General features: G+C 54.1%; 51 protein-coding genes (1 of these 51 only partly in view). 13 read left to right on the top strand and 38 right to left on the bottom strand.

The window, feature by feature from the left end; all coding sequences use genetic code 11:
* The 9 genes from C7433_RS19475 to fkpA all read right to left on the bottom strand — a co-directional run.
* Positions 1–101: GTP-binding protein (locus C7433_RS19475; protein ID WP_233255802.1), on the bottom strand; the 101-nt coding region annotated here is incomplete at its 3' end.
* A 68-nt stretch (positions 102–169) separates the two neighbouring features.
* Positions 170–2,284, bottom strand: a complete 2,115-nt coding sequence (fusA, locus tag C7433_RS19470; protein WP_006120577.1) for an elongation factor G — start codon at positions 2,282–2,284, stop codon at positions 170–172.
* Between the two features lie 93 nt (positions 2,285–2,377).
* Positions 2,378–2,848, bottom strand: coding sequence for a 30S ribosomal protein S7 (rpsG, locus tag C7433_RS19465; protein WP_006120576.1), 471 nt, complete (start codon positions 2,846–2,848; stop codon positions 2,378–2,380).
* 96 nt (positions 2,849–2,944) lie between these two features.
* Positions 2,945–3,319, bottom strand: a complete 375-nt coding sequence (gene rpsL, locus C7433_RS19460) for a 30S ribosomal protein S12 (RefSeq protein ID WP_006120575.1) — start codon at positions 3,317–3,319, stop codon at positions 2,945–2,947.
* Between the two features lie 128 nt (positions 3,320–3,447).
* Positions 3,448–3,735, bottom strand: a complete 288-nt coding sequence (gene tusB, locus C7433_RS19455) for a sulfurtransferase complex subunit TusB (RefSeq protein ID WP_033741532.1) — start codon at positions 3,733–3,735, stop codon at positions 3,448–3,450.
* Positions 3,736–3,744: 9 nt separating this feature from the next.
* Positions 3,745–4,104, bottom strand: a complete 360-nt coding sequence (gene tusC, locus C7433_RS19450; RefSeq protein ID WP_110268744.1) for a sulfurtransferase complex subunit TusC — start codon at positions 4,102–4,104, stop codon at positions 3,745–3,747.
* The gene (gene tusD, locus C7433_RS19445; RefSeq protein WP_006120572.1) at positions 4,104–4,490 is read right to left on the bottom strand and encodes a sulfurtransferase complex subunit TusD; all 387 of its coding nucleotides are present in this window, start codon (positions 4,488–4,490) and stop codon (positions 4,104–4,106) included. The genes tusC and tusD overlap by 1 nt, the downstream gene beginning before the upstream one ends.
* On the bottom strand, positions 4,490–5,212 hold the full coding sequence (locus tag C7433_RS19440) for a transcriptional regulator (protein ID WP_054632986.1): 723 nt from the start codon (positions 5,210–5,212) through the stop codon (positions 4,490–4,492). The genes tusD and C7433_RS19440 overlap by 1 nt, the downstream gene beginning before the upstream one ends.
* A 158-nt stretch (positions 5,213–5,370) precedes the next feature.
* On the bottom strand, positions 5,371–6,207 hold the full coding sequence (gene fkpA, locus C7433_RS19435) for an FKBP-type peptidyl-prolyl cis-trans isomerase (RefSeq protein WP_006120570.1): 837 nt from the start codon (positions 6,205–6,207) through the stop codon (positions 5,371–5,373).
* Positions 6,208–6,476: 269 nt separating this feature from the next.
* On the opposite strand from fkpA, the gene C7433_RS19430 reads away from it, so the two are divergent.
* Positions 6,477–6,695, top strand: coding sequence for a protein SlyX (locus C7433_RS19430; protein ID WP_006120569.1), 219 nt, complete (start codon positions 6,477–6,479; stop codon positions 6,693–6,695).
* Positions 6,696–6,813: 118 nt separating this feature from the next.
* On the opposite strand, the gene slyD is transcribed toward C7433_RS19430, so the two are convergent.
* The 4 genes from slyD to kefG form a co-directional block, all read right to left on the bottom strand.
* The gene (slyD, locus tag C7433_RS19425) at positions 6,814–7,362 is read right to left on the bottom strand and encodes a peptidylprolyl isomerase (protein WP_006120568.1); all 549 of its coding nucleotides are present in this window, start codon (positions 7,360–7,362) and stop codon (positions 6,814–6,816) included.
* 196 nt (positions 7,363–7,558) lie between these two features.
* Positions 7,559–7,753, bottom strand: a complete 195-nt coding sequence (locus C7433_RS19420; RefSeq protein WP_006120567.1) for a YheV family putative zinc ribbon protein — start codon at positions 7,751–7,753, stop codon at positions 7,559–7,561.
* Positions 7,754–7,776: 23 nt separating this feature from the next.
* Positions 7,777–9,582: a glutathione-regulated potassium-efflux system protein KefB gene (kefB, locus tag C7433_RS19415; RefSeq protein WP_006120566.1), complete on the bottom strand. Its 1,806-nt coding sequence runs from the start codon at positions 9,580–9,582 to the stop codon at positions 7,777–7,779.
* Entirely contained in the window at positions 9,583–10,134 is a 552-nt protein-coding gene (gene kefG / locus C7433_RS19410) for a glutathione-regulated potassium-efflux system ancillary protein KefG (protein ID WP_006120565.1), read from the bottom strand.
* Positions 10,135–10,245: 111 nt separating this feature from the next.
* On the opposite strand from kefG, the gene C7433_RS19405 reads away from it, so the two are divergent.
* Positions 10,246–12,150 carry an ABC transporter ATP-binding protein gene (locus tag C7433_RS19405; RefSeq protein WP_058701411.1) on the top strand — a complete coding sequence of 635 codons (1,905 nt, stop codon included), beginning with the start codon at positions 10,246–10,248 and terminating at the stop codon, positions 12,148–12,150.
* A 53-nt stretch (positions 12,151–12,203) separates the two neighbouring features.
* On the opposite strand, the gene tauD is transcribed toward C7433_RS19405, so the two are convergent.
* From tauD to tauA, 4 genes are read right to left on the bottom strand one after another with little or no spacing between them, the layout of a single operon-like run.
* Complete coding sequence (tauD, locus tag C7433_RS19400; protein ID WP_033741543.1) at positions 12,204–13,043, bottom strand: taurine dioxygenase; 840 nt, start codon at positions 13,041–13,043, stop codon at positions 12,204–12,206.
* Positions 13,040–13,870: a taurine ABC transporter permease TauC gene (tauC, locus tag C7433_RS19395; protein ID WP_006120562.1), complete on the bottom strand. Its 831-nt coding sequence runs from the start codon at positions 13,868–13,870 to the stop codon at positions 13,040–13,042. The genes tauD and tauC overlap by 4 nt, the downstream gene beginning before the upstream one ends.
* Positions 13,867–14,634 carry a taurine ABC transporter ATP-binding subunit gene (gene tauB, locus C7433_RS19390; RefSeq protein ID WP_033741545.1) on the bottom strand — a complete coding sequence of 256 codons (768 nt, stop codon included), beginning with the start codon at positions 14,632–14,634 and terminating at the stop codon, positions 13,867–13,869. The genes tauC and tauB overlap by 4 nt, the downstream gene beginning before the upstream one ends.
* Positions 14,635–14,644: 10 nt before the next feature.
* The gene (gene tauA, locus C7433_RS19385; protein WP_110268743.1) at positions 14,645–15,622 is read right to left on the bottom strand and encodes a taurine ABC transporter substrate-binding protein; all 978 of its coding nucleotides are present in this window, start codon (positions 15,620–15,622) and stop codon (positions 14,645–14,647) included.
* Positions 15,623–15,857: 235 nt separating this feature from the next.
* Here tauA and C7433_RS19380 point away from each other — a divergent pair, with 235 nt between their 5' ends.
* Entirely contained in the window at positions 15,858–16,838 is a 981-nt protein-coding gene (locus C7433_RS19380; protein ID WP_006120559.1) for a LacI family DNA-binding transcriptional regulator, read from the top strand.
* A 2-nt stretch (positions 16,839–16,840) separates the two neighbouring features.
* Here the strand turns inward: C7433_RS19380 and C7433_RS19375 are convergent, their stop codons facing one another.
* Positions 16,841–17,443: a LysE family translocator gene (locus C7433_RS19375; protein WP_033741549.1), complete on the bottom strand. Its 603-nt coding sequence runs from the start codon at positions 17,441–17,443 to the stop codon at positions 16,841–16,843.
* A 52-nt stretch (positions 17,444–17,495) separates the two neighbouring features.
* On the opposite strand from C7433_RS19375, the gene C7433_RS19370 reads away from it, so the two are divergent.
* The 3 genes from C7433_RS19370 (at position 17,496) to C7433_RS19360 (ending at position 19,666) form a co-directional block, all read left to right on the top strand.
* Positions 17,496–18,512, top strand: coding sequence for a hydrolase (locus C7433_RS19370; protein ID WP_006120557.1), 1,017 nt, complete (start codon positions 17,496–17,498; stop codon positions 18,510–18,512).
* Between the two features lie 4 nt (positions 18,513–18,516).
* Positions 18,517–18,735: a YheU family protein gene (locus tag C7433_RS19365; RefSeq protein ID WP_033741550.1), complete on the top strand. Its 219-nt coding sequence runs from the start codon at positions 18,517–18,519 to the stop codon at positions 18,733–18,735.
* A gap of 61 nt (positions 18,736–18,796) precedes the next feature.
* Positions 18,797–19,666: a phosphoribulokinase gene (locus tag C7433_RS19360; protein ID WP_033741552.1), complete on the top strand. Its 870-nt coding sequence runs from the start codon at positions 18,797–18,799 to the stop codon at positions 19,664–19,666.
* Between the two features lie 29 nt (positions 19,667–19,695).
* Here the strand turns inward: C7433_RS19360 and C7433_RS19355 are convergent, their stop codons facing one another.
* Positions 19,696–20,100 (bottom strand): OsmC family protein, encoded by a 405-nt coding sequence (locus C7433_RS19355; RefSeq protein ID WP_033741554.1) that lies wholly within the window; start codon positions 20,098–20,100, stop codon positions 19,696–19,698.
* Positions 20,101–20,402: 302 nt separating this feature from the next.
* Here C7433_RS19355 and crp point away from each other — a divergent pair, with 302 nt between their 5' ends.
* Complete coding sequence (crp, locus tag C7433_RS19350) at positions 20,403–21,035, top strand: cAMP-activated global transcriptional regulator CRP (RefSeq protein WP_000242758.1); 633 nt, start codon at positions 20,403–20,405, stop codon at positions 21,033–21,035.
* 58 nt (positions 21,036–21,093) lie between these two features.
* Positions 21,094–23,169, top strand: a complete 2,076-nt coding sequence (locus C7433_RS19345; RefSeq protein ID WP_033741557.1) for a YccS/YhfK family putative transporter — start codon at positions 21,094–21,096, stop codon at positions 23,167–23,169.
* Position 23,170: 1 nt separating this feature from the next.
* Here the strand turns inward: C7433_RS19345 and C7433_RS19340 are convergent, their stop codons facing one another.
* From C7433_RS19340 to ppiA, 5 genes are all read right to left on the bottom strand, one after another.
* On the bottom strand, positions 23,171–24,391 hold the full coding sequence (locus C7433_RS19340) for an aspartate aminotransferase family protein (protein WP_033741559.1): 1,221 nt from the start codon (positions 24,389–24,391) through the stop codon (positions 23,171–23,173).
* Positions 24,392–24,479: 88 nt separating this feature from the next.
* Positions 24,480–25,055, bottom strand: a complete 576-nt coding sequence (locus C7433_RS19335; protein ID WP_006122311.1) for an aminodeoxychorismate synthase component II — start codon at positions 25,053–25,055, stop codon at positions 24,480–24,482.
* A 161-nt stretch (positions 25,056–25,216) separates the two neighbouring features.
* On the bottom strand, positions 25,217–25,816 hold the full coding sequence (locus C7433_RS19330; protein ID WP_006120990.1) for a putative adenosine monophosphate-protein transferase Fic: 600 nt from the start codon (positions 25,814–25,816) through the stop codon (positions 25,217–25,219).
* Positions 25,806–25,976, bottom strand: a complete 171-nt coding sequence (locus tag C7433_RS19325) for a YhfG family protein (protein ID WP_006120991.1) — start codon at positions 25,974–25,976, stop codon at positions 25,806–25,808. The genes C7433_RS19330 and C7433_RS19325 overlap by 11 nt, the downstream gene beginning before the upstream one ends.
* A gap of 78 nt (positions 25,977–26,054) precedes the next feature.
* Complete coding sequence (gene ppiA / locus C7433_RS19320; protein ID WP_033741562.1) at positions 26,055–26,627, bottom strand: peptidylprolyl isomerase A; 573 nt, start codon at positions 26,625–26,627, stop codon at positions 26,055–26,057.
* Positions 26,628–26,886: 259 nt separating this feature from the next.
* On the opposite strand from ppiA, the gene tsgA reads away from it, so the two are divergent.
* Positions 26,887–28,065: an MFS transporter TsgA gene (gene tsgA, locus C7433_RS19315; protein ID WP_110268742.1), complete on the top strand. Its 1,179-nt coding sequence runs from the start codon at positions 26,887–26,889 to the stop codon at positions 28,063–28,065.
* A 36-nt stretch (positions 28,066–28,101) separates the two neighbouring features.
* On the opposite strand, the gene C7433_RS19310 is transcribed toward tsgA, so the two are convergent.
* The 13 genes from C7433_RS19310 to pilM form a co-directional block, all read right to left on the bottom strand.
* A complete protein-coding gene (locus C7433_RS19310) occupies positions 28,102–29,385 on the bottom strand; it encodes a cytosine deaminase (RefSeq protein WP_033741564.1) in 1,284 nt (427 codons plus the stop codon).
* A 353-nt stretch (positions 29,386–29,738) separates the two neighbouring features.
* Entirely contained in the window at positions 29,739–30,743 is a 1,005-nt protein-coding gene (gene trpS, locus C7433_RS19305) for a tryptophan--tRNA ligase (protein WP_006120995.1), read from the bottom strand.
* Positions 30,744–30,760: 17 nt separating this feature from the next.
* Complete coding sequence (locus C7433_RS19300; RefSeq protein WP_006120996.1) at positions 30,761–31,438, bottom strand: phosphoglycolate phosphatase; 678 nt, start codon at positions 31,436–31,438, stop codon at positions 30,761–30,763.
* Complete coding sequence (rpe, locus tag C7433_RS19295; RefSeq protein ID WP_006120997.1) at positions 31,422–32,105, bottom strand: ribulose-phosphate 3-epimerase; 684 nt, start codon at positions 32,103–32,105, stop codon at positions 31,422–31,424. The genes C7433_RS19300 and rpe overlap by 17 nt, the downstream gene beginning before the upstream one ends.
* A gap of 66 nt (positions 32,106–32,171) precedes the next feature.
* Positions 32,172–32,984, bottom strand: coding sequence for an adenine-specific DNA-methyltransferase (dam, locus tag C7433_RS19290; protein WP_006120998.1), 813 nt, complete (start codon positions 32,982–32,984; stop codon positions 32,172–32,174).
* 96 nt (positions 32,985–33,080) lie between these two features.
* A complete protein-coding gene (locus tag C7433_RS19285; RefSeq protein ID WP_110268741.1) occupies positions 33,081–34,136 on the bottom strand; it encodes an SPOR domain-containing protein in 1,056 nt (351 codons plus the stop codon).
* A 71-nt stretch (positions 34,137–34,207) separates the two neighbouring features.
* Positions 34,208–35,296: a 3-dehydroquinate synthase gene (aroB, locus tag C7433_RS19280; protein ID WP_110268740.1), complete on the bottom strand. Its 1,089-nt coding sequence runs from the start codon at positions 35,294–35,296 to the stop codon at positions 34,208–34,210.
* Between the two features lie 38 nt (positions 35,297–35,334).
* Entirely contained in the window at positions 35,335–35,856 is a 522-nt protein-coding gene (gene aroK, locus C7433_RS19275) for a shikimate kinase AroK (RefSeq protein WP_033741572.1), read from the bottom strand.
* 363 nt (positions 35,857–36,219) lie between these two features.
* Positions 36,220–37,491 (bottom strand): DNA uptake porin HofQ, encoded by a 1,272-nt coding sequence (gene hofQ, locus C7433_RS19270; protein WP_080752836.1) that lies wholly within the window; start codon positions 37,489–37,491, stop codon positions 36,220–36,222.
* Positions 37,427–37,822, bottom strand: a complete 396-nt coding sequence (locus C7433_RS19265) for a HofP DNA utilization family protein (RefSeq protein WP_110268739.1) — start codon at positions 37,820–37,822, stop codon at positions 37,427–37,429. Before C7433_RS19265 ends, hofQ begins: the two co-directional genes overlap by 65 nt.
* Positions 37,809–38,297 (bottom strand): type II secretion system protein GspM, encoded by a 489-nt coding sequence (gene gspM / locus C7433_RS19260; protein WP_110268738.1) that lies wholly within the window; start codon positions 38,295–38,297, stop codon positions 37,809–37,811. Before gspM ends, C7433_RS19265 begins: the two co-directional genes overlap by 14 nt.
* Complete coding sequence (locus tag C7433_RS19255; protein WP_110268737.1) at positions 38,290–38,832, bottom strand: PilN domain-containing protein; 543 nt, start codon at positions 38,830–38,832, stop codon at positions 38,290–38,292. Before C7433_RS19255 ends, gspM begins: the two co-directional genes overlap by 8 nt.
* A complete protein-coding gene (pilM, locus tag C7433_RS19250) occupies positions 38,832–39,638 on the bottom strand; it encodes a pilus assembly protein PilM (protein WP_146212571.1) in 807 nt (268 codons plus the stop codon). Before pilM ends, C7433_RS19255 begins: the two co-directional genes overlap by 1 nt.
* Positions 39,639–39,754: 116 nt before the next feature.
* Here pilM and mrcA point away from each other — a divergent pair, with 116 nt between their 5' ends.
* Positions 39,755–42,307, top strand: a complete 2,553-nt coding sequence (gene mrcA / locus C7433_RS19245; protein ID WP_110268735.1) for a peptidoglycan glycosyltransferase/peptidoglycan DD-transpeptidase MrcA — start codon at positions 39,755–39,757, stop codon at positions 42,305–42,307.
* Positions 42,308–42,369: 62 nt separating this feature from the next.
* Here mrcA and nudE read toward each other — a convergent pair whose 3' ends face one another.
* Positions 42,370–42,936: an ADP compounds hydrolase NudE gene (nudE, locus tag C7433_RS19240; RefSeq protein WP_006121006.1), complete on the bottom strand. Its 567-nt coding sequence runs from the start codon at positions 42,934–42,936 to the stop codon at positions 42,370–42,372.
* A gap of 387 nt (positions 42,937–43,323) precedes the next feature.
* Here nudE and C7433_RS19235 point away from each other — a divergent pair, with 387 nt between their 5' ends.
* The 3 genes in view from C7433_RS19235 to hslR are tightly spaced (at most 57 nt apart) and all read left to right on the top strand, a layout consistent with a single transcriptional unit that may run on beyond the window.
* The gene (locus C7433_RS19235; RefSeq protein WP_033741582.1) at positions 43,324–45,459 is read left to right on the top strand and encodes an intracellular growth attenuator family protein; all 2,136 of its coding nucleotides are present in this window, start codon (positions 43,324–43,326) and stop codon (positions 45,457–45,459) included.
* A 57-nt stretch (positions 45,460–45,516) separates the two neighbouring features.
* A complete protein-coding gene (gene yrfG, locus C7433_RS19230) occupies positions 45,517–46,182 on the top strand; it encodes a GMP/IMP nucleotidase (protein WP_173476985.1) in 666 nt (221 codons plus the stop codon).
* Positions 46,179–46,514: the 5' portion of a ribosome-associated heat shock protein Hsp15 gene (gene hslR, locus C7433_RS19225; RefSeq protein WP_006121008.1), read on the top strand. 66 nt of this gene lie beyond the right edge of the window; 336 of the gene's 402 nt are visible here — the first part of the coding sequence; the start codon lies at positions 46,179–46,181; its stop codon lies off the right edge, out of view. The genes yrfG and hslR overlap by 4 nt, the downstream gene beginning before the upstream one ends.

The raw sequence follows: 46,514 nt of genomic DNA, 5'->3' as shown, positions 1-46,514 counted from the left end.
GTGGTGATTGCTGCAGTCAGGGTGGTTTTACCGTGGTCAACGTGACCGATGGTGCCCACGTTTACGTGCAGTTTGTTACGTTGAAATTGCTCTTTCGCCATGGCGATATTCCTTACGTTATGCCTTCATCACCCGGGATGAAGGCATCAGTTCAAATTTAAACCGTAGCTTATTTGCTACGAGCTTCAATAACGGCCTGCGCAACGTTGTTCGGTGCGTCGTCATACTTCAGGAACTCCATGGAGTACGAAGCACGACCTTTGGTCAGAGAGCGCAGCTGAGTTGCATATCCGAACATTTCAGACAGTGGAACTTCAGCGTGGATCTGAACGCCAGTAGCGTTAGATTCCTGCCCTTTGAGCATACCACGACGACGGCTAAGGTCACCGATTACGTCACCGGTGTTCTCTTCTGGGGTTTCAACTTCAACCTTCATGATAGGCTCAAGCAGAACAGGCTGCGCTTTCTTAAAGCCATCTTTAAAGGCAATAGACGCGGCCAGTTTAAACGCCAGTTCAGAGGAGTCAACGTCATGGTAAGAACCGAAGTGCAGACGAACACCCAGATCCACAACCGGATAACCTGCCAGTGGGCCTGATTTCAACTGCTCCTGGATACCTTTATCAACGGCTGGGATGAATTCGCCAGGAATTACACCACCTTTGATATCGTTGACAAATTCGTAACCTTTCGGGTTCGAACCTGGCTCCAGCGGGTACATGTCGATAACAACATGACCGTACTGACCACGACCACCAGACTGCTTGGCGTGTTTACCTTCGATACCGGTAACTTTAGAGCGGATAGCTTCACGGTAAGCAACCTGTGGTTTACCCACGTTCGCTTCAACGTTGAATTCACGCTTCATACGGTCAACGATGATATCGAGGTGAAGTTCACCCATACCAGCGATGATAGTCTGGTTAGACTCTTCGTCAGTCCATACGCGGAATGACGGGTCTTCTTTCGCCAGACGACCCAGAGCCAGACCCATTTTTTCCTGGTCAGCTTTGGTTTTCGGCTCAACGGCGATAGAAATTACCGGCTCAGGGAATTCCATACGCTCCAGAATGATTGGCGCGTTTGGATCACACAGGGTATCACCAGTGATAACGTCTTTCAGGCCGATTGCAGCGGCGATGTCACCTGCGCGAACTTCGCTGATTTCTTCACGTTTGTTAGCGTGCATCTGAACGATACGACCGAAACGCTCACGTGCAGATTTCACGGAGTTCAGAACGGTATCGCCTGAGTTAACCACACCAGAGTAAACGCGGAAGAACGTCAGGTTACCCACGAATGGGTCAGTTGCGATCTTAAACGCCAGAGCAGAGAACGGCTCTTCATCACTTGCGTGACGCTCAGCTGGGGTATCTTTACCATCGTCCAGCATACCGTTGATTGCCGGTACGTCGGTCGGGGCTGGCAGATACTCAACAACCGCATCCAGCATTGCCTGAACACCTTTGTTCTTAAATGCAGAACCACAGGTCACCAGGATGATTTCGTTTTTCAGCACGCGCTGACGCAGCGCTTTTTTGATCTCTTCTTCAGTCAGCTCTTCACCGCTGAAGAATTTCTCCATCAGCTCTTCAGAGGCTTCTGCTGCAGCTTCGATCAGCTTGCCGCGCCATTCTTCAGCCAGTTCTTGCAGGTTAGCTGGGATCTCTTCGTAATCGAAGGTCACGCCCGCATCCTGGTCGTTCCAGTTGATGGCTTTCATTTTGATCAGGTCAACAACGCCGGTGAAGTTTTCTTCAGCGCCGATAGCGATCTGCAGCGGAACCGGAGTCGCGCCCAGACGAGATTCGATCTGACCAACTACTTTCAGGAAGTTTGCACCCATGCGGTCCATTTTGTTAACGAACGCAATGCGTGGAACTTTATATTTGTTAGCCTGACGCCATACGGTCTCAGACTGTGGCTGAACACCACCTACAGCACAGTAAACCATTACTGCGCCATCGAGCACACGCATGGAACGTTCTACTTCGATGGTGAAGTCAACGTGTCCCGGGGTGTCGATGATGTTGATGCGGTGTGGCTCAAACTGCTTAGCCATACCTGACCAGAACGCGGTCGTTGCAGCAGACGTGATGGTAATACCACGTTCCTGCTCCTGTGCCATCCAGTCCATGGTCGCTGCGCCATCATGCACTTCACCGATTTTGTGGTTAACACCGGTGTAGAACAGGATACGCTCGGTAGTAGTGGTTTTACCGGCGTCGATGTGTGCGCTGATACCGATATTACGGTAGCGCGCAATGGGTGTTGTACGAGCCATTTTATTCCTCGGTTTTTAGGACGTTCAAAGTTAGTCGACCCCAGCGGGTTGGCTGTTTGAGCGCCCGCTGGTTTAACAACAACTACGCAGCTGTTACCAGCGGTAGTGAGCGAACGCCTTGTTGGCTTCAGCCATACGGTGAACGTCTTCACGTTTCTTAACTGCAGTACCTTTGTTTTCTGCAGCGTCAGAAAGTTCGTTCGCCAGGCGTAAAGCCATAGATTTATCACCGCGTTTACGAGCAGCTTCTACGATCCAACGCATTGCCAGGGCATTACGACGAACCGGACGGACTTCAACTGGAACCTGATAGGTTGAACCACCAACGCGACGTGACTTAACTTCGACAGTCGGACGCACGTTTTCGAGAGCAACCTCAAAAGCTTCCAGGCCATCTTTACCAGCACGTTGAGCCAGGGTCTCAAGTGCGGTATAGACGATAGATTCAGCAGTAGATTTTTTACCATCTACCATCAGGATATTGACAAATTTAGCCAGCAGCTCTGATCCGAACTTAGGATCCGGCAGAATTTTACGCTGACCAATGACGCGACGACGTGGCATGGAAATACTCCGTTGTTAATTCAGGATTGTCCAAAACTCTACGAGTTTAGTTTGACATTTAAGTTAAAACGTTTGGCCTTACTTAACGGAGAACCATTAAGCCTTTGGCTTCTTCACGCCGTACTTGGAGCGTGACTGCTTACGGTCTTTAACACCTGAGCAGTCCAGCGCGCCACGGACGGTGTGGTAACGCACACCTGGCAGGTCTTTAACACGACCGCCACGGATCAGGATCACGGAGTGTTCCTGCAGGTTGTGACCTTCACCACCGATGTAGGAGGTGACTTCAAAACCGTTAGTCAAACGCACACGGCAAACTTTACGCAGTGCTGAGTTTGGTTTTTTAGGAGTGGTGGTGTACACACGGGTACAAACGCCACGTTTCTGCGGGCAAGCTTCCAGCGCCGGCACGTTGCTCTTTGCAACTTTGCGGACGCGTGGTTTGCGAACCAGCTGGTTAACTGTTGCCATTAAATAGCTCCTGGGATTTAGCTTTTTGCTTCGTAAACACGTAATAAATCACCTCGTAGAATTACGAGGAGGCAGAATTTTAGGGCTGTGTCAAAAAGGTGTCAAGAAATAACCAGGGGGCCAACGCATTACCAGGCCATTTGTTGTTGATGTTTTACCGTTAGCGCAACGAAAAAAGTATAGTCCACAGACTGCACAACAGGGGAAATTTGCGTGCTCAGCCCCCGGGCATTCAGGTCATCTTCCAGTGCCCAGAGCTTCGCCCCTGAGGCGCGAAGCTGTTCCAGCGCCCTGCTGCCCTCAATCGCCGCCAGTACGCCATCCTGCAGCAAGAGCAGGTCATCCTCCGGCATAAGCAGTCGGGTCAGGCTTTCGATGTCGCTGTAAGTCGGTGAGTGAAATAACGTATGCAGCATTAGGTGCTCTTAAAAAGTCAAAATACGGTCATAGCCTGCGAGTTTTTTCCGCAGGGCCGACGCATCTAAAATTTCGGCATCCAGAATGCGTGGCGCATTTTCCGCTAAACCGCGCGACTGCAGCGACGCCCTGCACAGATAACACTGGTCGATATCATACAGCGCCAGCACGCCGAAGGTAGCGGCATAATGCCGGCTGTGAATATTTTCCGGCTGTTGCTCACTGTTAAGCTGCAGAACGCCATCTCCAATAAAAAACAGGCCGATATCGTCACTCAACGCGCCGGTGGCCAGCACCGCATCTAACCCTTCACGTCCCGCACTGCTGCCATGTGGGGCTCGGGTGAATACAAACGCGACACGCTTCATCAGAACTGCACCATCCGCTCGCAACGCAGCGCCGCTTCCGCCAGCGCGCCTAAGCCGGCCAGGGTAAAACCGGGCTGAAGATTCGCGCCCGGCAGCGCAAGCCGTGAGGCTTCCTGCGCATCCGTTACGCCGCGCCGGAGTGCGGCCGCCACGCAAATGTTCAGCGCCACCCCATGCGCCTGATGAAGCGACTGCCAGGCACGAACAAGATCGAATTCGTCACTGGCGGGCGCGCTAAGCTGATTGGCGTTCAGCACGCCTTCCCGATAAAAAAAGACGCTTTCCAGCTGGTGTCCCGCTGCCAGCAGCGCGTTGGCAAACAGCAGGGCGCTGGTCGCCTGCTGCGTACCATAGGCCGGACCGGTGACAAGAAGCGCATAGCGCATTAACGATCCTGCCCCTGAAAGTCACCGTTTTTAAACTGGCGGATGTACAGGTACACGGTATGTTTGGAAATATTTAAGCGCTCGGCGACCTGATTGATGGCGTCTTTAATATCGAAAATCCCTTTTTCATACAGATTCAATACGATCTGACGGTTCTTGGCATTATTCGAGACGTTACGGTCGGCGCTCACTTCTTCAATCGTAAATTCCAGCGTCTGCATGACCAGGTCATCGACCGAACTGGCAAAGTTCACATTGGAATCGACCTGCTGCATCTCTGGCGGCAGAAACGTCGACATGATCTGTGAAAACGGAACGTCGAGGTTCATGTTGATACACAGCAAGCCAATCACCCGCTGCTGGCGATTACGAATCGCAATCGTGACGGACTTCATCAGCACACCACTTTTCGCGCGGGTAAAGTAAGCGCGGGAGACGTTGCTGTCTGCACCCTGCATATCATGCAGCATGCGCAAGGCTAAATCCGTGATGGGCGAGCCCACTTTACGCCCCGTATGCTCGCCGTTAGCAATACGCACGGCCGAACAGTTTAAATCTTCCAGTGAGTGGAGGACGATTTCACAATGCGAGCCGATCAACATGGCAAGACCATCTACAACGGCCTCATACGATTTTAAAATATCGTAATCAGTTTGCTCGAACGGATGCTGCTCCAGAAGATCGAAGTCGCTCAGTTCACCGGGATTGAATGGATTAGACATTGAAGACATCACCCTACATGGCTGGAGCCTGTCACAGCGGCTACGGGCAGACTCAATATTGGGATAGTTATGCAGGCGATAGTCTGGCAAATGTCGCGGGGTTATGCCAGAGGTTTGTCATAAAGAGAAACCGCCACCCGAAGGTGGCGGCAGACAGATTACTGGGATTTCTTCGCGTCAGCAGCAGGTGCCTGCGTTTTTTCATCCGCTTTTGGTGCCGGTTTGATATCAAGCAGCTCAACGTCAAACACCAGCGTGGAGTTAGCCGGGATGCCCGGAACACCGTTTTTACCGTACGCCAGGTTTGGTGGGATAACCAGCTTGATCTTACCGCCTTTCTTAACGTGCTTCAGGCCTTCAGTCCAGCCTGGAATCACGCCGTCAAGACGGAAAGACAGGGGCTCACCGCGCGTGTAAGAGTTATCAAACTCGGTGCCGTCGATCAGCGTACCTTTGTAGTTTACAACGACTGTATCGCTGTCTTTTGGTGCCTCACCGGTCCCTTCTTTCTCAACCTTATACAGCAGACCACTTTCGGTCTTCTTCACGCCGCTCTCTTTAGCAAACTTAGCGCTGTAAGCTTCACCCTTCTCGGCATTTTCTTTTGCGTCTTTTTCCATCTTGGCTGACGCCGCGCCTTTCACGCGGGCTTCGAACGCCTGCAGGGTTTGCTCGATTTCTTCGTCAGACAGCTTGCTCTTGCCGCCAAACGCGTCCTGAACACCGGCAATCAGTTGCTGCTTGTCCAGCTTGATGCCCAACTTCTCCTGTTCTTTCAGGGAGTTGTCCATATAACGGCCCAGTGACGCACCCAAAGCGTATGCAGATTGCTGATCTTCATTTTTGAAGGCGGCATTTTTTGGAGCCTGAGGAGCAGACTGTGGAGCATCGGCAGCGGCCGGAGCTGCTGCTGTTTCTGCAGCCATTGCCAGCGGAGCATTCAGCGCGACGGCCATGGTGGTAGCTAACAATGTGACTTTAAACAGTGATTTCATCCTTTCTCCAAAACCGAAGCCTCTCACCTCGGGAATCATTGCGGACTAAGGGCCCACACTATAACTTTACGTGGCAATGACGAACACTCCCACAACGTAATTATCTGGTCTACTTCCGACCTTTTTTGCATCAGGAAGTTTCACCAGAGATGATGTCATCTGACCCTTTTTCAAGCTAAACACCAAATAAAAGCGAATAAATAGGGCAATTCTGCAACGCCAGCCTTTAGAATCATGCGCTGAGTAACCCCTTAACAGGAGAAAAGATCATGCAACAGTCAGAGTGGGAACAACGTATTGAAGCGCTTGAAAGTAAGCTGGCCTTTCAGGAGATCACTATCGATCAACTGAACAATACCGTCGTTCAGCATGAACTTGAAATGAGTAAGATGCGCGAACATATGCGCCTGTTACTTGAGAAGTTTAAAGCCAGCGCGCCGTCGATGATTGCCGATGCTTCAGAAGAAACCCCGCCGCCGCATTACTGATCCATCCGTGACAGGCCAGGCTGACTGTCGGCAGGCCCGTTCTGCCGAGGCCTGCTGACAATAAAATGCCGCAAAAAGTAAGGCCACCCGAAGGTGGCCCTGCACTACCGCGTCGGACTTAGTGGCTGCAGCCACAACCGCCCGTTCCGCAACCACCTTTACCGTGGTCATGGTCATGGTCGTGATCGTGGTGATGACCATCTGCACCGTGAACATGGCCGTGTGCCAGCTCTTCCGGTGTGGCTTCACGAATCGCAACCACCTCAACGTTAAAGTTCAGGTTCTGACCCGCCAGCATGTGGTTACCGTCAACCACAACATGGTCGTCTTCCACTTCGGTGATTTCAACCGGCACCGGACCCTGATCGGTTTCCGCCAGGAAACGCATGCCAACCTGTAATTCGTCAACGCCCATAAAAACGTCTTTTGGTACGCGCTGTACCAGGTTGTCATCGTACTGACCGTACGCGTCATTTGCCGGGATATGCACGTCAAACTTATCGCCCGCGACGTGGTTTTCCAGCGCATTTTCCAGACCAGAAATCAGGGAACCATGACCGTGCAGATAGTCTAACGGTGCACTCACCGGTGACTCGTCAACCAACACACCGTCTTCTGTACGTACCTGATAGGCCAGGCTTACCACCAGGTCTTTTGCTACTTTCATGATATCTCCTAACCGTTGAGAACTAAGATCCCGTCTCATTGGTCTATTCTTGCGTGCAATAACACCAACCAGAAAGGTTCGGGGCTGAGTACAAGAGGCACTCTTTTGCTCTTGCGACTTCAGCGTTAATGGCGTCAATTGTAACGGAATTCAATCCCGCTGTGTGCTTAAGCTTAAAAAAAGCTGGGCCATTTCGCTACTCGGGATGGAAAATTCCGATCACTTGCTCGTTACTGCGAACCTGATCGCGTGCCTGTTTATCGGCTTCCCGCATTTGATGGCCGCACTTTACACACTCGACGACATCGACATTGTTTTCACGCCACATGGCCAGCGTGTCTTTTTCCTGACAATGCGGACATACCGCACCAGCAATAAAGCGTTTACGCATGCTGTTCTACCTGTGTCTTTTGATTACTGATCGTCATCCCAGTCATGGAACTGACGTCGTTCATGCTGCATTTCACGCTGAAAAATGTCTTCCAGTTCACGTCGCGCCTCGCGGACACGGGAAATCTGCGCCATATCAGAGTGGACAGGCATCAGCTCCCGCAACATGCGCATATCCAGCCGGCGGAAGTGTTGCTGTGCCCGATGAGCCTGATGAGGATGCATTCCCAGCGACATAAGCGTTTTACGCCCCAGTTCCAGCGCACTGGAAAAAGTTTCGCGTGAGAACTGCGTCACGCCCGCCTGCAGCAGTTCGTGGGCTTCCACACGACCACGGGCACGCGCCATAATCTGCAAATGCGGAAAATGTTGCTGGCAGAGATGCACAATCGTCATCGCATCTTCCGGATTGCTGCAGGTAATGACGATTGACTGCGCATCAGCCGCACCCGCCGCTCGCAGCAGTTCCAGCTCCGTTGCATCACCATAGTAAACCTTGTAGCCGTACTTGCGCATCAGGTTGACCGCACTAATATCACGCTCCAGTACGGTGATGCGCTTATTGTTTGCCATCAGCAAACGGCCCACTACCTGACCAAAACGTCCGAAGCCCACCACAATGACCTGCGGCTGATCGTCCTCAACGAAGGGTTTTTCAGTGTCTTCATCGCTTTCATTAAAGCGACGCGCCAACAGCCGATCAATTGCCTGCATAAGCAGCGGCGTGGTCATCATGGACAGCGTCACGGTAACCAGCAGCAGCGGCAGTTGGTCGCCCGAGAACAGTCTGGCTGACGAGGCCGCCGAGAACAGTACAAAAGCAAACTCGCCGCCCTGACTCAACACGCCGGCAAACTGCTGACGTTCAGAGCTGCGTAAGCCATAGATTCGAGCCAGCACATACAGCACCAGTAACTTGACCGACACCAGCGTCAGTACGCCCAGTAAAATGGCGATAATGTGGGTATAAAGCACCCCGAGGTTCAGCGCCATGCCCACCGAGATAAAAAACAGCCCCAGCAGTAAGCCTTTGAACGGCTCGATCGCCACTTCCAGCTCATGACGGTATTCACTTTCCGCCAGCAGAATCCCGGCGATAAAGGTGCCTAACGCCATGGATAACCCCAGCGCATCCATAAACAACGCGGAGCCCAATACCAGCAGCAGCGAGGCGGCGGTAAATACTTCACGCACGCCTGAGGCCGCGATGTAGCGAAAAATGGGGCGCAGTAAATAGCGGCCCCCGACGAGCATGCCGGCAAACGCCAGGACCTTCATGCCCACTTTCATCCAGTCGACGCTGCCGCTGTCATTCCCGGCCAGAAGCGGAATCAGTGCCAACGCCGGAATAACAGCCAGATCCTGAAACAGCAGCACCGAAAACCCTAGCTGGCCCGCTTCGCTGCGGTTCATGCCCTTGTCCCGCATCAGCTGCAAGGCCATCGCCGTTGATGACATGGCCAGACCGATCCCGCCGATTACCGCCGCACGCCAGTCAAAGTTTGTCAGCCACAGCAATGCGCCAAGAATGGCGGCGGAGAAAATCACCTGCGCGGCACCGATACCAAAGATAGAACGGCGCAGCGCCCACAACTTTGCCGGGTTCAGTTCCAACCCGATGATAAACATCAGAAAGACAACGCCCAGTTCAGAAAAGTGCAGAATCTCGTCGACGTCACTAATAAATCCCAGTCCCCACGGACCAATGGCAATACCGGCCAGTAAGTACCCCAATACTGCGCCAATCCCCAGGCGAGCCGCTACCGGTACAATCAGCACCGCCGCAAAGAGATAGATGACTCCTGCGGTCAGCAGCGTTTGTCCTTCCATTTATAACCCTCCATTCGGCAGCGGTGCTGCCAGCCAGTCGCTATAGGCACGGGCATATTTTTTGAGTAAATCAGGTTGCTGACGGCGCGCCCAGTAAATAATCATCGGCGACATCCAGTGCATACGGCACATCTGTGCGGTCAGCTCAAAAGGTCGCAAAATGTCATTCATGGAATAGCGGTTCAGTCCGTGCTGCTGAAAGGCCGTTTCAGGTTCGCCGGTTGTGACGATACTGCGCCAGTACTTTCCTTCTAATGCGTTTCCGTCTATGCCGTTGGCAAAACCTCGGGACAACACGCGATCTAACCACTCTTTAAGTAACGCCGGGCAGCTGTAGGTATAGAGAGGATGTTGAAAAATAATCACATCATGCTCACGCAGTAGCTGTTGCTCATGGTGGATATCGATAAAAAAATCCGGATAGGCGGCATAGAGGTCATGAACGGTAACATGCTCAAGGGGCCTGGCCGCGTCCAGCAAAATACGATTTGCGATGGAATCCTGCGCTTCCGGATGAGCAAAAAGCAGCAAAATCTTAGGTGGCTGCGACATCCTTTCCCTCCAAAGCGTCGTCATTGGTGCGGATTTCCGCTACCATGCACAACGCAACAAAAACCCAATTATGTTGCACGTAAATTAACATATTCTGACGATACGGCGCTTATGATTGTCTTTTCTGCCCTACAAATTCGCCGCGGTGTTCGCGTCCTGCTCGACAACGCTACCGCCACCATCAATCCCGGCCAAAAAGTCGGGCTGGTGGGTAAAAACGGCTGTGGAAAATCCACCCTGCTGTCGTTGCTGAAAGGTGAGATCACCAGCGATGCGGGATCGTTTACCTTTCCCGGTAACTGGTCGCTTGCCTGGGTGAATCAGGAAACGCCTGCCCTCAGCCAGGCCGCCCTTGACTATGTCATCGATGGCGACCGTGAATACCGCCATCTTGAAGCAGAACTGGCAGAGGCCAACATCAGAAATGACGGAAATGCCATCGCCCTGATTCACGGTAAGCTCGATACCATTCAAGCCTGGACGATTCAGTCGCGCGCCTCAAGCCTGCTGCACGGGCTCGGATTCAGTCAGGAACAGCTTCAGCGCCCGGTCAGTGATTTTTCGGGGGGCTGGCGCATGCGTCTTAACCTGGCCCAGGCACTGCTGTGTCGATCGGACCTGTTGTTACTTGATGAACCGACGAACCACCTCGATCTGGACGCCGTGATCTGGCTGGAACGCTGGCTAAAAAGCTATGAGGGCACGCTGATTCTGATCTCGCACGATCGCGATTTTCTCGATCCGGTGGTGGACAAAATTATCCACATCGAACAGCAGACGATGACCGAGTACACCGGTAACTACAGTTCCTTCGAACGCCAGCGCGGCGCGAAACTGGCCCAGCAGCAGGCGTTATACCAGAGTCAGCAGGAAAAAGTGGCGCACCTGCAAAAATATATCGATCGTTTCCGTGCACAGGCCACCAAAGCCAAACAGGCGCAAAGCCGTATTAAGATGCTGGAACGGATGGAGCTGATTGCGCCAGCCCATGTGGATAATCCGTTTAGCTTCAGCTTCCGCGCACCCGAAAGCCTGCCGAATCCGCTGCTGAAAATGGATAAAGTCACCGCGGGCTATGGCGATCGCATTATTCTGAACGCCATTAAACTTAACCTGGTGCCGGGATCGCGCATTGGCCTGCTGGGTCGCAACGGTGCCGGCAAGTCAACGCTGATTAAGCTGCTGGCGGGCGAACTCGCCGCCAAAGCGGGCGAAATTGGCCTGGCGAAAGGGATCAAGCTGGGTTACTTCGCTCAGCATCAGCTGGAGTTCCTGCGCGCCGATGAGTCGCCTTTACAACATCTTTCACGGCTTGCGCCGAAAGTGCTCGAGCAGCAGTTACGGGATTATCTGGGCGGCTTTGGCTTTCAGGGCGATAAAGTCACAGAGGTAACCGAACGCTTCTCTGGCGGCGAAAAAGCGCGGCTGGTGCTGGCGCTGATTGTCTGGCAGCGCCCCAACCTGCTGTTACTGGATGAACCCACCAACCACCTCGATTTGGACATGCGTCAGGCATTGACTGAGGCGTTGATTGATTTTGAAGGCGCACTGGTTGTCGTATCGCACGATCGCCATCTGTTACGTGCCACCACCGATGACCTCTATCTGGTGCATGATGGCAGCGTTGATGTGTTTCCGGGCGATCTGGAAGATTATCAGCAGTGGCTGAGCGACCTGCAAAAACAGCAAACGCAAAATGAGGCCGCGCCTAAACAGGACAATGGTAACAGTGCTCAGGCCCGTAAGGATCAAAAGCGTCGTGAAGCCGAGCTGCGAACGCAGACCCAGCCCTTGCGCAAAGAAATCGAGAAGTTAGAAAAACAGATGGCGAAGTGGCAAGCCCAACTGGCCGACGCCGAACACCTGCTGGCAGACAGCGCGCTGTACGAACACAGCCGCAAGGCTGATTTAACGGCTGCCCTGCAAAAACAGGCTGAGAGTAAATCGGCGCTGGAAGAGGTGGAAATGGCCTGGCTGGACGCGCAGGAAAAACTGGAAGCGATGCTCGCCTCCTGACAGAGGCGGCATCACCTTTCGTCACAACCGTACCGGTGTACTCGCGGTACGGTTCAGTAAGGCTTATCGCCTAATACCGTGGCGCGCTGCATCACTCTTCGGGCCGGATAGTAATCGGCATTGGCGTAGTGCTGAGTGACGCGATTGTCCCAAATCGCCAGGTCATTAGGCTGCCAGCGCCAGCGCACCTGAAACTCCGGTTTCGTGCTATGCGCAAACAAAAAGCCCAGTAATGCATCGCTCTCTTTCTGACTCAGCGTCAGAATTCGGGTTGTAAAACCCTCATTGACGAACAGCGCTTTTTTCCCACTAACCGGATGCGTCCGGATAACAGGATGCTGCACAGGTGGGTTTTTCGCCGCAGCCTGCCGCCAGCGCTGGTGTTCCTCTTCTGTCTTACGGTGTTTATATTCCGGAAACGACTTTGTAAAATCGTGCTCCGCATAGAGTTCAGACAGCAAGGTTTTGAAGGGAGCAGACAGCGCCTCATACGCCGCAATACCGCTGGTCCATAACGTATCCCCACCCGCCTCCGGCAAGACTTTGGACGCCAGCAGCGCCACAGCCGGAGGCGTCTGAATGAACGTCACATCGGTGTGCCAGTTATCATTATCCGGAGGATTATCCTGATGCGTATCCAGGACAATGATCTCTTCCACGCCCGGCGCATGCGGATAAACCGGATGGATATGAAGATCGCCAAAGCGAATGGCCAGCGCACGATGCTGCTCGGGCGTGATCACCTGATCACGTAAAAACAGTACCTGATGACGCAGCAAGGCGTGATAGAGCTGCTCAAACTGCGCGTCACTGAGTGGACGCGAGACATCAAGGTTGCCGACCTGCGCGCCGATAAAGGGGCCCAGAGGCGTAATCGCTAACTTTTCGTTCATTTTTGCTCTCCGTTCCAGGGCGTCAGACGGCGCTGTAGCGCACGCAGACCCAGTTCTAAACTACATGCCACAATGGCAATCACCGCGATCCCTGCCAGCACCACATCCGTTGCCAGAAATTCCCCTGCCGACTGCACCATAAAGCCCAGCCCACGCGTGGCAGCAATGAGCTCGGCGGCCACCAGCGTTGACCAGCCCACACCTAATCCAATGCGTAAGCCGGTCAGTATCTCTGGCAAGGCACCCGGCAGGATGACCCAGCGCAGCCGTTGCCAGCGATTCGCCCCCAACGATGCCGCGGCGCGCAGACGAACCTGCTGTGCGTTGCGAACACCGGCCACAGTCGACAGCACTATCGGGGCAAAAATCGCCAGCGTGATCAGCAGTATTTTCGATGTTTCACCAATACCGAACCAAATGACCATCAACGGTAAATACGCCAGCGGCGGCACGGGCCGATAGAGCTCAATCAGGGGATCGATCAGGGCACGTAAAACCGGGCTGACGCCCATCGCAATGCCCACCGGAATGCCTGTTAATGCCGCCGCGCTGAGCGCAATCAGCATGCGCGTCAGGCTGGCTGACAGGTGCTGCCACAACGTCGCGTCCATAAACCCCTGCGGACCGGCAACGCTCAGTAACTTACTCAGCACCTGCTGCGGCGACGGCAGAAACAGCGGCGCAATGAGCCCCAGTGTGGTCACGCTCCACCAGATGAACAACAGCACAAGCAGGCTCACTGTGCTCAGCGTGGCCGTCAGGGAGAAAGGCCAGCGCAGGCGACGACGCCGGGCGCGGGTCGGCACATCGTTAATGATCGCACTCATGCAAATGCCTCCCGTTGTGCAAATACCCGGTTCAGCACATATTCCCGTTGGGCGATGAAATCGGGATCAGACTTGATGCTGCGGCAGGGTTCGCCGTCCACGAAACGCTGGCCAAAATTCAGCGTCAGCGTTTCCTGTACCCGACCGGGCCCCGGAGAGAGCAGCACCAGCTCGCTCGCCAGAAAAATGGCTTCTTCAATGTCATGCGTAATCAGCAGGATCTGTTTACCGCTGTCCTGCCACAGCCTTAACAGCAAGGTCTGCATTTGTTCACGGGTAAACGCATCAAGTGCGCCAAACGGTTCATCGAGCAGTAACAGGCGGGGATCGGCAGCCAGCGCGCGGGCGATGCCAACGCGTTGACGCTGTCCGCCAGATAACTGCCAGATATGCCGCTTTTCAGCGCCTTCCAGCCCAACATTTTTTATCATCTGCCGTGCAAGGGCTTCACGCGGCTGGCGCGCCATACCGGCAATCTGTAATCCGAAAGCGACGTTATCCAGCACATTCCGCCAGGGCAGCAGGCCCTCATGCTGAAACACCACGCCGCGATCGGCGCCTGGCCCCTGAATTGCCTTGCCGTCCAGAGAAATACTGCCGGACTCGACCGGTAAAAAACCGGCGATCAGATTCAGCAACGTGGTTTTGCCACAGCCTGACGGTCCCAGCACAACGACCAGCGCGTTATCCTCCACGCGCAGTGAGATGTCCTGTAATACCGGCTGTCCGCCATAGCTCGCGTTCAGATGGGCTATTCGCAACATGACGATGTCCTCAGGGCTTGACCAGGGGCGCAACAAAACGACTCGTGACAAAGGCGCTGTAATCATTACCGGCCTGCGGCACCTTGCCCTGTTCTTTCAGGAATTGCGCCGTGTCCACGATGGCTTTGTTCACCGGCTGCTGCAGTTGCGCCACCTGCTGGGCGGCGGTCAGATAGGTGTTGCCCTTAACCAGTCCAGGAATTTGTTGCTCGGGCACGCCGCTTAAGCGCGAAAGTTTACTAAGGTTATCAGGCTGTTTAAGCCACTGTTCGGGATGGTCCAGGTAGGCTTTCTGCGCCTCAATAGCGCTACGGGCAAAGGCGGTCACGATATCCGGATGCTGCTGCGCGAAGTCTTTGCGTACCACCCAGACATCAAGTGTCGGTGCGCCCCAGCGCCCGACCTGCGACGAATCCGTTAAAACGGTGCCATCTTTCTCCAGTTCATTCACCGCAGGTGCCCAAACGTAAGCACCGTCAATGTCCCCGCGTTGCCAGGCCGCCACAATCGCAGGCGGTTGCAGATTGATCAGTTGAACCTGAGACGGCTTAATCCCCCAGTGTTTTAATGCCGCTAACAAGCTGTAATGGGTGGTCGAAATAAAGGGGACAGCGATCCGCTTGCCGATCAGGTCCTGGGGACGGGTGATCGTTTTCTTCACGACCAGCGCTTCAGAATTGCCTAACTGAGAAGCCAGTAAAAAGGCTTCGATGGGAAGCTGCTGCGTTGCCGCAACGGCCAGTGGGCTGGAACCAATATTGCCAATCTGGACATCGCCTGATGCCAGCGCACGAAGCACGCCTGATCCGCTATCGAATTTGCGCCATTCGACCGTCGCACCGCTCTCTTTGGCAAACGTATTATCCGCCTGCGCCACCTTAGCAGGTTCAGCGGAGGTCTGATAAGCCACCGTTACGTTGACCGCGTTGGCCTGAAACGCCAGCACTGACAGGACCGCCGCCAGAATCGTGAGTCGCCCTTTCTGCATGATTTTTCCCCATCATTTTTATGATGTGGGCAGTGTTGCTGGCAGAAGTAATTTCATAAAGGAATTAAAAGTTATCCCTAATAGAAAGAAATTCTTAGATCATCATCTGCAATAGATTGCCGTTATACGCAAATTAAATTTCAGACAAAAAGCCATAAATTTGTCAGGCGCTCACATCCTGGTTGTGCTATTGATATGCGCTATTATTTGCTCCCCGGTGAGGCTTGCGAGTTCGATGTCGATCGACAAAGTTGCCCTGTTAGCTGGCGTGTCTAAAGCCACGGTATCCCGCGTGCTTAACGCGCATCCTGGGGTAAAAGCAGATACGCGACAGAAAGTGCTGGATGCCATTGCCACAAGCGGCTATCAGCCAAACCTGCTGGCGCGTCAGTTGCGAACCTCGCAGAGTCATATGCTGCTGGTCCTGATCTCCGATATCACGAACCCTTTTTGCTCCCGAGTTGTTCAGGGCATCGAAGCTGAAGCAGAAATGCACGGCTACCATATTCTGCTGTGCAATTCGGCCTCACAGTTTAAACGTGAGTCGGCCTACCTGACCTTACTGACCGGCAAGGTGGTGGACGGCGTGATTACGATGGATGCCGCCGCCGGGCTGCAAAGCCTGATCGATATTATCGGTGATGCGCCCTGGATTCAGTGTTGTGAGTTTGATCCCGAGATTGCGGCCTCGTCCGTCTCCATCGATCATCTGGACGCCGCACGTGATACCGTCCATTATCTGGCCGGCCGGGGCCGTAAGCGCATTGCACTGGTGAATGGCGATATGCGTTATCTCTATTCTCAATATCGCGAACAAGGCTATCGAGAAGGCGTTGCGCAATCGGGGTCAGACTGGACGAATGTCGTCTATACCGAAGGCATTACCTGCGAAGAAGGCAGTCGGGCATTGCAGGAATTGTTGCGTTTAGCGGAGCCGCCGGATGCGGTATTTGCCGTGTCTGATGTGCTGGCGGTTGGCGTGGTGCATGCAGCGCTGGAGGCGGGCCTGCGTGTCCCGGAAGACCTTGCCGTCGTGGGGTTTGACGGCATTCCCTTTACCAGCAGCCTGAATCCACCGTTAACCACCATTGAACAGCCCATGTATCAACTGGGCGCGCGCAGCGTGCAGCTGTTGCTGAAAAAAATTCGCCAGCCGCACGCGCCGGTTGTTCGCGAAGTGTTGCCCTGGACGCGCCTGGAGCGCGCATCCAGCTAAGCTCAGTGCCAGATCAGCAATACGCAGGCCGCCGTTAACAGCCCCATGCTCAGGTTAAAGCGTTTCCAGGCGCGGGGACTACGTAAAATACGGCCGATCATCGCACCAAAGCCCATCCAGATAACGCCTGCAACCAGATTGACCATAACCATGCCAAGACTGATTAACAGGACAGAATGGCGATAGCCCGCACCGGCCAGACTAAAACTGGCGACGGCACCCAGCGCCATGAGCCAGGCTTTGGGGTTGATCAGTTGTAATAAGCCTCCCTGCCAGAACGGCATAGGTGCGACAGGTGCCGCATCGGTTTCCAGCTTCTCATAGGCTGCGGTGGCAATCTTCCAGGCCAGCCACAGCAGGTAAAGGCTACCGGCAATTTTCAGGATGAGATGCAGGGAGGGATAAAGCAGTATCAATCCACCCACGCCAAACGCTACCAGCAGCAGCATTAGCTGCATGCCGATCATAATGCCGATCATCAACGGGAGGGTGCGCAAAAAACCAAAATTGGCCCCCGAGGCGGTGAGTAACATATTATTAGGTCCGGGTGTAATCGCCGCGACCCAAAGAAAGCCTAATAATGATAAAAACAGACTGAGTTCCATTAACCCGGGTTCTCCTCCCTTAGTGAAAACTTATCGAAGCTAACAGTGTGATATGGAACAGACAAGCCTTTACAACATGAAATTTTCGGGCCCTGACGACGCGGCGTTCATTCCCCTGCCCGGTCTGGGCAACCCGCACCTGCAAACCATTCTGCCGCGGCTGATACGGCGAACGAAAAGGTTAACGCCACACTGGCAGCGGCTGGATTTACCTGACGGTGACTTTGTTGATTTGGCCTGGAGTGAAGATCCTCAGTTTGCCCGGCATAAACCGCGCGTGGTGCTGTTTCATGGCCTGGAAGGAAGTTTCCACAGTCCCTATATTCATGGCCTGATGCTGCAGTGCAAACAGCGTGGCTGGCTGGCGGTAGTAATGCACTTTCGCGGCTGCAGCGGTGAGCCGAACCGTCTGAACCGGATATACCACTCCGGTGAAACCGAGGATGCGCGTTTTTTCCTGCACTGGCTGACGACGCGCTGGGGCCGGGTACCCACAACTGCTGTCGGCTTCTCGCTGGGCGGGAATATGCTCGGTTGCCTGTTAGGCCAGCAAGGTGATGAAGCCCTGATCGACGCGGGCGTGATTGTGTCTGCGCCCCTGATGCTGGAACCCTGCAGCGCCCGACTGGAGCGCGGCTTTTCACAGGTTTATCAGCGTTACCTGTTAAGCCAGTTAAAAAAGAATGCCCAGCGTAAACTGCGGGCCTGGCCCGACACGTTGCCGGTGAACCTCATTCAGCTTAACGCCCTGCGCCGTCTGCGGGACTTTGACGACGCGATCACGGCCCGGGCGCATGGTTTTGCCGACGCCACGGATTATTACCGTCGCGCCAGCGCTATGCCGCGACTTAAGTTCGTGACAAAACCGCTGCTCATCATCCATGCAAAAGATGACCCGTTTATGAGCGATGAGGTGATCCCGCAGCCTGCGCAATTATCTGCCACTATTACCTATCAGCTGACACAGCAGGGTGGGCATGTTGGTTTCGTCAGTGGCACCCTGCGTCAGCCTCGGTTGTGGCTGGAGCAGCGCGTGCCACAGTGGATTTCCTCTTATCTGGATAACTGACTCTGTGATTATTCCCTGGGAACAGGTTTCTCCCGAAACCCTTGAAAATCTTATAGAAGCGTTTGTTTTGCGTGAAGGCACGGATTACGGCGAGCAGGAGCTGAGCCTGACGGAAAAAGTCGCCGATGTGCGTCGTCAGCTGGAGCAAGGCGAGGTCGTTCTGGTATGGTCGGAACTGCACGAGTCGGTCAACATCATGCGCAAAAGCGAGTTTCGTGGCTGATGCAACGAACGGAAAATCGTGCTAACAATGCTCATCGCCCGACGTCACAGGGACTTCAACTATGTCTGCACGCCATCCGATTATCGCGGTAACGGGCTCCAGCGGAGCGGGAACCACCACCACCAGCCTGGCGTTCCGTAAAATTTTTCAGCAACTCGGTTTGCACGCTGCCGAACTGGAAGGGGACAGTTTTCACCGCTTTACCCGACCCGAAATGGACATGGCTATCCGAAAAGCGCGCGATCTGGGGCGACATATCAGCTACTTTGGCCCGGAGGCGAATGATTTTGGCCTGCTGGAGCAAACGTTCATCGAATACGGCGAACACGGTAAGGGTCAGTCGCGTAAGTATCTGCACACCTATGATGAAGCCGTTCCCTGGAATCAGGTTCCCGGCACCTTCACGCCCTGGCAACCGTTACCACCGGATACGGATGTGCTGTTTTATGAAGGCTTGCACGGCGGCGTGGTGACTGCACAACACAATGTGGCGGAAAAAGTCGATTTGCTGGTCGGCGTCGTGCCCATCGTCAACCTGGAGTGGATTCAGAAACTGGTGCGCGATACCAGCGAGCGTGGCCATTCACGCGAAGCGGTGATGGATTCGGTAGTGCGTTCCATGGAAGATTACATCAATTTCATTACGCCGCAGTTTTCACGAACCCATATTAACTTTCAGCGCGTCCCCACGGTGGATACCTCTAATCCCTTTGCCGCGCGCACCATCCCTTCGCTGGATGAAAGCTTTGTGGTTATCCACTTTCAGGGGCTGGAAGACATTGATTTTCCCTATCTGCTGGCCATGCTGCAGGGATCGTTTATTTCCAATATCAACACGTTGGTGGTACCCGGCGGCAAAATGGGACTGGCGATGGAGTTAATTATGGCGCCGTTAGTAAAACGGCTCATGGAAGGGAAACGGATTGAATAAGCACAGAGGCCAGCCTGGCCTCTGTGAGATTACAGCGCGATCACTTCGTAGCTGTGGGTAATGTTGACGCCTTTGCCTAACATGATGGCGACAGAGCAATATTTTTCCGCTGACAGATCGACAGCGCGTGCCACGGCTTTATCCGAAAGTGCGTTGCCGCTGACGATAAAATGCAGATTGATATGGGTAAAGATGCGGGGGGCTTCTTCCCGACGTTCAGACGATAGTTTCACTTCGCAATCAACCACATCGTTGCGGCCTTTTTGCAAAATTGACACAACGTCAATGGCGCTGCATCCCCCTGCCGCCATCAGCACCATCTCCATAGGGCTCGGCGCTTTGTCGCCAGAATTGCCATCCATCAGTACCTGATGGCCGGACGATGATTCCCCCAGGAATGTTAACCCTTCAACCCATTTGACGCGTGCCTGCATAATTTTGACCTCAGAATACCCTGTTTTGGCTCAGCGTACGCTTTTGCCTGGGAAACAGCAATCCAGAGAAAACGCCATCTTGCTGAAGCGAGACAACACAAGACAGTCGACGTAAGCTGTGCTACAAACAGAGCTGAAAATATTTTTCGTCATCCGAAGACGAAGCCGGGAAGAATGATGCGCACTGCGCCGAATGCAGCCCGAATAATTTCCTGAATGGAAAGACGCTTAACGCTTACATCGCCTGGCAGGGAAACAGAGCCCTGTATTTTGGGCACGATTACAACAGAGGATAATAGCGAATGGTTCTCGGCAAACCGCAAACAGACCCTACACTTGAATGGTTCCTGTCCCATTGCCATATTCACAAGTATCCATCCAAAAGTACGCTCATTCATCAAGGTGAAAAGGCGGAAACGCTTTACTACATCGTTAAAGGTTCCGTTGCGGTACTGATTAAGGATGAAGAAGGCAAGGAGATGATTCTGTCCTATCTGAATCAGGGCGACTTTATTGGTGAGCTTGGCCTGTTCGAAGAAGGTCAGGAGCGCAGCGCCTGGGTACGTGCGAAAACCGCGTGCGAAGTGGCAGAGATTTCCTACAAAAAATTCCGTCAGCTGATTCAGGTGAATCCGGACATCCTAATGCGCCTCTCCTCGCAAATGGCGCGCCGTCTGCAGGTCACATCGGAAAAAGTGGGCAACCTCGCGTTCCTTGATGTCACCGGTCGCATTGCGCAGACGTTGCTCAACCTGGCGAAACAGCCGGACGCCATGACGCATCCTGACGGCATGCAAATTAAAATTACGCGTCAGGAAATTGGCCAAATCGTGGGATGTTCACGTGAAACCGTGGGACGTATTTTGAAGATGCTGGAAGACCAGAATCTGATCTCCGCACACGGCAAAACAATTGTTGTTTACGGCACGCGCTAAGCTTTATTCTTCACGGCATAATGGCAACGTTATGCCGTGAATTATTTGCGTTGAGCCGATGTGGCGAAGAATAATTTATCACCCTGAAGTTAACTATGCCCTGCGCCAGACACTGGTGTTGTGTCTCCCCGTCGCGCTCGGCTGGCTGTTTGGCGATCTGCAAAAAGGATTGCTGTTCTCATTGGTGCCTGCCTGCTGCAATATTGCCGGTCTGGATACGCCCCACAAACGCTTCTTTAAACGCCTGATTGTCGGCGGCAGCCTGTTTGCCCTGGGTAGCTTACTGATGCAGTGGCTTCTGTTTAAAGACGTGCCCTTACCGCTTATTCTTTTCGCCCTGCCTTTGCTGCTGGGCGTGACAGGTGAAATCAGCCCACTGCACGCACGGTTACTCCCTGCCACACTGATCGCAGCGATATTTACCACCAGCCTGATTGGCCGCATGCCCATTTACGTACCGCCCCTGCTCTACATCGGCGGTACGCTGTGGTATGGCCTGTTTAACTGGTTCTGGTTTTGGCTGTGGAAAGAGCAGCCAATGCGTGAAAGCCTGAGTCTGATTTACCGCGAACTGGCGAACTATTGTGACGCCAAGTACACCTTGTTGACGCAACTTACCGATCCGGAGAAGGCGCTACCACCGTTGCTCGCGCGGCAACAAAAAGCAATCGACCTCATCAACACCTGTTATCAGCAGATGCATATGCTGTCCGCCAGCCGCGATCACAGTCATAAGCGACTGACCCGCGCTTTTCAGGTCGCACTGGATTTACAGGAACACATTTCTGTCAGCCTGCATCAGCCAGAAGAAGTGCAAAAACTGGTAGAACAAAGCCATGCTGAGGCCGTGATTCGCTGGAATGCGAAAACCATTTCCGCCCGTTTACGTGAGCTGGCAGACAACATCCTGTACCACCAACTGTCCAGTCGCTTTGATATGGACAAGCAGCTGGGGGCACTGGAAAAAATCGCCCGTCAGCACCCGGACAATCCGGTAGGAAATTTTTGCCTTTATCATTTCAGCCGCATCGCACGGGTACTGCGTACACAAAAGCCCCTTTATCAGCGTGATTTGATGGCGGATCGCCAGCGCCGTTTACCGCTTCTGCCCGCACTCAGAAGCTATCTCTCGCTGCGCTCTTCTGCCCTGCGCACGGCCGGACGTTTTTCTGTGATGCTGATGCTGGGTAGCGGGCTGGCGCTGTTCTTTTCGATTCCCAAACCCTACTGGATTCTGATGACCATTATGTTTGTCAGCCAGAGTAACTACAGCGCCACACGGGTGCGTATTCAGCACCGTGCGCTGGGCACCTTTGCCGGGCTGGTGATTGCGGCAGCCTCGCTGCGGCTGGATGTCCCTGAACCGCTGGTGTTGAGCATCATGCTAGTGATTACCTTTATCAGCTATCGCTTTACCCGCCAGTTTTACGGCTGGTCGATGGTGGGGTTCACGGTCACCGCGGTATATACCCTGCAACTTCTGTCACTTAACGGCGCACAATTCTTACTGCCGCGCCTGCTGGATACCCTGATGGGCTGCCTGATTGCGTTTGGCGGAACGTTATGGCTTTGGCCGCAATGGCAAAGTGCCCTGCTACGACAGAACGCACATGATGTGCTTGAGGCTTTCCAGGACGCGTTACGCATGTTGCTTGGTCCGGAACAGTCTCCCGAGGTACTCGCCTATCAGCGCGTTAACGTTAATCAGGCCCACAATGCAGTCTTTAACTCACTAAATCAGGCGATGCAGGAGCCGGGGTTTAACGCACGCTATTTACAGGATATGCGTTTATGGGTCACGCACAGCCAGTTTATCGTTGAGCACATCAACGCCATGACGATTCTGGCACGCGAACATACCATGCTGCCGCCTACGCTGGCGGAGCACTATCTGCAATGGTGTGAAATTGCGCTGCAGCGTTGCCAGCAGCGGCTTGAATATGACGGCGAAAGTTCGCAAACCGATCTGTTACAGGGAATTGAAGACATCAACGAGGGACCGGTCACAGTACTGGAGCAGCACATCAGGCGCATTCTGGATCATCTTAAGGTGATGCACACGATCTCATCGCTGGCGTGGAACCAGCGACCGCATCATGGTCGCTGGCTGATTCGCAGTCTGGGTCGAAAATAACTCAGGCAGCCAGGACTTTCCCGACCGCTTTTGCAAAGCGCGCCATGCCTTCTTCAATATCGGCGGGTTCAATAATCAGTGAAGGGGCAAAACGCATCACATCCGTACCAGCCACCAGCACCATAACGCCTTCAGCCGCGGCGGCATTGAGGATATCGCGTGATTTTCCGGCATGTTGCGGCTTCAGGGCCGCGCCTACCAGTAAGCCTTTGCCGCGAATATCGCTAAACAGATCGTAACGGGCATCAATCGCCTTGAGTGCCTCGACAAACTGCTGGCGACGGGATTCCACGCCGTTCAGCACGTCTGGCGTATTGATCAGATCCAGCGCGGTTTCAGCAATCGCACAGGCCAGCGGATTGCCACCATAGGTGGTGCCATGCACGCCAGGAGCCATCGTTGACGCCACCTCCTCAGTGGTCAGCATCGCGCTGACAGGAAAACCACCGCCCAGCGCTTTCGCCGAAGTCAGAATGTCTGGCGTGACGCCGTAGTGCTCATAAGCAAACAGCTTACCGCTGCGCCCCATACCGCTCTGAACTTCATCCAGCACCAGCAACGCCTGATGTTTATCGCAGAGCTCACGCAGCCCCTGCATAAATTCTGGCGTGGCCGGCATGACGCCACCTTCACCCTGAATGGGCTCAACGACAATCGCACAGGTGTGGTCGTCGATAACGGCTTTCACTGCCGCCAAATCGTTGAATGGCACATGCACAATGTCAGCGGGTTTCGGGCCAAAACCGTCGGAATATTTTGGCTGGCCGCCTACCGTGACCGTAAACAGCGTCCGGCCATGAAAGGCATTATGAAATGCAATAATTTTGCTTTTAAACGGGCTATGACGTTTACAGGCATAATAACGCGCCAGCTTAAACGCGGCCTCGTTGGCTTCTGCGCCGGAGTTGGCAAAAAATACTCTGTCCGCGAAGGTGGCGTTAATCAGTTTGCTGGCCAGGCGCAAAGCCGGTTCATTGGTGAACACATTGCTGGTGTGCCACAGGGTTTCGCCCTGTTTCTTCAGGGTTTCAATCAGCGCCGGGTGACAATGGCCCAGCGCGGTGACGGCAATCCCACCCGAGAAATCGATATACTCTTTACCCTGCTGATCCCACACCCGGCTTCCTTTGCCTTTTACCGGTACAAACTGCGCAGGTGCATAAACAGGCAAAATAACCTGATCGAACGTTTCCCGTGTTACCGCAATGTTTTCCGCTGCCATTGACAACCTCGCAAACTGATGAGTTGGTTCATGATGAAATAATAATCATGAAATATGCATAAAAAATCACTTAAAGGCAAACACAACTTTACTGTTGCAGGAAATTAGCGAGCAGTTGATGTCCCTGTTCGCTGAGAATACTTTCAGGATGAAACTGCACGCCTTCCAGTGCCAGCGTTTTATGACGGATGCCCATAATTTCGTCGGGCTGACCGTCACGTAAACTCCATGCGGTGACGTCAAATTCATCAGGCAGCGTATCGGCTTTCACAATCAGCGAGTGATAACGCGTTACGGTCAGCGGTTGATTCAGACCGCGAAATACACCACAGCCGTTATGCTGAACAGCAGACGTCTTACCGTGCATGACTTCGCGCGCACGCACGACCTGCGCACCAAACACCTGGGCGATGGCCTGATGCCCCAGACAAACGCCCAGCACCGGCAGGCGACCGGCGAAGTGGCGAATGGCCTGTAATGAGATCCCGCTCTGATCGGGCGTACAGGGGCCGGGTGAAATCACCAGGTGGGTTAACGGCAACGCCGTCATTTCATCTAGAGTGATGGCATCATTTCTTACCACCTGAACGTTCGCGCCCAGTTGGCAAAAATACTGGTACAGGTTCCAGGTGAAAGAATCGTAATTATCAATAAGCAGCAGCATGGTTATGATTTCAGGCAGATCAGAAGGATATGTACAAGGCCCGGCATCCGGAATGAGGACCAGAGCCGTATCTTATCATGCGGTGTGACGTGAGTGTGATGTGAGGAAAACAGACTATCAGGCGCAGGGAGACGCGCTCGCCTCCCTGGCGGGAACGGGGTTCAGACAGGATGCGCTTCGCTGACGATGCTGGCAAAGACGTCTTCCAGCGGTTGTAAATCCCCTGCCGCACCGGCCTGACTGGCGCTGACCCACTCTTCCGGATTCAGTTTTTCCCATTCCAGCAGGTAACCTGCATGCAGGGCAAGTTGCTCAAAGAAAATACGCTGCGCCCGGCCATTACCTTCGCGAAAAGGATGAAGCATATTGATTTCGCAATAATACCAGGCGACGCGTTTCGCAAACTCAGCTAAAGGCAGATCGGCCAGGCCGTTCTCTTCTTCTAGCGCGGCCATGAGTGCATTACCCTCTTTTTCGATATATTCGAAGTGACAAAAAGGGGTTTCGTCGCGCCAGATGTCCAGCGTGCGGAGTTCGCCGGCCCAACTGTAGACATCCTGAAACAGCGTACGGTGAATGTGACACAGGTAAGGCAGGCCGATTTTGGGTGGGCCCAGTTCAAGCGTGGCAAGCCGGGCGGCGCTAAAGCTCAGTTCCGCTTTTCGTAACTGTGCCTCATCATGAATATCGAGACGATTTTTGAGGACCGTGTCGTTTTGCCACAGGTAGGGATCCTGCGTGACGGCAGTATTAGCAGCCATATTGCCTCCTTAATGAGGCCAGACGGGCTTCCGCCTCTTCACCCTTAACCTCCGGTTCCGTCAGGGTAAAGCCTTCAAGCCGACAGCTTGCCCGATAGCTGGCATTCCGCCGCTGTCGCCAGAGCGCTGCCTTCTGTTTGTCTGTGAGTGTATTTGCCATACCGCCTCCTGCTCAGGTTTGCCCTAAGTATAAGAGCAAATTTTCCCTTTGCCGGAAACGGGATGGCAATCAAGACAATCAGGGAAGGACTTTTGCCGACAAAATGACCACCGGCTTGACGGGAACATTCTGGTAAGGCCCGACATCTTTGGTTGGCACCTGAGAGATTTTGTCCACGACGTCCTGGCCCTTCACGATCTTACCAAAGACGGCGTAGCCAAAATCGCGCTGACCATGATCCAGAAAGGCGTTGTCAGCGACGTTCAGAAAGAACTGGCTGGTGGCGCTGTCTTTGTCGGAGGTGCGCGCCATGGAGATGGTGCCGCGCAGGTTGCGCAGACCATTATCCGCTTCATTTTTGATCGGCGCATTGGTTTGTTTTTGCTGCATTTCATTGGTAAAGCCACCGCCCTGAATCATAAAACCCGGGATAACGCGGTGAAAAATCGTGTTGTTGTAAAAACCACTGTTAACGTAATCAACGAAGTTTTTAACGGAGATCGGTGCTTTTTGATTATTCAGTTCGAGTTCGATGTTACCGGCAGAAGTGGTCAGCAGGACATGCGTATCACCTTTGGCCGCTAAAGCTGAGGCAGAAACAGAAGAGAGCGCTAACAGGGCAACTGCCGCTGTCAAAGTACGTTTAAACATGAGTAATTCCTTACTTTGGAGAGCTAGCTCAAAAACGATATTGATTGTAAAGAGCATGTAATACAAGAGCCAGCGTTTTACCTATATTTACGCTAAACGCACCCAAAAACGCCTGAAAAAGATTGCTTCCGCTTCGTGACTAAAATCACAGTATTGATGAAATGAATGACAACAGTTTTCACTCTTAGTTTATTAAGATCACGGTTCCGTTTACAATTTCTGCCGCTTCAACGCTCCCGCTTCCCAACAGGTTCAGAACATGACAAATCGTAATCGTATCGGCCTTACCTGGATTAGCTTTCTTTCCTATGCGCTCACCGGTGCCCTGGTGATTGTCACCGGTATGGTAATGGGTGATATCGCGAAAGATTTCCAGATTCCCATCGACAGTATGGGTAACACCTTCACTTTCCTGAACAGTGGCATCCTGGCTGCCGTTTTCCTTAATGCCTGGTTGATGGTCATTGTGCCGCTCAAACGCCAGTTGATTTTTGGCTTTGTGCTGATGGTATTAGCCGTTATCGGACTGATGACCAGCCGGGATCTGTCGGTATTTTCGCTGTGCATGTTCGTACTGGGCGTCGTCAGTGGTATCACCATGTCGATTGGGACGTTCCTGATTACCCACATGTACGAAGGCCGCCAACGGGGTTCACGCCTGCTGTTCACGGACTCCTTCTTTAGTATGGCTGGCACCATTTTCCCGATTCTGGCCGGCATTTTACTGGCACGTCATCTGTCGTGGTACTGGGTTTACGTCTGCATTGGCGTCATTTACGTCGGTATTTTTATCATGACGTTATTCGTGGAGTTTCCGGTTCTGCGTAAGCCAGAGAACAGCCCAACGGTTGAAAAAGAAAAATGGGGACTGGGCGTACTGTTACTGGCGATTGCCGCCTTATGCTACATTCTTGGCCAGCTCGGCTTTATTTCCTGGGTGCCTGAATATGCCACCAAAGTGATGGGCATGAATATTGATGATGCCGGTCAACTGGTAGGAAGCTTCTGGACCGCTTATATGGTCGGCATGTGGGTATTCAGCTTCCTGCTGCGCTTCTTCGATCTGCAACGTATTCTGATGGTACTGGCAGGACTGGCCACGGTGCTGATGTACTGGTTCGTAAGCAGCCAGGATGCAAGCATGTTGCGGTGGATTATTCTGACGCTGGGCTTCAGCTCAAGCGCGATCTATACCACCATCATTACGCTCGGCTCTCTACAAACCAAAGTCGCGTCTCCCAAGCTGGTTAACTTTATTCTGACCTGTGGCACCGTGGGTACCATGCTGACCTTCGTCGTTACGTCACCCATTGTGAAAAACAGCGGCGTGCACAGCGCGCTGCTAACGGCAAATGGCCTGTACGCCGTGGTGTTTATCATGTGTGCGTTGCTGGGCCTGGTGACCAAACACCGCTCGCACGGTCATATCACGCATTAATCCTCTCAGGGCGGCGGCAACGCGCCGCCCTTTGCTTCAACGCCTGAAGGTCACCGCTTCCCACGTGTCCAGACAGATTTTGCTCTCTGCGGGCTGCGTCGCCGCGATGACCTTTCCACGCCGAAGCGAATAACGCACCGGCACCTGCCGCCTGACCGCATCAAAACCGTTTTCTGCGGGCAGAATGATAAAACTGGCGTCATGACCACGCTGAATACCGTACTCTGCTAAATTCAGCGTGTTGGCACTGTTGCGTGTAATCAGATCGAGCCCGGCATTAATTTGCTCGTACCCCATCAGCTGACACACATGTAATCCCATATGCAGCACCTGAAGCATATTGCCTGTACCCAGCGGATACCAGGGATCGAACACGTCGTCATGGCCAAAACAGACGTTAATCTCCGCCTCCAGCAGCTCTTTCACCCGGGTAATGCCGCGGCGTTTGGGATAGCTGTCAAAGCGACCCTGTAGGTGAATATTCACCAGGGGATTGGCAACAAAGTTGATGCCGGAGAGCTTCAGTAAGCGAAACAGACGAGAAGTATAAGCCCCGTTATACGAGTGCATCGCTGTGGTATGGCTTGCCGTGACGCGCGCACCCATCCCGTCACGGTGTGCCAGCGCGGCAACGGTTTCGACGAAGCGTGACTGCTCATCGTCAATTTCGTCACAGTGCACGTCCACCAGCCTGTCGTAACGGTTGGCCAGCGCGAACGCTTTATGCAGGGATTCCACGCCGTACTCCCGCGTGAACTCAAAATGGGGAATCGCGCCGACGACATCCGCGCCGAGTCGCAGCGCTTCTTCAAGTAGCGCTTCGCCATTAGGGTAAGACAGAATGCCTTCCTGCGGGAACGCCACGATTTGAATCGTGATCCAGGGTGCCATCTCCGCTTTCAGTTCCAGCATAGCCTTGAGGGCGGTTAACGTCGGATCGGACACATCCACATGCGTGCGCACAAACTGTATGCCATTCGCGATCTGCCATTTCAGCGTTTGCATCGCGCGCCGTTTTACATCCTCATGACTTAATAAGGCTTTCCGCTCTGCCCAGCGCTCAATACCTTCAAACAGCGTGCCGGACTGATTCCAGGCCGGTTCACCCGCCGTTTGGGTGGTATCCAAGTGAATATGAGGCTCAATAAAAGGCGCGTACGCCAGGCCGCCTTCCGCATCGAGTGCTGCGCCCTCGGCTGACAGCTGCTGAGGCTGCGCCGTGATGCGGGCGATTTTTCCTTCCACGATCTCTATCTGCCACAGCCCTTCCCGGGTGGGCAAACGCAGATTGTTTATCCAGCGAAGTGGTGCTGTTGTCATTCCGGGCTCCTCATGCGTTAAGCGCTGCGAAGTAAAGCTAACACGATCTCTCTGCCCTGCTCCAGATGACTTTATTCGTTATTTAAATCACTTAGCGCGTACGAGGCCGAACCGGCGCCCTGCCTCTGCGGACAGGTCAGGCGCGACAGCAAAAGGTCGGGAACGAATAAGATGACATGATTACCGAAAGCGAAACGCAAGAAGGGTTGGCACACGTTCCGCTCCGTTTGCGCGTGGTACCTGGCCGTCATTTTCCTTTGTCGGCAGCGTGGTCAGCCTGCGCCGCCCATTACGCCGGGGGGAAAATCAAAACGGCGAGCCTTCGCTCGCCGTTTGACTTACAACGTTACCGATCAGGGTTGAGAAACAAACCCGACCGCTTCATAGACTTTTTTCAGGGTTTCCTGCGCCTGGGCACGGGCTTTCTGTGCACCGTCACGCATCACCTTTTCCAGCAACGCTTCGTCGTTGCGGAAGCGATGATAACGTTCCTGCAGGTCTGTCAGCATGCCCGATACGGCTTCTGCGACCGCGCCTTTCAGGTGCCCGTACATTTTGCCTTCGAACGCCTGCTCCAGCGTGGTCACCGGCGTACCGGTTACGCCTGACAGGATGTCCAGCAGATTCGAGACGCCCGCTTTCTCTTTAATGTCATAGCGGATAACCGGCGGCTCTTCAGAGTCGGTCATCGCACGCTTAATCTTTTTAACCACCGATTTGGGATCTTCAAGCAGGCCGATCACATTGTTGCGGTTATCATCCGACTTAGACATCTTTTTCGTCGGTTCCAGCAGCGACATCACGCGTGCGCCTGATTTTGGAATGAATGGCTCCGGCACCTTGAAGATATCGCCATACAACGCATTAAACCGGCTCGCAATATCACGGCTCAGCTCAAGATGCTGTTTCTGATCTTCACCCACCGGTACCTGCGCGGTCTGGTAAAGCAGAATGTCGGCAGCCATCAGCACCGGATAACTGAACAAACCCGCGTTGATGTTTTCTTCATAGCGTGAGGATTTGTCTTTGAACTGGGTCATGCGGCTCAGCTCACCGAAATAGGTGTAGCAGTTCAGAATCCAGCTGAGCTGCGTGTGCTCCGGCACATGCGACTGAACAAAGATGGTGCTCTTCTCGGGATCGATGCCGCAGGCCAGATAGAGCGCCAGCGTATCTAAGGTGGCTTTACGCAGTGCAACCGGATCCTGGCGCACGGTGATGGCGTGCAGATCGACGATACAGTAAATGCAGTGGAAATCGTCCTGCATCTGCACCCACTGACGCAGCGCACCCATATAGTTGCCAATGGTCAGTTCGCCGGACGGCTGTGCGCCGCTGAAAACGATGGGTTTGCTCATGCTTATGTCCTGATAAATTACAGCCCGATAGCGGGCAAAAGTTCGTCAAAAGAGTCAAGGGTCAGATCGGGCTGGCTGCTGGCAATGGGTTCACCATAGTTATAGCCAAACGTCATGCCGACATTGGGTACGCCGGCAGACTGCGCGGCCAGAATATCATTGCGTGAATCCCCGACAAACAGCAGTTGTGAGGGCAGCAGCCCCCATTTACCCAACACCAGAAAAATCGCGGCAGGATGCGGTTTTTTAACCACCACATCATCGCCACCAATAATCAACGAAAACGCCTGGTCGATTCCCAGCGATTGCAACAGCGGCGCGACAAACGGCGTCGGCTTATTGGTCACAATCGCCATCGGCATGCCTGTGGCCTGTAACCGTGTCAGCGTCTCTTTGACCTGAGGAAACAGGGTACTGCCCGCCTCCACCGTGCTGGCATAATGTTTGTCAAACAGCACACGCGCATCACGCTGCTCGTCCGGGTGTGGCTCGCGCCCGAGTGCCCAGGTCAGCGCACGGCACATCATAACGTCGGCACCATTCCCAATCCACGTTGATACGCGCGCCACGCCAGCAGCAGGCAACGCCAGGTCTGCCAGCGTCAAATCGATCGCATCCGCCAGCCCCGGCGCGCTGTCGACCAGCGTACCATCCAGGTCAAAGGCCAGCCCACGAATATCAGTGAAATGAGCCATTCGCTTTCTCCAGCTCGTTCCGCATGTCGTCGATCACTTTCTTGTAATCCGGATGGCCAAAGATGGCCGAACCGGCAACGAACATATCTGCACCCGCTGCCGCGATTTGCGCAATGTTATCAATCTTCACACCACCGTCGACTTCAAGGCGAATGCTGTAGCCGCTCTGATCAATCCGCTTGCGCGCTTCACGAAGCTTGTCGAGCGTGCCGGGGATAAATGACTGACCACCAAAGCCGGGGTTCACCGACATCAGCAAAATGATGTCCAGTTTATCCATCACATAGTCGAGGTAGCTGAGCGGAGTGGCAGGATTAAAGACCAGGCCTGCTTTGCAACCGTGCTCTTTGATTAACTGCAGCGTGCGGTCAACGTGCTCGCTCGCTTCGGGGTGGAACGTGATGTAGGTCGCGCCAGCCTTGGCAAACTCGGGGATTAACGCGTCCACTGGCTTCACCATGAGATGCACATCGATCGGAGCTGTGATGCCATAGTCACGCAGCGCTTTCAACACCATCGGTCCCATTGTCAGATTCGGCACGTAGTGGTTGTCCATTACGTCGAAGTGAACCACGTCGCCTCCGGCCGCCAGTGCCTTCGCGGTGTCTTCACCCAGGCGAGCAAAGTCTGCCGAAAGGATGGAAGGGGCCAGCAAATATTGTTTCATCCGATTCTCCACTGTTGTGCGCCAGCATGATGGCTGGCGTAGTACCCTGGTCGCGGACGAAACAGACTAGCTATAGAGTGCCAGCAGTTCGTCGACCTTGGTGCGACCGGTTATGCTTCGGCTAATAGAACGCCGGACTTTGACCACATGTAACACGGCATCCTGATACCAGCAACGCGTCAGTTCCGTATCATGGTTAGAAATCAGGACCGGAATTTGACTCTCAGACGCCAGCTTTGCGGCCAGTTGCGCCAGATGCTGCTGCTCATGCAGGCTAAAACTGTTGGTGTGGTAAGCCGTGAAGTTAGCCGTTGCGGACAGCGGCGCGTACGGCGGATCACAATATACCACAGAGCCTTTTTGGGCATTGTTCAGGGTAACATCGTAGGATTCACAGACAAACGTCGCCTTTTGCGCCCGTTCGGCAAACCAGAGCAGCTCGGCTTCCGGGAAGTAAGGTTTACGATAGCGCCCAAACGGCACATTGAACTCACCACGCAGATTGTAGCGGCACAGGCCGTTGTAGCAGTGGCGATTCAGATAGAGGAACAGCAGCGCACGCTGATAAGCGTCATGACTGAGGTTAAACTCCGTGCGCAGTTGGTAATAACGGATTTCGCTGTTTGTTTCGCTGGTAAACAGTAAACGCGCATCGCGAATAAAATCCGCCGTGCGCGTTTTGACAATATTGTAGAGATTGATGAGATCGTTGTTGATGTCGGCCAGATGATAGCGATCAAAATCGGTGTTAAGAAACACGGAGCCCGCGCCAACGAAGGGTTCGATCAGGCAATCACCTTGCGGCAAATGACGGTGGATCTCTTCGACTAAGGGAAATTTTCCCCCCGCCCATTTCAAAAAAGCGCGATTTTTTTTCATGCTGTCGTGGTAATTACATCTTATTGTGAGGCTGTGGTTGAACCGACAGCAGATCTGCGCTTAAAACAGGGCCCGCATGGGCAGGCCCCACATCACTTATTGACTGGCTTCTTTCCTGACCTGACTGACCGGTTTCACCCAGGGATTCTGTGCACGTACCTCTGCAGGCAATGTCGCAACGGCACGCTTTGCGTCGGCCGGCGTGGCGTAAGAACCACTGACCAGCACATACCAGGGTTGACCATTGCGCGTGGTTTTATACACATGGTACGCACTCAGGTTTTGCTTCTTCGCCCAGGCATTCAGGCTTTCCGCTTTAGATGCGCCGCTCAACTGCAACGTGTAGTTGCCGCCCGGTACTGATTTGCTGGCCGTTGCGCTACTGCCCGCCGCTTTTGCTGGCGCGTTATTCACGGAGGAGTGCGCTGGCGTTGTGTGGGTTTTATGCTCGCTGGCTGCGGGTTTAGACGCCGTTCTGGCAGGCTCACGCGTATGACGCGGCGTGACGGGTGCCTGCGCGGCGTTTTGACGACCTGGAGCGGGAAGACTCACCGCTGCACCTGCTTTACCACTCACCGTAGCGGGTGCGGTCGGCAAAGAACTGTTGCCTTCTGCACCCTGTGCGGCGCCATCCACCTGCTGTTGCTGGTTGGTCAATGCGCTGTTCAGGTCGCCGGGTAATGTAATGCGTTGCTGATTAGCCGGGGTTTCAACCGGGGCTGCCTGCGTGGGTGTGGATGCAACCGGTGGCATGGAAATATCACGTGGCGCATTTGTCGCCCCCGCTGCCGGTTCCGCTCCTGCTGCATTCGGAGTGCCGGTGGAAGGCTGTGCTGTTCCCGTGGCGTTCTGACCGCCGCTCATGGCGGTGGAGCCGCTGAGATCAATATTTTTTCCGTTGCCCGATCCTGCGGCCCCGCTGGTGGCGGTGCCTTTGTCAGTAGAGGACGACGCGGATTTGCTGTCGTCAGCGCCGTTGAGCGCTGAGCCAATGCCCAGCACGAGCAGCAGCAACACAAGGATACCGACGCCCATCATGACGTGCTGGCGCGAGACCGGAGCTTTCGTCGCAGAGGACGATTTACGTGGGCGCGAGGGACGACGGTCACTGGCGTCAGGTTTTAACTCATCATCCGGTTTGAACTCATCCATTTTGCCTCCTCCGTAAAGCGGCCGTTCGCACTGCGCACCCGCGCGTCGCGTCACCACTTACCTGCTGAATATCAAGATTTCTGGCAGTCATTAATTGCCGCCACCACCATATCATGAGCCACGCCACTACGCACTTCAGCGCGGCCTATCGCCAAAGGCAGTATCAGACGTAATTCGCCCGCCAGCACTTTTTTATCGCGCATCATATGGGGCAAATAGTCTTCGGCCTGCATCTCAACCGGTCCGTGTACCGGCAAACCGGCGCGCTGCAGTAACGCGATAACGCGTTGGCAATCCTGTTCGCTGAACTGACCAAGACGTTGCGCGGTTCGCGCCGCCATCACCATACCAGCGGCAATCGCTTCACCATGCAACCAGTTGCCATAGCCCATATGCGCTTCAATGGCATGGCCAAAAGTATGACCCAGATTCAGTAATGCGCGCTGACCGTTTTCACGCTCATCCGCGGCGACAACCTCGGCTTTCAGCTCACAGCAACGACGGATGCACCAGGCCAGCGCGGCTTCATCCAGCGCCAGAAGGCGATCAAGATTTTGCTCAAGCCAGTGAAAGAATTCACCGTCCAGAATGATGCCGTATTTAATCACTTCAGCCAGACCGGACGCCAGCTCACGCGGAGGCAGTGACCGGAGACATTCCGTATCAATCACGACCGAAGCGGGCTGGTAAAACGCACCTATCATGTTTTTGCCAAGAGGATGGTTAACCGCCGTTTTTCCGCCAACCGACGAGTCAACCTGAGACAGCAGCGTGGTCGGCACCTGAATGAACCGCACACCACGTTGATAGCTTGCCGCAGCAAAACCGGTAAGGTCGCCAATCACGCCCCCACCCAGCGCCACCAGCGTGGTATCGCGCCCGTGGGGCTTTTGCAGGAGGGCGGTAAAAACCTGATCCATCACCGCCAGCGTTTTGTGCTGCTCACCGTCGGGCAAAATCACCTGATCCGTCTTCACTCCCGCCGCCTTTAGCCGCGCCGTGACCTTATCCAGGTAAAGCGGTGCCAGCGTCTCGTTCGTGACCAGCATGGCATTATCACCCGCTTTTAACGGCCAAAAAGAAGCCGGATCATTAAACAGTCCGGCGGCGATAGTGATGGGGTAACTGCGTTCCCCCAATGAAACGGTGATCTTCTCCATGATGCTCGATACCTGTCAAAGAGCTTTCAAACGTTGGATCAACTTTTTTCCAACATGTGGATAATCTGATTCGCCACCACTTTTGCACTTTGATCGTCAGTGCGGATGGTAACATCGGCGATCTCTTCATACAGCGGGTTGCGTTCAGCGGCCAGCGCTTCAAGTACTTCACGCGGTGGCGACTCGACCTGCAGTAAGGGGCGTTTTTTGTCACGCTGCGTACGTGCCAGTTGTTTCTCAATAGTGGTTTCAAGATAAACCACGACGCCGCGGGCGGAGAGACGATTACGTGTTTCCCGGGATTTTACGGAGCCACCGCCGGTCGCCAGGACGATGCCCTGCTTCTCGGTCAGTTCATTGATGATTTTTTCTTCACGATCGCGGAAGCCAGCTTCGCCTTCAACGTCAAAAACCCAGCCCACATCCGCTCCGGTGCGTCGCTCAATTTCCTGATCGGAATCGAAGAACTCCATATTGAGTTGCTGAGCCAACTGACGGCCAATAGTGCTTTTGCCGGCACCCATCGGCCCAACCAGAAAGATATTGCGTTTCTCTGCCATTTTGTCGGTATTACTAAGAATTCGTTAATGATACCCCGCTTTCAGCATTTTACTGGCGGGACAGGAACTGAGACCTCATGAGCGTTAGCAAGAGTCAGACGAAAAATTATCTCAACACTCAAGGCTGTTTGGCAACCGATTATATTGCTTACAGCACATCCATTTCTGAATTGGCCTGTTGTTCGCGAAACTGTAAGGCGTCAGTAAAGCGTTGTGACATGACTGCGTACAGAGGAATTCGCTCATCTGCTTGCCGGGTTCTTCCAACTCAGACGCTTACAACGTGTTAAAAATCGCTAAACCTTGTAAGCTAATTCCTGTCCTGCGTCAACGCAGTTAAACTTTAAGGGCACATTTTCCGTTTTATCGTGCCGTAAGCGCTGCTTCCCTGACCAATCGCGGCGTCATGAAGATCACCAGCTCGCGTTTTTTATGTTCTTCAGCCTGCTGGCGGAATAATCCCCCCACGACAGGCAGACGGCCAAGTAACGGCACCTGCGTTTGTCCCTGAGTGCGCTGCTGATGGAAAATACCGCCCAGGGCCAGTGTTTGCCCGTCGTTAACCGTCACCTGCGTTTCCATTTCCTGCTTATCAATCGACAGCACCTGCGAGGCGCTGGTCTGAACCACGCGCCCCGGCACGTTCTGGCTGATACGTATTTTCAACTGAATGCGGCCATTGCCTAAAACGGTGGGCGTGACTTCCATGCCCAGCACCGCTTCTTTGAATTCGATACTGGTTGCGCCGCTGTTACCGGCTGAGACTTCATAAGGGATTTCGGTGCCCTGTTTAATCGACGCGGTTTGCTGATGCGACGTAAAAAGCCGCGGGCTGGCGATGATTTCAACCTGGTTTTCCTGCTCCAGCGCACTGAGCTCCAGATCCAGCACTCTGCCGCCTGTCCGCGACAACGTGACGCCCAGCGAAACAGCGGGCGAGGTCAGCCCCAGGGGAATAGCCAGAAGCGGGTGATGTAAAGCCCGGCTGAGGCTTTCACTATCCTCAGACAGTCGCCAGTTGACGCCCAGCTCATGCAGATTCTCTTCACTAATCGTCACGATATGGGCCGCCAGCTCAACCTGTTCCAGCGGCACATCCAGCGCCTGAATCCAGCGCTCCGTGTCTTGCAGCGCCGGTTCAATGTCGCGTAGCAACAGGCTGTTGGTGCGCGTGTCCACAGAGGCGCTCCCGCGCGATGTCATAAGCGACTGGCGTTCCCCTTGCAGGCTGCGGTGCACCTCACTGGCACTGGCATAGAGCAGGTTGATCCTGCGCTGCATTAAAGGACGCTGCTGACGCGCTTCCGCCTGTTGTACCTTTTCTGCTTCGCGCCGCTGCTGCTGCCAACGCTCGGGATAAACCAGCAGAACGTTATCTTCTTCCAGCACAGTCAGTTGCGCCATCCGCGCGACCAGCGACAGTGCCTGTTGCCAGGAGACGTTGTCCAGCCGCAGTGACAGCGTTCCGTTAACCTCAGGGGAGATCATCAGGTTGATCTGCTGGTAATCAGCCAGCGCCTGTAAAATGCGCTCAATCGGCGCATCATCAAACGCGAGGCTCAGGCCCTCATCAGGGCTGGCGTGAGCGGGGATTTGGCAAAACAGCAGGAGGGTCAGAATCGCTATCCTTATCATGCAGGCGTCCTTTGAGATGAAACGTGAAACGTTGGGCCGGGCAACTGCCCGGAATAAATAGCTGAAGCGAACGGGAAGTAAACCGGAGGGTTTGCCAGGGGAACAACGGAAAAGGCTGGTCGCTCAGGACGTGGACGGATTTGCCCTGTGGCGTCAGTAGCCAGCCCTGGAACCGGGGAGCACGACCAATGATGCCCTGCAAACGCCATTCGCTGAGAGGTTCAACCTCCGCCAGGCAGGCCGCGCCAGGAAGGGGACGAAACGGATCGCGTGCCTGCGCAACGCCAGCGCCACAGCTGAGTAATAGCAGAACAACACTAATGGGTTTCATCAACGTCCAGCCAGAGTTGCGCCACCAGATAGTCAGAATGAGCGGTTAACTGAAAGCGATCAGGAAACGCCGTTGCAGACGTTGAAAGCGCTGAAAACAACGGCGGAAACTGGGCCCATTGCAGATGGAATGTGAGGGCTCGTGGCTGTTCATCGGGCAGCCACTGCTCAAGCGCTGCACCTCGTTCTGCGATGATCGCCTCCAGCGTCGATGACGCGGCTGGCTTTTCCATCTGAATCTGCTGAAGTTGTGCCTGTAAAACAGCAAGGGCGGGATAGCGGGCAAACTGTCGCTGCAGCTGTTGCAGGTGCGCCTGCTGCTGCACGCATTGATGCCTGGCATCAGCCAGCACCCGTTTTTGCGGCTGTAGCACGGTCCACCAGGCCACACACAGCAGGCAGACCGCGCCCGCCAACAGGCTGCCATAACGCAGCGGTGGAGCTAACCGCATCCAGTGCCCGGTAAGGCTACTCACTAGTCGCCTCCTTAAGGCGAATATGCAAGACGAAGCGATACTCCCCTTCAGGCTGGCGTTGCACATTGCCTTGTTTGATCTGTGAAAACAGCGCCACATCGCTTAAGCGCTGGCGAAAGGCGCGAATCTCCTGCATATGCTGCGCTTTGCCCTCCAGTTGTAACGACGTTTCCCGTTTAACCAGTCGCGTTAACCACAGCCCGTCAGGCAGCAAAGCAGGCAACGCAAGCCAGAGTTGCTGCCAGACCTGAAACTGCCTGCTCTGCTGGTGCAGCCAGTGGCGGCGCTGCTGCGCCTCATCCAGTTGTTTCAGCAGTCGCTGTTGCTGCACCACCTGCTGTTCAGCGGCCTTAAGGGCATGACTGAGGCCGAAATGCTGACGCTGAACCCGTCTGAGCGCCTTATGGTTCCGCCAGCACTGTCCTGCCACCAGCAACACGACCAGTCCTGACGTGACAGCCAGTATACGTAAGCTCTGACGCCGTTGACGCTGCCAGCGCCAGTGCCGCCAGGGAAGAAGGTTTACAGCGACCATCAGCAATCCTCTTTCCGCAACGCCAGCCCGGCGGCCAGGACGAAGGCCCCCGGATGCGCGGGCAAAGGTGGCTGCTGATAGCGAAATGTTTGCAGGGGAGAGAACGGCACCGTGTCAGCCGGCGGCAATGCGTTATCGGCATCACAATAATAAAGCGACGTCGCGTGGGGAAAAGCCTGCTCACGTAGCGCGTCAAAACCGCCCTCTCCGGCAAAAAGTGCGGCGTTGACGCCATCGCTCCACAGGTAACGTGCATCCTGGCGTAAAACCACTACACTTCCCGCAGCCAGTTGCGCCTGTTCTGCGACGATGTTGAGTGCGTTCGTCGCCAGTTCAAACACAGAGCATTTAAGGCCGGCCTGCTCCAGCGGTGCCCGCCACTGCGTAACGACATCCCGCCGTGCAGCCGTTACGCTTAGCCGTTCCAGGGTGGTATCGACACGGTAATCCAGGGCCAGTTCACTGGCGTCCACCGGGAAAAGACGCTGAGCGGATGCCCGGACAAAGCGGCCCAGTGCGGGTTCTTTTAAGGGCGGATCAGGCAGAGAAAGCGGTTGCTGTAGTGCCAGGTGCGCGGGAAGACAGACCCGTAACGTATAGCGCCGTGGTAACAACTTACGCCACTGGCTTAATACAGACAGCAATGCAGGGGAAGATTGCAGCACACCGTTTCTTAACGTATCTTGCGGCAGCCGTTGCTGCCACCAGTGGCATAATTGCCAACCCCGGCGACGACGCAGGATGGCAAGGGCACAGCACTGCCGGTTCTGAATATCCAGTCCAATTTGCCAGGTGTGAAAAGCCATGCGCGCGATCTCCTTATCGTCCGGAAAAATGGACATATCAAAGCGTCTGGCTTGCCTTTATACTACTGCGCGGTTGCTTATAAACTGCCCAAACGACAACAGATGGGAAATCTCAGGTGAAGTTCGTAAAGTATTTATTAATCCTTGCAGTGTGTTGCATCTTGCTGGGAGCTGGCTCGATTTATGGTTTGTACAAATATATAGAGCCCCAGTTACCCGACGTTAACACACTGAAAGATGTGCGTTTGCAAACCCCTATGCAGGTTTACAGCGCCGACGGCGATCTTATCGCCCAGTATGGTGAAATGCGCCGTATTCCGCTCAGCCTGCAGCAGGTTCCACCTGACATGGTCCATGCGTTTATTGCGACGGAAGACAGCCGCTTCTATGAGCATCACGGTGTGGATCCCATCGGGATTTTCCGTGCCGCCAGCGTTGCGCTGGTCTCAGGCCATGCGTCCCAGGGGGCCAGTACCATCACGCAGCAACTGGCGCGTAACTTTTTCCTCAGTCCGGAACGCTCCCTGATGCGTAAGGTAAAGGAAGCCTTTCTGGCGATTCGCATTGAGCAGTTGCTGAATAAAGACGAAATTCTTGAGCTTTACCTGAATAAAATCTATCTCGGCTACCGGGCTTATGGCGTTGGCGCAGCCTCGCAGGTGTATTTTGGCAAACCCGTTGGCGAGCTGTCGTTGAGTGAAATGGCGACCATCGCCGGGCTGCCGAAAGCCCCGTCAACCTTTAACCCGCTGTATTCCCACAGTCGTGCTGTCGCCCGACGCAATGTGGTGCTGGCTCGTATGCTGGACCAGAAATACATCACCCAGCAGCAATATGATGAAGCACGTAATGCGCCGCTGGTCGCCAGCTATCATGGCCCGAAAATCGTCTTCTCCGCGCCCTATCTGACCGAGATGGTGCGCCAGGAAATGGTGAAACGCTATGGCGATAATGCGTATACCGATGGTTACAAGGTTTACACCACCGTGACGCGCCGTCTGCAGGAATCCGCGCAGGAAGCCGTGCAGAACAACGTCATCGCCTACGATATGCGTCACGGCTATCGTGGCCCTACCAGCGTGCTGTGGAAAGTCGGCGAGCCAGCCTGGGGGCAAACGCAGATTATTAAAGCATTAAAAAATCTGCCTCTGTACGGGCCGCTTCATCCGGCCGTCGTAACGCATGTCCAGAGTGACGAAGCCACCGTCATGATGAAGGATGGCAGCAATGTGTCACTGACGATGGCGGGCGTGCGCTGGGCGCGTGCCTTTAAATCGGACACAGTGCAGGGACCGACACCCAAAAGCATTGCACAGGTGCTTCAGCCGGGCCAGCAGATCTGGGTACGCCAGGTCGGCGATACATGGTGGCTGGGCCAGGTACCGGATGTGAACTCGGCCCTGGTTTCACTGGACCCTAATAACGGTGCGGTTCGCGCACTGGTCGGGGGCTTTGACTTTAACCAGAGCATGTTTAACCGCGCGACTCAGGCGCTGCGCCAGGTGGGTTCAAACATCAAGCCGTTCCTGTATACCGCAGCGATGGATCGCGGGTTAACGCTGGCCTCCATTCTGAACGACGTACCGATTTCTCGCTGGGATGCCGGTGCCGGTGCGGACTGGCGTCCAAAGAACTCTCCGCCCACTTACGATGGTCCGATTCGTCTGCGTCAGGGGCTGGGGCAGTCTAAAAACGTTGTCATGGTTCGTGCCATGCGTGCAATGGGCGTGGATTACGCCGCAGAGTATCTCCAGCGTTTTGGCTTCCCGGCACAGAATATTGTGCATACCGAATCGCTGGCCCTGGGTGCCGCGTCGTTCACACCGCTGCAGGTCGTGCGGGGCTATTCGGTGATGGCTAACGGCGGCTTCCTGATCGATCCTTATTTCATCAGTAAGATCGAAAATGAACAGGGACAGACCGTTTTCGAAGAGAAACCCAGAATTGCCTGTCCGCAGTGCAACTTACCGGTGATCTACGGTGAAACCAAAAAAGCGCTGGCGCTGAATGCGGAAAGCGTTGAGAACGTTGCCCCGTCCGCCCCACAGCAAAATCAAGCCGTGCCGCAGCCTGAGCTGGAGCAAGTGCCCGCCCAGCCTCAGCAGGGTGGCGAACAGCAGTATGCGCCGCACGTGATTAACACACCGCTGTCCTTCCTGATCAAAAGCGCGCTGAACAGTAATATTTTTGGTGAGCCAGGCTGGATGGGCACCGGCTGGCGTGCCGGACGCGACCTGAAACGTAATGATATCGGCGGGAAAACAGGGACGACTAACAGCTCCAAAGATGCCTGGTTCTCGGGTTACGGCCCGGGCGTGGTGACCTCGGTGTGGATCGGCTTCGATGATGCGCGTCGCGATCTGGGTCGCAGTACGCTTTCTGGTGCCATTCCCGATCAGATTTCGGGCTATGAAGGCGGGGCGAAGAGTGCACAGCCTGCATGGGATGACTTCATGAAGGTGGCCCTTGAAGGTGTACCTGTTCAGCCGTTAACGCCGCCTGAGGGCATTGTTACCGTGACCATTGACCGCAGTACGGGCAAGCTGGCCAATGGCGGAGGAAACACACGTCAGGAGTACTTTATCAACGGAACACAGCCAACTGAATATTCGGTTCATGATGCAGGTACGACCATCATGGACAATGGCGAAAGTCACGAACTGTTCTGATAAACGTGAGAGGCGGCCTGGCCGCCTCTCCGCTTTATACCGCCCGGAAATCTGGTGCTCAATCAGTAATGCAGACGGCCCTGCTTCACCAGCCACTCACGCACCATAAACAACGCACTGACGTTGCGCGCTTCGCGGAAATCAGGCTCCTGCAGTAACGCCAGCATGTTGCTTAACGGCCAACGGTGGACCACCAGCGGCTCAGGCTCATCCCCTTCCAGCTTCTCCTGGTAAAGCCCTTCTGCAACCACGATGTTCATCTTGCTGGAAAAATAGGACGGTGCCATCGTCAGTTTACCCAGCAAAGTTAACTGGCCAGCCCCGAATCCCGCTTCCTCTTTCAGTTCACGGTCGGCCGCCTGATTAACCGTTTCACCCGGATCGATTAAGCCTTTTGGAAAGCCCAGTTCATAGCTTTCCAGGCCCACGGCATACTCTTCGATCAGAATCAGATGATCATCAATGATGGGCACAATCATGACTGCCTCGCGTTCCGACGGTTTCATGCGTTCATAAATGCGCCGGGCGCCATTGCTGAAGGCCAGGTCGACCGCTTCGACAGTAAACAACCGTGAACGTGCTACGGTTTCTACATTGAGGATGTCAGGTTTTTTTAACGACTTTTTCATATCAGCCTCAAACTTGCTGCGCCAGCACTCCGTAGCGAATTAGCATACCTAACCGTGGAGCATTGTGCGACTCAATGACGTCATCCGGTTACGCAGCCCACGTTTTCTCTATGCAATAACGGCTCTATTTCGGGCACAAAAAATTTGCGTTAGTCAATATCTGCCTTCAAAATTCAGACAATGCCGATACAATACTATGTGCATGATAGTTACTATTCTGGCACTGTGTGCTGTAATAACGCCTAATCAAATGATTTACAGTACAATTTTGTTTGTTGTTAAACTTGTCAGAGTTGTTTAACCTCCCATCAATCGCCTGAAATCAGGGGCGCGTCTGGGGACGTAAGTCTAAAGTGAAGGCAGTATTTTGGCTGAATTGAGCAAAGCATGAGCACAATAATTATTATATTGGCCTTAGTGCTAACCTGTTCAATTCTGGCAGGTATTGGATTTTGGTACGCTATGCGGCGCAGGCCGCCGTTGGCGAAACCGTTGCCATTCATCAGCCCGCCCTGCCGTAAACTGACTGAAAGAGAGCGCAGAGCCGTAGAGCAGTATCTTGCCGCCCTGGAAAAACAACCCCGTATTCTCAGCCCTGGTGAATCCCGTCGTCGGCACGAAAAGCTGGTGCTGACCGCCCAGAGCAACAATGTTTATCCGGTTACCCGCGCGATTACCCGCTATGGGCTTTCCACCGACGATCCGCATAAGTGGCGCTACTATCTGGATGAAGTTGAAGTCCATTTGCCGCCGCTGTGGGAACAGTACATCACCGATGAAAATTACGTTGAGTTGATCCGTACGCAATCGATCCCACTCATCATTTCGTTAAACGGCCACTCGCTGGTGGATTACGCGATTGATCAGCAGTCACTGCCTAATCTGATACGTCCGGCATCCACAAATGCCTCTATCCGTAAGGCCGAAAGCGAAAACGTTGAGTTAGTTCGGGTGCGCAAAGAAACCCTGGAAGAGTATCGACTGTCCCGCCCGGATGGCACGCGCGAGGCCGTTATCATCTCGTTTGCGTTGATGATGTTTTTTATTGGTTTGTTATTACCCACAAGTCTGATGATCTGGCTGGTGGTGATTGCCAGCGCGATGGTCGTCGCAAGTCTGTGGTTAATGTACCGGATTCCCGGTGAAAATGGTCTGCGTGAGATCCACTGCCTGCGCGGCGCGCCAAAACGCTGGGGCTTGTTTGGCGAGTCCAATCAAGAGCAGAGCAACATCACGCTGGGAATTATCGACCTGATTTATCCTGCGCACTGGCAGCCTTACGTCGCACACGACCTGGGGCAGGTTACAGACGTCGAAATTTATCTTAACCGTCAGGTGGTGCGTCAGGGCCGTTTTCTTTCTTTGCAGGACGAGGTAAAAAACTTTCCGCTTCAGCGCTGGCGGAAAAATGTCGTTCTGGCCTGCGGTGCCTTTATTGTTCTGGCCTTCTTACTCACCTGGATACCGCTCAGTATGCCCATCAAGCTCAGCCTTGCATGGGTAAAAGGTACTGACAGCCTTGATGTCAGTAGCGTCAATCAACTGAGTCGTGAAGATTTGAAAGTGGGTGACAGCCTGAAGGTTACCGGGACCGGCATGTGTGCCGTGCCGGGCAATTATCAAAGCAATCGCACTTATATCTACATGCCGTTCGACTGCTCGCAGATCTACTGGAATAACGCTACGCCTCTGCCACTGCCTCACTCAGATATTATTGAGAAAGCCTCCGCGCTTCTGGAAACCACCACAAAACAGCTGCATCCCGAAACCAATACGGACCCCAAACTGAATCCGCAGTTAGCGTCTGCGATTCAGAAATCAGGCATGATTTTGCTGGATGACTTTTCCGATCTGGTGTTGAAAACGCAGGCGCTGTGCAGCCAGGCACAGGACTGTGTTCGGCTTAAAAACGCGTTGGTGAATTTGGGCAATGCCAAAGACTGGGACACATTAGTCAGCCGCGCCGATTCCGGTCAACTTAACGGGATGAATGTCCTGCTGCGCCCTGTCAGCGCGGAAGCGCTGGAAAATCTGGTGCACACCGCGACCTCGACCTTCTTTTATCGTGAAACGCGTCGTGCCACAGAAAATCTCAACAGCCCACCGCCGGGCGGGTTTGTGATTGTCAGCGACGAAGGGCATCAGTTAGTCAACCAGCCTCAGCCCGCGGTTCCCTTGTTTGATCTGGATGCGGCCTCACAATGGCAGGAGCTGCAACGTCTGTCCTCACTGCTGTTGCACACGCCGTTCAGCGCGACGGGCATCATCACGAACATCTACACAGATGCCAACGGCACGCGCCATATCGCCCTGCATAATGAACCTGATGCGATGGCAAAATGGCGCTATCTCGGTGCCGCCTTGCTGTTAATCGTGCTCCTGGCCTGTGGCCTCACTAACGGCCTGCTGGCGCTGCGTCGTATGCATCTGAATCGTCAGCGTATGCTCGCGATTCAGCAATACTACGACACGTGCTTTAACCCTTCCCTCAGCACTATACAGGGCGTGCGCTCCGTATTCTGACCGGCCTGCAACTGTGCTACCCTGTGGCGCGAAAAGGCAATGGGTAAATCCGCCATGATGTGTAACGGTTCTGATATTGATACCGTGCTGTTGGATATGGACGGCACGTTACTGGATCTGGCGTTTGACCGCGTCTTTTGGCGGGAACAGGTGCCGGATGCGCTGAGCGCGCATCGGGGCATCCCTGTCGAACACGCGCGGCAGTTGATGGAAGAAAAATATCAGGCCGTGTCCCATACGCTAAACTGGTATTGTCTGGACTACTGGTCAGAGGCCCTGCAACTGGATATCCACGCGATGCTCTGGGCACACCGTCATCGCGTCCGCTTACGGCCCGATACGCTGCCTTTTCTGCAGATGCTGCGGCGCACAGGTAAGCGCACTATTCTGCTGACCAATGCGCATCCCTGGAATCTGGACGTTAAACGACGACAAACAGGTTTAGCACCACACCTTGATTTATTACTTTCCACCCATACCTTTGGCTATCCGAAAGAAGATCAACGTTTGTGGCAGGCGGTCGCGCAACACACGGGCTTTGATGCATCACGAACATTGTTCATTGATGACAACGAAATCCTTCTTGATGTCGCTAAATCCTGGGGAATCGGCTGGTGTTTAGGCATCCGTAATCCTGATTCCGGTCGTCCCGAACAACCCTTTCAGCGTCACTATGCAATAAGCCATTACCGCACAGTGATCCAGGCCTGGGAGCAGCTATGAAAGAAAAATCTGAAGACGGTGTTCGTCTTGATAAATGGCTTTGGGCGGCGCGGTTCTATAAAACCCGTTCCATTGCGCGCGAGATGATTGAAGGCGGTAAGGTTCATTACAATGGTCAGCGCAGCAAACCAAGTAAGCTGGTTGAACGTGATGCGGAGCTAACACTGCGCCAGGGCAATGATGAACGTACCGTCGTAATTACCGGGATCAGCGAACAGCGGCGCCCGGCCAGTGAAGCGCAGCAGCTTTATCGTGAAACGGACGCCAGCATTGAGAAGCGCGAAAAAATGGCGCTGGCGCGCAAAATGAATGCGCTGACTATGCCCCATCCC

The sequence above is a fragment of the Pantoea sp. PNA 03-3 genome, assembly GCF_003201175.1.
Taxonomy (GTDB): domain Bacteria; phylum Pseudomonadota; class Gammaproteobacteria; order Enterobacterales; family Enterobacteriaceae; genus Pantoea; species Pantoea stewartii.
Note: the sequence above shows the minus strand (reverse complement) of the source record. Positions and strands in the feature narration are given on the sequence as shown.

Excerpts from the sequence above, each read along its gene's own strand:
- C7433_RS19255 (WP_110268737.1), bottom strand. The coding sequence starts at position 38,832 with ATGGTCGCTGTAAACCTTCTTCCCTGGCGGCACTGGCGCTGGCAGCGT.
- ppiA (WP_033741562.1), bottom strand. The coding sequence starts at position 26,627 with ATGTTTAAACGTACTTTGACAGCGGCAGTTGCCCTGTTAGCGCTCTCT.
- pilM (WP_146212571.1), bottom strand. The coding sequence starts at position 39,638 with ATGGCTTTTCACACCTGGCAAATTGGACTGGATATTCAGAACCGGCAG.
- hofQ (WP_080752836.1), bottom strand. The coding sequence starts at position 37,491 with ATGATAAGGATAGCGATTCTGACCCTCCTGCTGTTTTGCCAAATCCCC.
- dam (WP_006120998.1), bottom strand. The coding sequence starts at position 32,984 with ATGAAAAAAAATCGCGCTTTTTTGAAATGGGCGGGGGGAAAATTTCCC.
- aroK (WP_033741572.1), bottom strand. The coding sequence starts at position 35,856 with ATGGCAGAGAAACGCAATATCTTTCTGGTTGGGCCGATGGGTGCCGGC.
- C7433_RS19420 (WP_006120567.1), bottom strand. The coding sequence starts at position 7,753 with ATGCGTAAACGCTTTATTGCTGGTGCGGTATGTCCGCATTGTCAGGAA.
- tusB (WP_033741532.1), bottom strand. The coding sequence starts at position 3,735 with ATGCTGCATACGTTATTTCACTCACCGACTTACAGCGACATCGAAAGC.
- rpsG (WP_006120576.1), bottom strand. The coding sequence starts at position 2,848 with ATGCCACGTCGTCGCGTCATTGGTCAGCGTAAAATTCTGCCGGATCCT.
- C7433_RS19405 (WP_058701411.1), top strand. The coding sequence starts at position 10,246 with ATGATTGTCTTTTCTGCCCTACAAATTCGCCGCGGTGTTCGCGTCCTG.
- fusA (WP_006120577.1), bottom strand. The coding sequence starts at position 2,284 with ATGGCTCGTACAACACCCATTGCGCGCTACCGTAATATCGGTATCAGC.
- tsgA (WP_110268742.1), top strand. The coding sequence starts at position 26,887 with ATGACAAATCGTAATCGTATCGGCCTTACCTGGATTAGCTTTCTTTCC.
- rpe (WP_006120997.1), bottom strand. The coding sequence starts at position 32,105 with ATGAAACAATATTTGCTGGCCCCTTCCATCCTTTCGGCAGACTTTGCT.
- fkpA (WP_006120570.1), bottom strand. The coding sequence starts at position 6,207 with ATGAAATCACTGTTTAAAGTCACATTGTTAGCTACCACCATGGCCGTC.
- C7433_RS19440 (WP_054632986.1), bottom strand. The coding sequence starts at position 5,212 with ATGTCTAATCCATTCAATCCCGGTGAACTGAGCGACTTCGATCTTCTG.
- tusC (WP_110268744.1), bottom strand. The coding sequence starts at position 4,104 with ATGAAGCGTGTCGCGTTTGTATTCACCCGAGCCCCACATGGCAGCAGT.
- tusD (WP_006120572.1), bottom strand. The coding sequence starts at position 4,490 with ATGCGCTATGCGCTTCTTGTCACCGGTCCGGCCTATGGTACGCAGCAG.
- aroB (WP_110268740.1), bottom strand. The coding sequence starts at position 35,296 with ATGGAGAAGATCACCGTTTCATTGGGGGAACGCAGTTACCCCATCACT.
- crp (WP_000242758.1), top strand. The coding sequence starts at position 20,403 with ATGGTTCTCGGCAAACCGCAAACAGACCCTACACTTGAATGGTTCCTG.
- slyD (WP_006120568.1), bottom strand. The coding sequence starts at position 7,362 with ATGAAAGTAGCAAAAGACCTGGTGGTAAGCCTGGCCTATCAGGTACGT.
- tauC (WP_006120562.1), bottom strand. The coding sequence starts at position 13,870 with ATGAGTGCGATCATTAACGATGTGCCGACCCGCGCCCGGCGTCGTCGC.
- C7433_RS19430 (WP_006120569.1), top strand. The coding sequence starts at position 6,477 with ATGCAACAGTCAGAGTGGGAACAACGTATTGAAGCGCTTGAAAGTAAG.
- C7433_RS19265 (WP_110268739.1), bottom strand. The coding sequence starts at position 37,822 with ATGAAACCCATTAGTGTTGTTCTGCTATTACTCAGCTGTGGCGCTGGC.
- trpS (WP_006120995.1), bottom strand. The coding sequence starts at position 30,743 with ATGAGCAAACCCATCGTTTTCAGCGGCGCACAGCCGTCCGGCGAACTG.
- C7433_RS19330 (WP_006120990.1), bottom strand. The coding sequence starts at position 25,816 with ATGGCTGCTAATACTGCCGTCACGCAGGATCCCTACCTGTGGCAAAAC.
- C7433_RS19355 (WP_033741554.1), bottom strand. The coding sequence starts at position 20,100 with ATGCAGGCACGCGTCAAATGGGTTGAAGGGTTAACATTCCTGGGGGAA.
- kefG (WP_006120565.1), bottom strand. The coding sequence starts at position 10,134 with ATGTCGCAGCCACCTAAGATTTTGCTGCTTTTTGCTCATCCGGAAGCG.
- C7433_RS19345 (WP_033741557.1), top strand. The coding sequence starts at position 21,094 with ATGTGGCGAAGAATAATTTATCACCCTGAAGTTAACTATGCCCTGCGC.
- tauA (WP_110268743.1), bottom strand. The coding sequence starts at position 15,622 with ATGCAGAAAGGGCGACTCACGATTCTGGCGGCGGTCCTGTCAGTGCTG.
- tauD (WP_033741543.1), bottom strand. The coding sequence starts at position 13,043 with ATGAACGAAAAGTTAGCGATTACGCCTCTGGGCCCCTTTATCGGCGCG.
- C7433_RS19375 (WP_033741549.1), bottom strand. The coding sequence starts at position 17,443 with ATGGAACTCAGTCTGTTTTTATCATTATTAGGCTTTCTTTGGGTCGCG.
- C7433_RS19235 (WP_033741582.1), top strand. The coding sequence starts at position 43,324 with ATGAGCACAATAATTATTATATTGGCCTTAGTGCTAACCTGTTCAATT.
- nudE (WP_006121006.1), bottom strand. The coding sequence starts at position 42,936 with ATGAAAAAGTCGTTAAAAAAACCTGACATCCTCAATGTAGAAACCGTA.
- C7433_RS19360 (WP_033741552.1), top strand. The coding sequence starts at position 18,797 with ATGTCTGCACGCCATCCGATTATCGCGGTAACGGGCTCCAGCGGAGCG.
- tauB (WP_033741545.1), bottom strand. The coding sequence starts at position 14,634 with ATGTTGCGAATAGCCCATCTGAACGCGAGCTATGGCGGACAGCCGGTA.
- C7433_RS19325 (WP_006120991.1), bottom strand. The coding sequence starts at position 25,976 with ATGGCAAATACACTCACAGACAAACAGAAGGCAGCGCTCTGGCGACAG.
- rpsL (WP_006120575.1), bottom strand. The coding sequence starts at position 3,319 with ATGGCAACAGTTAACCAGCTGGTTCGCAAACCACGCGTCCGCAAAGTT.
- C7433_RS19380 (WP_006120559.1), top strand. The coding sequence starts at position 15,858 with ATGTCGATCGACAAAGTTGCCCTGTTAGCTGGCGTGTCTAAAGCCACG.
- kefB (WP_006120566.1), bottom strand. The coding sequence starts at position 9,582 with ATGGAAGGACAAACGCTGCTGACCGCAGGAGTCATCTATCTCTTTGCG.
- C7433_RS19340 (WP_033741559.1), bottom strand. The coding sequence starts at position 24,391 with ATGGCAGCGGAAAACATTGCGGTAACACGGGAAACGTTCGATCAGGTT.
- C7433_RS19300 (WP_006120996.1), bottom strand. The coding sequence starts at position 31,438 with ATGGCTCATTTCACTGATATTCGTGGGCTGGCCTTTGACCTGGATGGT.
- C7433_RS19335 (WP_006122311.1), bottom strand. The coding sequence starts at position 25,055 with ATGCTGCTGCTTATTGATAATTACGATTCTTTCACCTGGAACCTGTAC.
- C7433_RS19285 (WP_110268741.1), bottom strand. The coding sequence starts at position 34,136 with ATGGATGAGTTCAAACCGGATGATGAGTTAAAACCTGACGCCAGTGAC.
- C7433_RS19310 (WP_033741564.1), bottom strand. The coding sequence starts at position 29,385 with ATGACAACAGCACCACTTCGCTGGATAAACAATCTGCGTTTGCCCACC.
- C7433_RS19370 (WP_006120557.1), top strand. The coding sequence starts at position 17,496 with ATGGAACAGACAAGCCTTTACAACATGAAATTTTCGGGCCCTGACGAC.
- yrfG (WP_173476985.1), top strand. The coding sequence starts at position 45,517 with ATGTGTAACGGTTCTGATATTGATACCGTGCTGTTGGATATGGACGGC.